We start from the raw sequence: 57,671 nt of genomic DNA, 5'->3' as shown, positions 1-57,671 counted from the left end.
GTCCTCGACGACCCCGAGGAGGGTCTGCGGCTGCGCGGCCGTACGCACCTCCCCGTCCGGCCCGAGATGCAGCGGCAGCGGGTGTCCGGCGGAAGCGAGGGTGCAGCGGACACCGCCGGCGAAGGGGACGAGTTCGCCGTAGAGGAGGGAGAGAAAGCGGGTCTGCGGGCCGTCCCCGGGGGCCATGGGACGGCCCCCGGCGGCCGCCAGCGCGCGGGCCGCCGCGTCGGCGGCCTCCGTGGCGTCGTCGAGGAGGAGCTGGTTGAGGCGGTCGAGGACGTCGGCGACGCGGTAGCCCTCGCGGGCGAGGAGCCGCAGCCAGGGGCGGGCCAGCCCGATCACGACCGCGGCCTCGGGGCCCTTGCCCTGTACATCGCCGACGGCGAAGCACCAGCGGCCGTCGCCCGCCGGGAACAGGTCGTAGAAGTCGCCGCTCGGGCCGCCCTTGTCGCACGGCTCGTAGACCAGCGCGCTGCGCAGCCCGGGGATCTCGGCGACCGCGCCCGGCAGCAGCCCGCGCTGCAGGACGGCGCTGATGGTGGCCTGGCGGGCGTACTGGCGGGCGGCGCCGATGGCGAGGGCCACCCGGCGGCCGAGGTCCTCGACGAGCCCGGTGATCTCGTCCGGGAAGTGCGGCAGCCCGCACCGGCCGATGACCAGCGTGCCCAGCGGGCGGCCGCCCGCGATCAGCCGGTAGGCGAGCGCCGTGCCGTCGATGCCCTGCGGGCCGAGCGCGTCGCCGGGCCAGGGGTACGGCTCGGGCCCGGACCGCAGCCCGTCACGGGGGCGGGGCGGGTCCTTCTCCAGTGCCCGGCGCAGTTCCTCGATGCGGTTCTCGCTGCTGTGCCAGACCCGGGCGAGCCGAGGTCCCGCCGCGCCGGTGCCGTCCGCCCAGCCTCCCCCGCTTCCGGCTCCGCTCCAGCTGGGTGATCCCCATCGCCCGGTCGACTCGTCCTCCAGCCACACCGCGCACCAGTCGGCGAGCCGCGGCACGATCAGCTGTCCGGTGAGCGCGGCGACCAGGGTCTCGTCGAGCTGTCCGGCGAGCAGGTCGGAGGCCTCGGCGAGGAAGGAGAGGGCGCCACGGCCGAGCCAGTCCCGGTCCCGCTCGGCCCGCTGCGGCTCGGGCGCCAGGATCTCGGCGACCTTCAGCCCGCGTTCCAGGGCGCACTCCTCGGCGTACGCCTCGATCTCGTCGGCGGCCGCGCTCCCCTCGGCGGGCAGCCGTGCCCACACCGTCTTGGCGCCGGTGCGATAGCTGACGCCCCAGGACTCGGCGAGCGTGGCAACGAGGCGCAGGCCGCGGCCGTACTCCGGTGTCTCGTACGGCGATTCGCCTCCGTGCTCGCGGGGCGCGCGCGAGGGGTGGTGGTCGCAGACCTCGATGACGAGCGCCCCGGAGTCGTCCAGCCGGCAGGTCAGTTCGACGTCGGTGCCCGCGTGCACGACGGCGTTGGTGACGAGTTCGCTGACCGCGACCATGGCGTCGTCGGCGAGCCGCTCGGAGCGCACGAGCCCCAGCTCGGTCCACTCGGTGAGGGCCGAGCGCATCAGTCCGCGGGCGGTGCCCGGGGCGAGGGGACTTCCGGGCAGGATGGTGCGCACCTCCGTACGCTCCCCGGCATCCGTACGCTCCGCCGCGTCCGTACGCTCCTCTTGGTCCGTATGCTCCCCCGCGCTCGGATGCACAGGCGCACCACGGCCACGGGCAATGGTCTCCCGTTGCGTCGGTATGGCCCCCATCTACGGCTCCCGGAGCAGTTCGGACGAATACGCCTCGGTCGATGCGGACAGAGTGACAGACTGACTGCGCCCATAAGCGCCGAGTTACCGAAGTGGGCCGCCATGAGTGAGAACAGTGCTACGCGTGTGCTCGAAGAAGGACAGAAAACGGAACAACTCGGAGCATCCGCACTGCGTCCTCTGCTCGCCGCGATGACCGCGCTGCGGGACGGCGACTTCGCCAGGGTGCCGGAGACCGGGCACGGCATCGACGCCGAACTCGCCGCGGTCTTCAACCAGATCGTCGACCGGAGCCTGCACTTCAACTCCGAACTGCGGAGGGTGAAGCGGGAGCTGGCGCGGCACGGCCGGCTCGACGAGCGGCTCTCGGCCAGCCCGGGCCAGGGCTCGTGGACGTCCCGGGTCAATGACGTGAACCAGATACTGGACGCCCTGGTGGCCCCGGTGGCCAATGCCACGCGGGTCCTGGACGCGGTGGCCGGGGGCGATCTGACCCAGCGCGTCGACCTGCACGACGGAACCCGGCAGTTGCGCGGTGACCTGCGGCGGCTCGGCACCGCCGTGAACAAGATGGTCGACCAGCTCTCCCTGTTCACCGGCGAGGTGACCCGGGTGGCCCGCGAGGTCGGCACGGAGGGCCGGCTCGGCGGGCGGGCCAAGGTGCAGCGTCTGTCGGGCAGTTGGCGGGCGGTGACCGAGGCGGTCAACACGATGGCGTCCCGGCTGACCGCCCAGGTCCGCGACATCGCCGTGGTGACCACGGCGGTGGCCCGCGGCGATCTGACGCGTACGGTGACGGTGGAGGCGACCGGTGAGCTGCTGGAGCTGAAGCTCACCGTCAACACGATGGTGGACCAGCTGTCCGCCTTCGCCGACGAGGTCACCCGCGTGGCCCGCGAGGTCGGCACCGAGGGGCAGCTGGGCGGGCGGGCTCAGGTGCGGGGCGTGTCCGGGGTCTGGAAGGACCTCACCGACAACGTCAACTTCATGGCGTCGAACCTGACTTCGCAGGTCCGCAACATCGCCCAGGTGACGACGGCCGTGGCCAACGGCGATCTGAGCCAGAAGATCACGGTCGACGCGCAGGGTGAGATCCTGGAGCTGAAGTCGACCATCAACACGATGGTGGACCAGTTGTCCGCCTTCGCCGACGAGGTCACCCGCGTGGCCCGCGAGGTCGGCACCGAGGGCAACCTCGGCGGGCGGGCTCAGGTGCGGGGCGTCTCCGGAGTCTGGAAGGACCTCACCGACAACGTCAACTTCATGGCGGACAACCTCACTTCACAGGTCCGCAACATCGCCCTCGTCTCGACGGCCGTGGCCCAGGGCGACCTCGGCAAGAAGATCACGGTGGAGGCGAAGGGCGAGATCCTGGAGCTGAAGTCCACGATCAACACGATGGTGGACCAGCTCTCCGCCTTCGCCGACGAGGTCACCCGCGTGGCCCGCGAGGTCGGCACCGAGGGCAACCTCGGCGGTCAGGCCCAGGTGCGGGGCGTCAGCGGGGTCTGGAAGGACCTCACCGACAACGTCAACTTCATGGCGTTGAACCTGACTTCGCAGGTCCGCAACATCGCCCAGGTGACGACAGCCGTCGCCAACGGCAACCTGTCGAAGAAGATCACGGTCGACGCGCGCGGTGAGATCCTGGAGCTGAAGGACACCGTCAACACGATGGTGGAGCAGCTGCGCGCCTTCGCCGACGAGGTGACGAGGGTGGCCCGCGAGGTCGGCACCGACGGCCGGCTCGGCGGGCGGGCCCAGGTGCTGGGGGTCTCCGGCGTCTGGCGGGATCTGACGGACAACGTCAACTACATGGCGGACAACCTGACTTCGCAGGTGCGGAACATCGCCCAGGTGGCGACGGCGGTGGCGTCGGGCGACCTGTCGAAGAAGATCGACGTGGACGCGCGCGGCGAGATCCTGGAGCTGAAGACCACCATCAACACGATGGTGGACACGCTGTCCTCCTTCTCCTCCGAGGTGACGCGCGTGGCCCGCGAGGTGGGCAGCGAGGGGCAGCTGGGCGGGCAGGCCCGGGTCGAGGGCGTGTACGGCACCTGGAAGCGCCTGACGACGAACGTGAACGAACTCGCCCTGAACCTGACCACCCAGGTCCGTGCGATCGCCGAGGTCGCCTCCGCCGTGGCGCAGGGCGACATGTCCCGCTCGATCACCGTGGAGGCGCGCGGCGAGGTCGCCGAGCTGAAGGACAACATCAATCTGATGGTGGCCAACCTGCGCGAGACGACCCGCGCGAAGGACTGGCTGGAGTCCAACCTGGCCCGACTCGCGGCCCTGATGCAGGGCCACCGCGACCTGATGGAGGTCGCCGATCTGATCCTGCGCGAGCTGACTCCGCTGGTGAACGCCCAGTACGGCGCGTTCTTCCTGGCCGACCCCGACGAGGACGGCTCCTCGCTCCCCACGGCCGTCCCGGCGAAGGGGCTGGCCTTCATCGCCGGCTACGGCTCGGCGCAGGGCGCCACGGTCGAGACGGGCGGCCTCCCGGTGCACGGTCTGGTCCGCCAGGCGGCCCGGGAGAAGAAGCGGATCCTGGTGGAGGAGGCCCCGCCCGACTACATCAAGATCAACAGCGGGCTCGGGGAGGCGGCGCCCACGACGATCGTCATCATCCCGATCCTGTTCGAGGACAAGCTCCTCGGCGTGATCGAGCTGGCCTCCTTCTCCCGCTTCTCCGATGTGCACCTGGCGTTCTTCGACCAGTTCGTGAACACCATCGGCGTCGCCATCAACACGATCATCGCCAACTCCCGCACCGAGTCCCTGCTCGGCGAGTCCCAGCGGCTGGCGATGCAGCTCCAGGAACGCTCGGACGAACTCCAGAAACAGCAGGCGGAGTTGCAGCACTCCAACGCGGAACTGGAGGAGAAGGCGGCCCTGCTGGCCACGTCGTCCCAGTACAAGTCGGAGTTCCTGGCGAACATGTCGCACGAGCTGCGTACGCCGCTCAACTCGCTGCTGATCCTGGCGCGGCTGCTCTCCGACAACCCGGACGGCCATCTCTCCGAGCAGGAGGTGCAGTTCGCGACGACGATCCACCGCTCGGGCTCGGACCTGCTCCAGCTGATCAACGACATCCTGGACCTGTCGAAGATCGAGGCCGGCCGGATGGACGTACGCCCGAAACGGCTGCCGCTCATCAAGCTGCTGGACTACGTCCACGCGGCCTTCCGTCCGCTCACCCTGGACCGGGGGCTCGCCTTCGAGGTGGCGGTCGGCGAGGACGTGCCGCGGGTGATGTACTCCGACGAGCAGCGCCTCCAGCAGATCCTGCGCAATCTGCTGTCCAACGCGACCAAGTTCACCGCGACGGGCCGGGTGGAGCTGCGGGTGAGCCGGCTGAAGGACCCCGAGCACCACTACGTCCGCGACAGCGACGAGGTGGTCGCCTTCGCGGTCTCCGACACGGGCATCGGGATCGCCGCCGAGAAACTCCCGGTGATCTTCGAGGCGTTCCAGCAGGCCGACGGCACGACCAACCGCAAGTACGGCGGCACCGGCCTGGGCCTGTCCATCAGCCGGGAGATCGCGGGCCTGCTGGGCGGCCGTATCGTCGCCGAGAGCGAGCCGGGCAAGGGCTCCACCTTCACGCTCTACGTCCCGGTCGTCAGCCCCGGCCACACCGCGACGGGGCCGGTGCCCGAGGACCGAACGACCCTGCCGCTCCCCGCGCAGCCGGCCGCCGAACCCTTCCCCGCGGCCCACGACACGGAGGACTCCTGGCCCGCGCCCACCAAGCTGGAGGCATGGAAGACGGGCCGGGCGGGACAGGTGCTGCCCGGCCGGCGCGTGCTGATCGTGGACGACGACATCCGCAACGTGTTCGCGCTCACCCATGTCCTGGGCCGCGTCGGCATGCCGGTGCTCTACGCGGAGAACGGCCGGGAGGGCATCGAGACCCTGGAGCGCAACCCGGACGTCGAGTTGGTCCTGATGGACATCATGATGCCGGAGATGGACGGCTACGAGACCATCTCCTCCATCCGCCGCACCCCGCGCTGGGCCGGGCTGCCGATCGTCGCGCTGACGGCCAAGGCGATGCCCGGAGACCGGGAGAAGTCGATCGCGCGGGGCGCCAACGACTACGTGCCCAAGCCGGTGGACGTCGACCGGCTGCTGACCGTCGTGTGCGCGCTCCTGGACCCCGAGAGCACACAGGGCGAGGAGCCGGAGGGGCGCGCCGGTGAACACGACGACGAGCCGGCCGCAGAGGAACGGACCGAGTGAGGCGACGTCACCATGAGCGCTGAGGCAACGACCGGCGAGCGGGCCGGGATCCTCCTCGTGGACGACATGGAGGACAACCTGATCGCGCTGGAGGCCGTCCTGGCCTCCCTCAACCAGCCGCTCGTGCGGGCACGGTCGGGCGAGGAGGCGATGAAGGCACTGCTGCGCCGCCAGTTCGCCCTGGTCCTCATGGACATCCGGATGCCGGGCATGGACGGCTTCGAGACGGCCGCGAACATCAAGCGGCTCGACCAGACCAAGGACATCCCGATCATCTTCCTGACCGGCGCGGACGACGACGCGGGCTACGCCTTCCGCGGCTACGCCACGGGCGCCGCCGACTACCTGACGAAGCCGTTCGACCCCTGGGTACTGCGCGCCAAGGTCTCCGTCTTCCTGGACCTCCACCGCAAGAACCGCCAGCTGGAACACCTGCTCGCCCAGGAACAGTCCCACTGCGCCCAGGTGACCACCCATCTGAACACCCTGGAAAAACTCCTGGCAGCAGACCCGGTGAACCTTCGCGAGGCCCGGACGCAGGTGCAGCGGGTGCAGGAGCTGGTGGAGTCGATCCGGCAACGGGGGCAGGGGCGGGACCGCTAGACAGCGGGGGCGGGACCGCTAGACAGCGGGGGCGGGGCCGCCGGAGAGCGGGGGGCGGGGCCCGTCAGGACTCCGCCCCCGCCGAGGAACCGGTCAGCCCTCGCGCGTTCCGGCGTACATCTCGTCGATCAGGTGCTTGTACTCGCGCTCCACCACCGGGCGCTTGAGCTTGAGGCTCGGGGTGATTTCGCCGTGTTCCACGTCCAGGTCGCGCGGGAGGAGGCGGAACTTCTTGATGGTCTGCCAGCGCTGGAGGCCCTCGTTGAGCTGCTTGACGTAGCTCTCGACCAGCTCGACGGTGGCGGGGGCGGCGACGACCTCGGCGTACGACTTGCCCGCCAGGCCGTTCTCCTTGGCCCAGTCGAGGATGGCGATCTCGTCGAGGGCGATGAGCGCGGTGCAGAAGTTCCGGTCGGCGCCGTGCACCAGGATGTTGGAGACGTACGGGCACACGGCCTTGAACTGGCCCTCGACCTCGGCGGGCGCGATGTACTTGCCGCCGGACGTCTTGATCAGGTCCTTCTTGCGGTCGGTGATGCGCAGATAGCCGTCGGGGGACAGCTCACCGATGTCGCCGGTGTGGAACCAGCCGTCCGACTCCAGGACCTCGGCGGTCTTCTCCGGCAGCCCGTGGTAGCCCTGCATGATGCCGGGGCCGCGCAGCAGGATCTCGCCGTCGTCCGCGATGCGCACCTCGCAGCCGGGCAGCGGCTTGCCGACCGTGCCGGTGCGGTAGGCCTCGCCGGGGTTGACGAAGGAGGCCGCGGAGGACTCGGTGAGGCCGTAGCCCTCCAGGATGTGCACACCGGCGCCGGCGAAGAAGTAGCCGATCTCGGGGGCGAGCGCGGCGGAGCCGGAGACACAGGCCCGCAGCTGGCCGCCGAAGGCCTCGCGCAGCTTGGAGTAGACCAGGGCGTCCGCGACCTTGTGCTTGGCGCCGAGGCCGAAGGGCACGGAGTGCGCGCCGGTGCGCCGGAAGTTGTCCTGGCTGACCTTGGCGTACTCGCGGGCGACCCCGGCCGCCCACTGGAAGATCTTGTACTTGGCGGCGCCGCCCGCACGGGCCTTGGCCGCGACGCCGTTGTAGACCTTCTCGAAGATGCGCGGCACGGCCGCCATGTACGTCGGCTGGACCACCGGCAGATTCTCGATGATCTTGTCGACCCGGCCGTCGACCGCGGTGACGTGCCCGACCTCGATCTGGCCGGAGGTGAGCACCTTGCCGAAGACGTGCGCCAGCGGCAGCCACAGGTACTGCACGTCCTCGCTGCCGACCAGCCCGGTCGCGGCGATCGCCTTCGCCATGTACGACCAGTTGTCCTGCGGGAGGCGGACGCCCTTGGGGCGGCCCGTGGTGCCGGAGGTGTAGATGAGGGTGGCGAGCTGGTCCTTCGTGATCGCCGCCACCCGCTCCTTGATCAGCTCGGGGTGCTTCTCCAGATAGGCGGCACCGCGCTGCTCCAGCTCGGCGAGGGTGAGCACCCAGTCGCCGGTCTCGACGCCGGCCGGGTCGATGACGACCACATGGGTCAGCTCGGGCAGCTCACGGCGCTTCTCCACGGCCTTGGCGAGCTGGGCCGCGTCCTCCGCGATCAGCACTCGGCTCTCGGAGTCGGAGAGGATGAACGCGGACTCGTCGGCGTTGGTCTGCGGGTAGACGGTCGTGGTGGCCGCACCGGCGCACAGGATGCCGAGGTCGGCGAGGATCCACTCGACGCGGGTCGAGGAGGCGAGCGCGACGCGCTGCTCGGACTGCACGCCCAGCTCGATGAGACCGGCCGCGATCGCGTAGACCCGCTCGGCGGCCTGTCCCCAGCTCAGCGACTTCCAGTCGTCCGGGCCCTGGCCGGACGAGGCCGGTACCGGGTAGCGGTAGGCCTCTGCGTCCGGTGTGGCCGCCACGCGGTCCAGGAACAGCGTCGCCACGGACGGCGGACGGTTCTCGATCAGGGTCTGTGTGTCGCTCACGACATCCTCCGGGGCCCGCGACAGTGCGGCTGGCTCAGTGCGGCTGGGTTAACTCACGGGTGTGGTTTCGCGCCGTTGTTTAACTCGCGAGTAACTATCGAGCAGAGATCAGAGTAAGGCCCGACCCGCCGGTTCGTAAGGGGCGGCGGCCTGTCACTTCCTCCAGAGAGTGACCGCGCGCATGCGAAGGGGCCCGCCGCACTTTGGTGCGACGGGCCCCCCTTGCGCCCCATTTGCCGGGGCGACCGGCGCTTACTGCGGGTAACCGCGATTACTTCTTGCCCTTGGCCGACCCCGCGCTGTCATCGCTGGAGAGCACGGCGATGAAGGCCTCCTGCGGAACCTCCACGGAACCCACCATCTTCATCCGCTTCTTGCCTTCCTTCTGCTTCTCCAGCAGCTTCCGCTTACGGGAGATGTCACCGCCGTAGCACTTGGCGAGGACGTCCTTGCGGATGGCGCGGATGGTCTCGCGGGCGATGACCCGGGAGCCGATGGCGGCCTGGATGGGCACCTCGAAGGCCTGCCGCGGAATGAGCTCGCGCAGCTTGGCGACGAGCCGCACCCCGTACGCGTACGCGGCGTCCTTGTGGGTGATCGCCGAGAAGGCGTCCACCTTGTCGCCGTGCAGCAGGATGTCGACCTTGACCAGGCTGGAGGTCTGCTCGCCGGTGGGCTCGTAGTCCAGCGACGCGTAACCGCGCGTCTTCGACTTCAGCTGGTCGAAGAAGTCGAAGACGATCTCGGCGAGCGGGAGGGTGTAGCGGATCTCGACCCGGTCCTCGGAGAGGTAGTCCATGCCGAGGAGGGTGCCGCGCCTGGTCTGGCACAGCTCCATGATCGAGCCGATGAACTCGGTCGGCGCCAGGATCGTGGCCCGCACGACCGGCTCGTACACCTCGCCGATCTTGCCTTCGGGGAATTCGCTCGGGTTGGTGACGATGTGCTCGCTGCCGTCCTCCATCACCACGCGGTAGACCACGTTGGGCGCGGTGGCGATCAGGTCGAGCCCGAACTCGCGCTCCAGTCGCTCGCGGATCACGTCGAGGTGCAGCAGACCGAGGAAACCGACGCGGAAGCCGAAGCCGAGAGCCGCCGAGGTCTCCGGCTCGTACACCAGCGCGGCATCGTTGAGCTGCAGCTTGTCCAGGGCCTCGCGCAGCTCGGGGTAGTCCGAGCCGTCCAGCGGATACAGGCCGGAGAAGACCATGGGCTTGGGGTCCTTGTACCCGCCCAGGGCCTCGGTGGCGCCCTTGACCTGACTGGTGACGGTGTCACCGACCTTGGACTGGCGGACGTCCTTCACACCCGTGATCAGGTAGCCCACCTCGCCGACGCCGAGGCCGTCGGCCGACAGCATCTCGGGCGAGTTGGTGCCGATCTCCAGCAGCTCGTGCGTGGCGCCCGTGGACATCATCTTGATCCGCTCGCGCTTGTTGAGCTGACCGTCGATGACACGGACGTACGTGACAACGCCCCGGTACGAGTCGTACACGGAGTCGAAGATCATCGCTCGGGCGGGCGCGTCCTTGACGCCGACCGGCGCCGGGATGTCCCGGACCACCCTGTCGAGCAGCGCGTCGACGCCGAGACCGGTCTTGGCGGAGACCCGCAGCACGTCGTCGGGGTCGCAGCCGACCAGGTTGGCCAGCTCCTCGGCGAACTTCTCGGGCTGTGCGGCCGGCAGATCGATCTTGTTCAGTACGGGGATGATCGTGAGGTCGTTCTCCATCGCCAGGTAGAGGTTGGCGAGGGTCTGGGCCTCGATCCCCTGGGCGGCGTCAACGAGGAGGACGGTCCCCTCACAGGCCGCGAGCGACCGCGAGACCTCATACGTGAAGTCGACGTGCCCCGGGGTGTCGATCATGTTGAGGATGTGGGTCGTGCCCTGGTCGGGGCCCTCGGTCGGGGCCCAGGGCAGACGCACGGCCTGGGACTTGATCGTGATGCCGCGCTCGCGCTCGATGTCCATCCGGTCGAGGTACTGAGCACGCATCTGCCGCTGCTCGACCACACCGGTCAGCTGGAGCATCCGGTCGGCTAGCGTGGACTTGCCGTGGTCGATGTGCGCGATGATGCAGAAATTGCGGATCAGCGCCGGGTCGGTACGGCTCGGCTCGGGCACATTCTTAGGGGTCGCGGGCACGCAGGGTCCTGTCTCTTGAGGCGCCTTATGCCTCGGGTCGGATCGATACGTAGTCTCCATGGTCCCACGGGCGCGGACCGGCGACCGGTTTGGGCCGCTCGGGGGGCCGCTGGTAGCCTGGGTGGCTGTGCCTCATGCCCTCTCGGCGCGAGGCGCATCTTCAAGAAATCATCGGTGCGGGACCCGTGCGGCCCCGTACCAGAACCTGAAAAGGCTCATTCGTGGCGAACATCAAGTCCCAGATCAAGCGGATCAAGACCAACGAGAAGGCTCGGCTGCGCAACAAGGCCGTCAAGTCCTCCCTGAAGACCGCGATCCGCAAGGCCCGCGAGGCCGCTGCCGCGGGTGACGTCGAGAAGGCCACCGAGTACCAGCGCGCTGCCGCGCGTCAGCTCGACAAGGCCGTCTCGAAGGGCGTCATCCACAAGAACCAGGCCGCCAACAAGAAGTCGGCGCTGGCTTCCAAGGTCGCTTCCCTCAAGGGCTGAGTCAACTCCGACTTGACCGCCGGACGGACCCAGAGCGGGCCCTCTCTCATCCGCTCCCGACCGGCAGCCCGAGCTCATACGCGGCCTGCGTTCGCCACGCGGGTATGAGCTCACCAGCTTGATCCGAGGCCCTGCCGCCTCGCCCTTCCCCGGGGCGGACGGCGGGGCCTTCGGCATGTCCGGGTGCCTCCGCCGGGCGGGGGCAACTCCGGGGCCTCTCCCCGGACGCCTCCGGGGCGTCTCCCGGGCGTCTTCGTGAGCGGGTACGGCGAGTGGAGCAGGCAAGCGGCGTGCCCGCGCTGTCAGCGCACCCGCGAGCGCGCGGCCGGACCTTCAGCATTCGCGGGGCCGGACGGGACCGCTCGCGTGACGTTGACGGGTGGCTCGGGAGTGGGGCAGAGGGGCGGCGCGCCCCGCCGGAGGCATCTCCGGGGCGTCTCCCGGGCTGCGCCTCCGTGAACGGTCACGGCGAATGGGCCGGAGAGTCACCACGTGCCGAGGTGGCGCATGCCGAGGCAGTGCGTGCGCCCGCCGTCAGCGTCCCCGGGAGCGGGCCGCCCTGGCGATGGTCACGACCGCCTTCTCCAGCGCGTACTCGGGGTCGTCCCCGCCGCCCTTCACGCCCGCGTCGGCCTCGGCCACCGCTCGCAGCGCGAGCGCGACACCGTCCGGTGTCCACCCCCGCATCTGCTGCCGCACCCGGTCGATCTTCCACGGCGGCATCCCCAGCTCCCGCGCGAGATCGGCGGGCCGGCCGCCCCGCGCGGAGGACAGCTTCCCGATCGCCCGCACGCCCTGGGCCAGCGCGCTGGTGATCAGCACCGGCGCGACCCCGGTGGCCAGCGACCACCGCAGCGCCTCCAGCGCCTCCGCCGTACGCCCCTCGACCGCCCGGTCGGCGACCGTGAAGCTGGAAGCCTCGGCACGCCCGGTGTAGTAGCGCCCGACGACGGCCTCGTCGATCGTCCCCTCGACGTCGGCGACGAGCTGAGTCACCGCGGACGCCAACTCCCGCAGATCGCTCCCGATCGCGTCGACGAGCGCCTGGCACGCCTCGGGCGTGGCCGACCGGCCGAGCCCGCGGAACTCGCTCCGCACGAAGGCGAGACGGTCCGCCGGCTTGGTCATCTTCGGGCAGGCCACCTCCCGCGCGCCCGCCTTGCGCGCCGCGTCGAGCAGCCCCTTGCCCTTGGCCCCGCCCGCGTGCAGCAGCACGAGGGTGATCTCCTCGGCGGGCGCCCCGAGATACGCCTTCACGTCCTTGACCGTGTCGGCCGACAGGTCCTGCGCATTGCGTACGACCACGACCTTGCGCTCCGCGAAGAGCGACGGGCTGGTCAGCTCGGCGAGCGTGCCGGGCTGCAACTGGTCCGGGGTCAGGTCACGTACATCCGTGTCGGCGTCGGCGGCCCTGGCGGCGGCCACCACCTCCTGCACGGCACGGTCGAGCAGGAGGTCCTCCTGGCCCACGGCGAGCGTCACCGGGGCGAGAGGGTCGTCATTCGCAGTCTTCCTGGCCATCGGGACAAGCATCCCACGCGCCACTGACAACGGACCCCGCCGCCGACCCGCGGGCGCCTCCCAGGCCTACGGCTCCTCGGCCTACGGCTCCTCGGCCTACGGCTCCTCGCGCCAGCCGTCCCACTCCCCCGCGAACGCGTTCAGCTCCTCGGGATCCAGCCGCTCGTCCTCGTCCCGCAGGACCACGAGCCACTGCGCGTCCTCGGCGTCGTCCTCACCGGCCAGCGCGTCGCGGACGAGGTGCGGTTCCTCATCGACTCCGAAGCGCTCCGCCAGCGCCTCCACCGCTTCCTCGGCCGCGTCGCGGTCGGGCAGCACCAGTACGTGTCTCACATCGCTCACGGAGTCATTCTCCGGCACCCGAACCGCGCCTGAATCAGTCGTCCCGACTCCGCTTCCGCACGGTCGGCACCGAGTCGAGTTCGATCCCGAACCGCTCCCGGTACACCCCGAGAACCTCCTCGTCCGTGCCCAGTTCACGCACCTCCTTCGTCCCGTCGGCCCCCGTCACCGTCAGCGCCCGCCCGCTGATCGTGATCCTCCCTCCGTCCTCCGTCACCCGCGAACAGACCAGCGACCGCGTGAAGTGCGACACCGGCGAGGTGCTGTGCCACCACGCCCCGGCCGCGAAGTCGCCGAGCACCCGGGGCCTGGTCTCCAGGCGGTACTGGAGCTTCCCGTCACGCGTCACGTCCAGGTCCCCGGCACCGGCCACCTCGCCCGCGCCGTCCACCCCCGCGGCGTCCGGCCCGGCCGCGGCGATCCGAAAGGTCCCGCCGGGATCGCGCTGCTCCCCGCGCTCCGCGAAGGCAAGCGGACCATGGCTGTGCGCCCCGAACCCCACATCGGCCAGCCACTCGCTCCCGTCCGCCGCCCGCACCCGCAGCGCGAGATGGTCGTACGGAATCCCCAGCCGCCCCTCGTCCCCGTACACCCGCCCCGCGAGCAGGACGACGTCGAAGCCCAGCGCGGCGAGCAACGCCCCGAAGGAGCCGTTCAGTTCGTAACAGAACCCGCCCCTTCGCGCCCCCAGCAGCTTGTCCAGCAGCCGCTTCTCCTCCAGAACGATCTCCTCGCCGAGGTGGATCGACAGGTTCTCGAAGGGCACGGCCCGCAGATGACGCACATGCAGATCCCGCAGAACCCCGACGGTGGGCCGCTCCGGGCGCTCGGCCCCCAGACGGCGGAGATAGGCATCGACCTGTGCTGTATTCATGCACTCAGTCTCGCGCCACCCGCAGCCCTCCGTCCGCTCCACCCGCCCCGACGACCGCGAGCGCCCCGTCCCGGTCCGTACGCAGCACCACCGCCCCTCCGGCACGCAGCGCCGCCACGGTGCCGGGCGCCGGGTGGCCGTACGGGTTGTCCGCACCGCACGAGATCAGCGCCACCCGCGGCGCCACCAGACGTATCAGATCCGGATCCTGATAGGCCGACCCATGGTGGGCGACCTTGAGCACATCCACACCGGCCAGCTCGGCAGCCGCCGGCGATCTCAACAGCGCCTGCTGGGCCGGGGGTTCGAGGTCCCCCAGGAGGAGCAGCCGCAACCCGGCCGAGCGCACGAGCATCGCCACGCTCGCGTCATTGGGGCCGTCGGGATCAGGGGCCACCGGGCTCGGGGGCGGCCACAGCACCTGCCAGGACAGCCCACCGGTGCGCACCTCCTCCCCGGCGACGGCACGGGTGAGCCGAATGTGCCGCCGCGCCGCCTCCTTCCGTACGAACTCGGCCTGGTCCACGGGCTCCTCGAAGCCGGTCGTCTCGATCACACCCACCGAGCGCCCCCTCAGCACACCGGGCAGTCCCGTGACGTGATCCGCGTGGAAGTGGGTCAGCACCACGAGCGGGATCCGGGTGATACCGAGCTCCCGCAGACAGCGGTCGACCAGCGCCGGATCGGGTCCGGCATCCACGACCACTCCAGTGCCCTCCCCCGCCGCCAGCACCGTCGCGTCCCCCTGTCCCACGTCGCACATCGCGAACCGCCAGCCCGGTGGCGGCCAGCCCGTGAGCACCCGGGTCAGCGGCGCCGGCCGCACCACCACCAGCAGGAGCAGCGCCCCGCAGACGGCGCACCACCACGGGTGCCGCAGCAGCCGCCGACCGGCGGAGACAAGGAACACCGTGACCACGGCGAGCAACAGCGCCCCCGTCCAGCTGCCCGGCCAGTCCACTCCCGCGCCCGGCAGCGCGGCCCCGGTCCGGGCCACCTGCGCGATCCATCCGGCAGGCCAACTCGCGCACCAGGCCAGCACCTTGGCCACCGGTATCGCCACTGGCGCCGACCCGAGTGCCGCGAACCCGAGCACCGTGGCCGGCGCCACCGCCGCCTCGGCGAGCAGATTGCAGGGCACCGCCACCAGGCTCACCCGCGCCGACAGCACAGCGACGACCGGCGCGCACACAGCCTGCGCCGCGGCAGCCGCCGCCAGCGCCTCGGCCAACCGCCCGGGCACCCGGCGCCGACGCAGCGCCACGCTCCAACCCGGCGCGAGCACCAGCAGCGAGCCGGTGGCCAGCACCGAGAGCAGGAACCCGTAACTACGGGCCAGCCACGGGTCGTACAGCACCAGCAGCAGGACGGCCGTCGCCAGCGCCGGGACGAGCGATCTGCGGCGTCCCGTCGCCAGGGCCAGCAGTGCCACCGATCCGCAGGCCGCGGCCCGCAGCACGCTCGGGTCCGGTCGGCACACGACGACGAACCCGGTCGTGAGCGCCGCCGCGAGGAGCGCGGTGCTCCGCAGCGAGATGCCGAGGCGCGGGGCGAGCCCACGGCGCTCCACGCGCTGGGCCAGGCCGGGCGGCCCGAGCAGCAACGCGAGCAGGATCGTGAGGTTGCTGCCGGAGACGGCGAGCGTGTGCGCCAGGTCCGTCTCCTTGAACGCCTCGTCCAGCTCGGGTGTGATCCGTGAGGTGTCCCCGACGACCAGCCCCGGAAGCAGCGCACGGGCATCCGCCGGAAGCCCGTCGGTGGCCTCGCGCAGCCCCGCCCGCAACCGTCCCGCCAGCCGCTGCGGCCCGTTCGGCCCCGCCACGATCTCCGGCACCTGCCGCGCCGTGACCCGCAGCACGGCCGCGGTCCGGTCCCCGCCCGTCATCACGGGCGCCAGCCGCGCGCTCACCCGCAGCCGGGTCGTGGGCAACAGCCCGAGCCAGGCCGAACGCCCCGAGGGCCGGGCTGAGGCTGCTCGCGCCGCCGGCTCCGGGGCCGGGACATCACCGTCGACGATCATCAGCACCGGTGTCCGCGTCGCCACGGCCGTCCCGTCCCTCTCCTCGACGCTCCGCACCTCCGCGTGGATCAGGACGGCTACCGGAGCCGCGTGATCCCCTCTCACCCGGGGCCTGCTCAGCCGGGGATCGGAGCCGAGTTCGACCTCGGCGGTCACGGTGGCGTACTGCCGGGCCAGCACGGGCACGGGCCCGCGACGCAGATCCGCTCCATGCAGCCCGGCGGAGACGGCGGCCGCGGCGACGCAGAGCAATACGGCGGCCGACGCGGCACGCGGCAGGGGTCCTGCCCAGGCGGACCATGCCCTCGTCGGTGCGGGCAGGGCCGCCACCCCGTCGTCCGAGTGGCGTCGTCCACCTGGTCGTCCGCGTCTTCCCGACGCCAGGAGGAGGCACCCTGTGATCAGGCATACGGCCGCGATGGCGGCTGTCCGTGCAGGCGGTGTGTCGAGCGTCAGTGCCGCCGTCGCCCAGGCCGCGAGCGCGGGCGGTACCAGGCGCAGGTCCGTCGGACCTTCCTGCCGCGGGTGCGCGGCGCCCAGCCGTTTCCCGGAGGCGGCGTGCACGTCAGCCCGGCCGATGGTGACGCGGTCGCCGGACACCTGGCTCATGGCCGCACCAGATTCCGCAGATCGGCGAAGCGGCGGTCGCCGATGCCGTTGACCTGGCGCAATTCGTCGACCGAGCGGAAGCCGCCGTGCTGGGTGCGGTAGTCGACGATGTGCTGAGCGAGCACGGGGCCGACACCGGGCAAGGTGTCGAGCTGGTCCGTGGTGGCCGTGTTGAGGGAGATCGGGGCCGAGGGTCCTTGCGCGCCCGCTGTGGAGCCGGCCGGCCCGGAGCCGGTGACACCGCCTGTGCCGGGCCCCGCGGCCGGTGCGGGACCGCCGACGACGACCTGTTCACCGTCCACGAGGAAGCGCGCGCGGTTGAGGCCCTCGGTGCTGGTGCCGGGGCGCACTCCGCCCGCCGCCCGCAGCGCGTCGGCCACCCGTGAACCTGCGGGCAGGCGCTGGATCCCCGGGTCGCGGACCTTGCCGCTGACGTCCACCACGATGTCCGCCCCGGCGACACCCGGAGCGCTGCCGCCGGTGCCCCCGGGCCCGGACCTACCTGCCTGCCCGGCCTGCCCGTTCCCCTCGCTCTTGTCCTCCTTCCGGTACGGAGCCTCCGCCCGTACCACCTGGGGCGCGCTGACCGGCTGGGTGCGGCCGGCCCAGAAGTGCTGCACGGCGAACACCGCGGCGACGACGAGGAGCACCGCGAGCGCGACCACGCCCCGCCGTTCCAGGCCGCACCTGACCTGCAGCCACATCGGCATCCGCTCACGCAGGGCGAGCCCGGCACGCTCCCTCCAGTCCGGCACCACTCGTTCGTCGTCAGCGCCGGTGTCGGTGTCGGTGTCGGTGTCGGGCAGGACGGTGCCGTCCTCGTCCCGGCTCACCCTGTGCACTGGGTTCGCCTTCTGCACCGGGCTCGCCTTTTGCACGGGGCTCAACCCCGGCGCCGTACCCGTCACCCTCACCGTGTCCGCGCACACCCCCCTCCCCGGCGGCGCGTTCCCCGACTCCCGCCACTGCACGGCGTGTTCACCGAAGAGCAGTTCCGCGCGGCGGCGCAGTTCTTCCGCCGGTGCGGAGCGGTGCCGGGCTCGGGGGCGGGTGTCGTGGCGGGTCGGTGGACGGCGGTGGCGGTTGCGGCCGTCGGAGGCCGGAGCGCGGCCCGGGCCGCTGGTCGCGGACGAGATGCGGGTGCGTGATCGAAGTGCCATGCGACGAGGATCGGGCATCCCGCCGATTCACGATGATCTTGCTCAATTTCCGTGGATCAGCGACCTGTTGTGGAAAACTCCGGCACTCGCACGGGTGAAGCAGCCGTCATCGCGGGGAGACGACGGCACCCAGCAGTCCGGGTCCCGTGTGCGCCCCGATCACTGCCCCGACCTCGCTCACATGCAGGTCGGCCAGTCCGGGCACCCGGGTCCGCAGCCGGTCGGCGAGGGCCGACGCCCGATCGGGGGCGGCGAGATGATGGACGGCGATGTCGACCTCGGCGGTGCCGGCCCGGTCGGCCACGATCTCCTCCAGCCGGGCGATCGCCTTCGACGCCGTACGCACCTTTTCGAGGAGTTCGATGCGGCCGCCGTCCAGCTGCAGCAGCGGTTTCACGGCGAGCGCGGAGCCCAGCAGGGCCTGGGCGGCGCCGATGCGGCCGCCGCGGCGCAGATAGTCGAGCGTGTCGACGTAGAAGTACGCGGAGGTGCCCGCGGCCCGCTTCTCCGCGGCCGTGACGGCCTCGTCCACGGTGCCGCCCGCCTCGGCCGCCTCGGCGGCGGCGAGCGCGCAGAAGCCGAGGGCCATCGCGACCATCCCGGTGTCCACCACGCGCACCGGCACCGGCGCCTCGCGCGCGGCGACGACCGCCGCGTCGTAGGTGCCGGACAGCTCGGCGGAGAGGTGCAGCGAGACGATGCCACTGGCCCCGGACTCGGCGACCCTACGGTAGGTCTCCGCAAACACCTCTGGGCCGGGACGGGAGGTGGTGACCGGGCGCCGCTTCTGCAGTGCCTGGGCGAGGGAGCGGGTCGAGATCTCAGTGCCCTCTTCGAGCGCCTGGTCGCCAAGGACCACGGTCAGGGGCACCGCGGTGATGCCGTGGCGCTCCATCGTCCGCGGCGGCAGGTAGGCCGTTGAATCGGTGACGATCGCGACATGGCGGGACATGAGCTGGAGGTTACCTGGCGTAGTGGCCGAACGGCAGCCCGGCCCTGCTCACCTGGGCCGGGACCGGCCGGATCAAGTGGTGCTCTCGGGGCGGGGCTTCTTCTGCCACGGGTAGGAAGGGCGTGCGCCGGGCGGGGTGATGGCGGTCCGGGTCGGCTCGTCGGCGGTGCCGGACCCCGGGGTCCCGGGCCAGGTCTGCTGCGCGGTGCGGGCGTCGGCGTCGGCGTCGGCGTCGGCGTCGGCGTCGGCGTCGGCGTCGGCGTCGGCCGGAGCCTCGGGCCACAGAGAGGACGTGTCCTCGCTGTCCGAGCGGGTCCAGTGCCGCAGCGCGCCGGTCTCGACGTCGATCTGGGTGCTGAGTGCGTCCAGATCGTCGTCGGCGAAGCGCTGGGCCCGGTCGCGGACCGCCCAGCGCAGGGAGTCGGCGGACCGGGTGATGCGCTCGGTGCGCTTGCGCAGCTCGGGCAGCCGGGCCGCGAGCGTGGCCCGGTCCGGCTCGGACTCCATGCGCTTGAGCTCTTCGTCCAGTTCGTGTCCGTGCACGCTCAGCCGCTGGAAGAGGCCCAGGGACTCCCTGAGCGACTCGTCCTCGGCCACGCCCGCGTGCAGCGCGTCCTGGGTGGCGCGCATCGAGGTACGCAGGGTGAGCCGGAGCTGGGCGATCTCGCCCGCCGGGCCGGTCTGGGTGAAGGACTTGGCGCGCAGGGTGTGGTCCTCGACCGTGCGGCGCGCCTGGGTGATCGTGCGGTCGACGCCTCGCTTGGCGGCGCCGATCGCCTTGACCACCGCAAAGGTGCCCAGGACCACGAAGAGCAGGAAGAGCAGGGCGAACACGGTGAAGAATGCTTCCACGACGCTCCTCCTCAGGCCCCTCGCGGCACGCGCCGCGCCGCTCTTCGTGCTTCTCCACGGTAAACGCAGCAGGCAGGTCCGGAGTTCCGGAAGAACCCCGAACCTGCCCGTAGGGGACTACCCCGAGGCGCCGGCCGCTCAGGCCGGGACGATGTTCACCAGCTTCGGTGCCCGCACGATCACCTTGCGGATCCCCGCGCCGCCCAGCGCCCGCACGACGTTCTCGTCGGCCAGCGCCACCTTTTCCAGCTCCTCGTCGGAGATGGCCGGCGGGACCTCCAGGCGGGCCTTGACCTTGCCCCTGATCTGCACGACGCAGGTCACGGTCTCGTCCACCACGTACTGCGGGTCGGCGACCGGGAAGTCCTGGTGGACGACCGAGTCGGTGTGGCCCAGCCGGCGCCACAGCTCCTCGGCGATGTGCGGGGCCAGCGGCGCGGCCATCAGCACCAGTGCCTCGGCGACCGGGCGCGGCAGGGTGCCGCCCGCCTTGGTCAGGTGGTTGTTCAGCTCGGTGACCTTGGCGATGGCGGTGTTGAAGCGCAGGCCCTCCAGGTCCTGGCGAACGCCGTCGATCGCCTTGTGCAGGGCGCGCAGGGTCTCCTCGTCGGGCTCGGCGTCGGAGACGGTGACCTCGCCGGTCGCCTCGTCGACGACGTTGCGCCACAGCCGCTGCAGCAGCCGGAACTGGCCCACCACCGCGCGCGTGTCCCACGGCCGGGAGACGTCCAGCGGGCCCATCGCCATCTCGTACAGGCGCAGCGTGTCGGCGCCGTACTCGGCGGCGATCTCGTCCGGAGTCACCGCGTTCTTCAGGGACTTGCCCATCTTGCCCAGCAGACGGGAGACCTTCTCGCCCTCGTAGTAGTAGGCGCCGTCGCGCTCCTCCACCTCGGCCGCGGGCACCGCGATGCCACGGCTGTCGCGGTAGACATAGGCCTGGATCATGCCCTGGTTGAACAGCTTGTGGAACGGCTCGGCGGAGGAGACGTGCCCCAGGTCGTACAGGACCTTGGACCAGAAGCGGGCGTACAGCAGGTGCAGCACGGCGTGCTCGGCGCCGCCGACGTACAGGTCGACACCGCCGTGCGGCTGGCCCTCGCGCGGGCCCATCCAGTACTGCTCGATCTCGGGGTCGACCAGCTTCTCGCTGTTGTGCGGGTCCAGGTAGCGCAGCTCGTACCAGCACGAACCGGCCCAGTTGGGCATGGTGTTGGTCTCGCGGCGGTACTTCTTCGGTCCGTCGCCCAGGTCCAGGGTGACGTTGACCCAGTCCTCGTTGCGGGACAGCGGGGTCTCGGGCTGGGTGTCGGCGTCGTCCGGGTCGAAGGTGCGCGGCGAGTAGTCCTCGACCTCGGGCAGCTCCAGCGGCAGCATCGACTCGGGCAGCGAGTGGGCGATGCCGTCCTCGTCGTAGACGATCGGGAAGGGCTCGCCCCAGTAGCGCTGGCGGCTGAACAGCCAGTCGCGCAGACGGAAGTTGACGGTGCCCTGGCCGATGCCCCTGCGCTCCAGCCACTCGGTGATGCGCGCCTTGGCGTCGGCGACGCCCAGGCCGTCCAGCTTGATGTCGTCGTTGGAGGAGTTGATGATCTTCGCGTCGTACGACGCGAAAGCGTCCTCCCACGTGGACGTGTCGGTGCCGCGCCCGTCGGTCGGCTCGACGATGCAGTGGATCGGCAGTTCGAAGGCGCGCGCGAACTCGAAGTCGCGCTGGTCGCCCGCCGGGACGGCCATGATCGCGCCGGTGCCGTAGCCCATCAGCACGTAGTCGGCGATGAAGACGGGGATCCGCTCGCCGTTGACCGGGTTGGTGGCGTACGCGCCGGTGAAGACGCCGGTCTTGTCCTTGGCCTCGGCCTGCCGCTCCACGTCGGACTTGGCGCCGGCCTGCGCGCGGTACGCGGCGACGGCCTCGGCCGGGGTCGCGTGGCCGCCGGTCCACACCGCGTGGGTGCCCTCGGGCCAGGTCTGAGGGGTGAACTTCTCGACCAGCGGGTGCTCGGGGGCCAGCACCATGTAGGTCGCGCCGAACAGGGTGTCCGGGCGCGTGGTGAAGACCGTGATGTGCTCGCCGTCGATCGGGAAGTCGACGCGGGCACCCTCGGAGCGGCCGATCCAGTTGCGCTGCTGCAGCTTGATGGCCTCGGGCCAGTCCAGCTCCTCCAGGTCCGCCAGCAGCCGGTCGGCGTAGGCGGTGATGCGCATGTTCCACTGGCGCAGCTTGGCCTTGAAGACCGGGAAGTTGCCGCGCTCGGAGCGGCCGTCGGCGGTGACCTCCTCGTTGGCCAGCACGGTGCCCAGGCCGGGGCACCAGTTGACCGGGGCGTCGGAGGCGTAGGCCAGCCGGTACTCGCCCAGGACGTCGGCGCGCTCGGTGGCGGTCAGCTGGTTCCACGCGCGCCCGTGGTCACCGGGTACGGCGCGCTCGCCGCTCTCGAACTGGGCGATCAGCTCGGAGATCGGGCGGGCCTTGTCCGCCTCGTCGTCGTACCAGGAGTTGAAGATCTGCAGGAAGATCCACTGGGTCCACTTGTAGTAGTCCGGGTCGATCGTCGCGAACGACCGGCGCTTGTCGTGGCCCAGACCCAGCCGGCGCAGCTGGGCCTTCATGTTCTCGATGTTGGCCTCGGTGGACACGCGCGGGTGCGTGCCGGTCTGCACGGCGTACTGCTCGGCGGGCAGGCCGAAGGCGTCGAAGCCCAGGGTGTGCAGGACGTTGTGGCCGGTCATGCGCTGGAAGCGGGCGTAGACATCGGTGGCGATGTAGCCCAGGGGGTGACCGACGTGCAGGCCCGCACCCGAGGGGTACGGGAACATGTCCATGATGAACTTCTTGGGCTTGGCGGCCAGCTCGGGGTTGCCGGCCAGATCACCCTTCGGGTTCGGAGCGGCGTAGGTGCCGTCGGCGTCCCAGAAGTCCTGCCAGCGTGCCTCGATCTCGGCCGCCATGGCAGCCGTGTAGCGGTGCGGCGCCGCCTCCGCTGACGTAGCAGCGGCGGCAGCGGGGTTCGTCTCGCTCATGATCCTCAAAGCTCCATCGGTCGTCTCTGCCTGCGGCGTGTCGTCCTAGAAACGAAAAATCCCCTCACGCAGGAGGGGATGCCGCGCCGATGCCGGCCGCCCGGTTCACCCGGCGGTCGGGACTGATCAGCGCGGCCCGCTAAGCAGAAGGCGTACGGCACGCATGGCGTCAGGGTACCGCAGGCGTTGAGCAAGTCGCGACGCGCTTCCGTATGCCTGGCTGACACAACGAACACGGCAGCAAGGTCTGAACCAAGGTCAAAGCTTACTTCGCGTAACACCGCACTAGGGGACATCGCATCAGTCGCATTGTCCTTTGATAACAACGCAATAACTCAAACCTCGTACTGATCGGTATGGCGCCGCTTAGAGTTCGGCAGCGGGACCGCTTTCCCGAACTGCTCGGAGTTGCCCCCATGAACCCTCGTCGTAGTAACAGCTCGCTCCCCAAGCCCGGCCGGTCGGCCTATGGGGTGGCGTCGGCTGTCGTTCTGCTGCTCATACCCGTGGTGGTACTGAACGGCGGCAGCTGGCTCCAGGACTTCCTCAACTTCGGTGCGGGCGTCCTGTCGCTCGTCTGCCTCACCTGCTCGGTGATCTGGGGCCTGATCGCCCAGGACCGGCTCATCCTCGACACGCGCCAGCGGATCATTGCCCAAGGCATCCACCGGGTGACCGCCGTCGCCTCGATCGCGTTCCTCCTGGTGCACATCACGATCAAGCTGGCGCTTGAGCACACCGTCCTGATCGCCGCGCTGATCCCCTTCAGCCTCGGCGTCTCGGGCAGCGGCGGGCTCATCGGCCTCGGTTCCCTGGCCGGTCTGCTCATGATCTTCGTGGGTGTCACCGGCGCGCTGCGCAACCAGTTCGCCTCGCCGGCACCGGTGGCCGCACGCTGGCGCGCCATGCACATGCTGGCCTACCCGGCCCTGTGCGCGGCTCTCATCCACGGCCTGTTCGCGGGACGTCCGGCCAAGACGTTCTTCATGGTGTCGTACGAGCTGTGCCTGGTCGGAGTGATGGCGGCCCTCGCCCTGCGCGCCGCGCCGCGCAGCTTCAAGCGCAAGGTCGCCGACCGGATCGTCGCGATCATCGGCAACGAGGAGCGCTCCGGCCTCGACGGGCTGGACGCGAGCCGGGCCCGGACGGCGGAGGCCTCGTCCGGACTGCCGGGATACGAGAACGAGCGCCCGGCCAGGCCGTCGTTCTCGGACACGGCGGCAGCTCCCGCGGCAGCCGCCTACGGCGCCGCCGCGACCCCCGAGCCCGCGTCCGGCTTCGCGGCCGCCTACCGGGCCGTGAAGACGCCCTCACGAGCCGAGCAGGGCTTCGCCGCCGGCCAGACCGCGCGCATGGACCTGCCGCTGGACATGCAGGCCACTTCGGCGATGCCGCGCATGGACGGGACCTCCAGCACGTCGGGCAGCTGGCCGATCCCCTCTCCGCCGCCGGTGGGCGAGGCGCCGCCGTCGGCGTACGACCCGCTCCAGGACACCGGATACAACATTCCGGTCTATGGCAATTCGGACGGTGCCGGGTATCGCGGAAGTGACGTGTACGACACCGGTGAGACGAACAACCTCTACGGCACGTACAACTCGAACGACACGTACAACAGCGGTCCCGCCAATGAACCATCCCCCGGCACGTCGTACGACACGCCGGGTTCGGGCGAACCTTGGAACACGCCTTCCGGAGGCTATAGGTGAACGAGGCCCTGCCCGACGTACCAGAAGTCCGCGTGGTCGGACTTCCTCAGCTCACGTCGGGCTTCGACCTTGTCGAAAGGCTCGATCTGCCCATGCACCTGAAGGTGCACGGGCCGCTTGAACCCCTGGGCGGCGAACAGCTCGCGCAGCTCGCCGAACGGATCAACCTGAAGGGCCGCGGCGGCGCGGGCTTCCCCTTCCACAAGAAGCTGCGCTCGGTCGCCGAAGCGGCGATCAAGCGCGGCGTACGGCCGGTCGTCGTCGTCAACGGAAGCGAGGACGAACCGGCCTGCCGCAAGGACACGGTGCTGATCAACCGTGCCCCGCACCTGATCCTGGACGGCGCGCTGCTGTGCGCCGAGGCCCTGGGTGCCCGCACGCTCGTGGTGGGGGTCACCCGTGAGTCGACCCAGCGCTCCATGGAGGCCGCGCTCGCCGAACGCGGCCTGTCCAACGGCCGCCGGTCGGCGCTCAAGGCGTTCGTCCAGCGCAACCCCGTCCGCATGGTCACCGGCGCCGCAGCGTCGCTGATCCGCTCGATCGACGGCGGCCCGGCGATCCCGCCCGGCCGCAAGACCAGCGCCTCGCAGAACGGCGTCGGCGGCGCGCCCACACTGCTGTCGAACGCCGAGACGTTCGCCCAGCTGGCGATCGCCGCCCGCATCGGCCCGGAGCGCTACGGCAACACCGGCCTGTACGACGAGCCGGGCACCGTCATGCTGACGGTCTCCGGCGCGGTCGCCCGCCCGATGGTGATCGAGGTGCCCACCGGCGTGCCGCTGCGCTACGTCCTCCAGCTGGCCGGGGCCCCGCCGGTGCCGCAGGGCGTGCTGACCGGCGGATACCACGGCAAGTGGATCGACGCGGCGACGGTCAACGAGGCGATCGTCTCCCGCAACTCCCTGGACGCGGTGGGCGGCGCGCTCGGAGCCGGCGCCATTCTGCCGATCACTCAGGAGACGTGCCCGCTGGGCGAGTCGCTGCGGGTGGCCCAGTGGCTGGCCGAGGAGAGCGCGGGACAGTGCGGTCCCTGCTACCTCGGGCTGCCCGCCGCCGCGCGCGGCATGGAGGACATCCTCAACGGCGGCGGACCGGCCGCTCTGGAGGCTCTCAAGCAGGTCGCCAAGAACGTGAAGCGGCGCGGCGCGTGCTCGCACCCGGACGGCTCGGCGATGTTCCTGGAGTCGACCATCAAGGCGTTCACCGACGACCTCGCCGCCCATGTCCTCGGAAACGGCTGCGGAAGACCCGTGGAGGGCGTTCTGCCGCTCTTCGAGGCGGGCATGGCACCGTCGGGCATCACGGGTGGCGGACAGCCGGAGGAGAGCGGAGGCAGCCGCCAGAAGATCTACGTGGACTGGACGCTGTGCCGGGGCCACGGCCTGTGCGCGGACATCCTCCCGGAGGTCTTCCAGCTCGGCGCCGACGGCTTCCCGACCGTCGCCCAGGCGAAGGTGCCGCAGTACGCGGAGGCGAAGGCCCTGCGCGCGGTGCGCCGCTGCCCGGCGCTGGCGCTGCGCATCGAGGAGGACACACGCTCGCAGGCGCCGTCCCGCAACCTTCCGGTCGTCTCCCAGGGCCGCGGCCGCCGCGCCCTCGGCCGCTGAGCACACGAACGGCGGGTCACCCGGCTCGGGTGGTCCGCCCCCGTCGTGCCACGACCGCCTCCGTACACGACGAAGGCGGGTCATCCGATCGGATGACCCGCCTTCGATTTCTGTGGAGCTAAGGAGAATTGAACTCCTGACCTCCTGCATGCCATGCAGGCGCTCTACCAACTGAGCTATAGCCCCGTGCGGCCATGCGGTGGAACCGCATCTTCACCGTGTCGCCCGGTTTCCCCGGCGGCGACGCCAACATTACACGGTCGAAGGGGTGCACCACCAAATCGTTTCCGTTCTGTACGGATTCGGAGGCTAGTGTCGCGCTTCGTGTCCGTGATCGCGATCCCTGAAGCCCGCCGCAGCGCATCGGTCGCCCTGGGCGCGTGCCTCTTCTCCTTCACCGTGTTCTGGGTCGCACAGCGGGCCGCCGACGTGTCGATGATCGACCTGATGGTGTACCGGGCCGAGGGGGCGACCGTCCGCGCGGGCGGCGACCTGTACGCGCTGCGGGCGACCCCCGAGCATCTGCCCACCACCTACCCGCCGTTCGCGGCCCTGCTGTTCACTCCGCTGACGCTCCTGGACGTCCCGCTCCTGCGCGCGACGGCGACGGCCGGGAACCTCGCCCTGCTGGTGGTGTTCGTGCGGCTGTCGCTGAAACTCGTGGGGCACGCGCGCGTGGAGAGCGTCTGGTGGGTCGCGGCGGCGGCCGTGTGGTGCGAGCCGGTGTGGACGACGCTGCGCTACGGACAGGTCAACCTGTTGCTCGCCGTCCTGGTGCTGTGGGATCTGTCTCGCCGTCCGGGCGACGGCCCGGCCCGCTGGGCCGGAGCCGGCCTGGGGCTCGCCGCGGCGGTCAAGCTGACACCCGCGCTGTTCGCGGTGTTCCTGCTCGCCACCGGCTGCGTGGCGCACCTCGGGGGCGGCGACGGACGGCCCTGGCTGCGGCACGCGCGCGGGGCGGCCGCCACGTTCGCCGGGGCGACGCTGCTGGCGGCGGCCGTCCTGCCGTACGACTCGTGGCGCTTCTGGACGCGCATGGTCTTCCGCATGAACCGGGTGGGGCATGCCGAGGAGACCGCCAATCAGGCCCTGCGCGGCGTTCTGGCGCGTCTGCTGCACACACCGGTCCCGGGAGCCCTCTGGGCCGCCCTGGCGGCTCTGGTGGCCGTGACAGGGCTCTCGGTGGCGGTCCTGGCGGAGCTGCGGGACCGGCGGGCGTGGGCGGTGCCCGTCTGCGCGGTGACGGCGCTGTTGATCAGCCCGGTTTCGTGGTCGCACCACTGGGTGTGGTGTGTGCCACTGGTACTGCTGCTGTGGACGCGAGGGCACCGGGCGGCCGCCCTGGGCACCCTGCTGGTCTTCTGCTCGTACGCCCTGTGGTGGGTGCCCCACGGGCTGGGGCGGCCCGAACTGCACCAGGGGGGCGTCGCGTTGGCGCTGTCCGGCCTCTACGCGGGGGCCGGACTCGTCTTCCTGGCGCTCGCCGGACATCGTTGCCGAGGCCCGGCCGGGGTCAGGCCGTGACGAACGAGTAGAACCGCTTGAGCGTGCAGTGCTCCTCGAGGAGCCGGCCGTAGATCGGCTCGCCCTCCAGCTCGCGGTACGTCTCGATCGGGTCGCCTTTTATGATCAGCGCCCGCGCGCATTCCTCGCACCAGTACTGGTAGTCGGGGTTGATCGGCTCCATGTCCCGGACGATCGGCGTTCCGCTCCCGCACCAGTCGCACTTTCGCCTGTGTGCACCCATAGATCAGCTCCAGCTGTGGCCGCAGGCCGTGCACACGTAGGAGATCCCGCCGTTGTCGCCGAGTACTTGGGCCACATGGCCGGAACCGCAGGAAGGGCAGCTGAGACGGGTGGCCGTGTCCCGTATCAACGTCGCAGCGAAGAGGTGGCCCACCTCCCCGAGGATGCTCGCAGGCATCGCTACTCCCTCCCGTCGGGCGGCGCCCCCTTCCGGCCGTTTGATTCTGCCACGGCCGGGCCAATACGGTCAGCGACGCCTCAGTACCAGTCCGGACACGGCACCCACCGAGGCGGTGCCGGCCAGTGCCCACATGCACGCAGAAAGCGCCTCCGCAGAGGTATACGCCGCTGGGGCCCCGAGTGACTCAAGGCGGTTCAAGAACAGTGTGCCGAACGCCGCCACACCGATCAGCTGACCGAGCTGGGTGACCGTCGCCAGCAGCCCGCTGGCGTCCGCCGCGTCCTGCGGCCGCACCGCCGCCAGCGCCCCGGTCAGGGTCGGGCCGAAGGCGAGCGCGAGCCCGGCGCCCAGGCCGACGAACGCGGCGTACAGCCCGGCTCCGCCGTCGCCGCCGCCGCGGAGCACGAGACCGACACCGGCCACCGACACGGCGGTGAGCGCGAAGCCGGCCGGGGCCAGTGCCCGCTGCCAGGAGGCAGGCAGGCGCCGCCAGGTCAGCCCGACCGCGCCGAAGACCACCGCGGTCGGCGCGAAGCCCAGACCGGCACGCAGCGCACTGTGCCCGAGGCCGCCCTGGAGGTGCAGCGTGAGCGCGAACAGGAATCCGGCGTTGACCGCCATGACGGCCAGGATGCGGAAGACGGCCAGGCCCATCCCGGGGTGCCGCAGCACCCGGGGCGCGATCAGCGGGGCGCCGCCGCACCGGGCCAGCCGGGCCTCGTAGCCGCAGAACAGCGCGAAGAGGACCACGGCGGCCACCAGGGACAGCCAGGTCCACAGCGGCCAGTCCTCCTCCTGCCCGAGCACCAGCGGCACCGTCAGCAGCGAGACGGAGGCACCGAGCAGCACCAGCCCCGGCAGGTCCAGGCCCCGCGCCGCGCCCGGCCCGGCCGCGCCGCCCCTCGGCAGGACACGCCTGCCGAGCACCAGCAGTACGGCGCCCACCGGCACGTTCACCAGGAAGACCGGCCGCCAGCCGGTGCCGAGGAGGTCGGCGCCGACCAGCAGGCCGCCGATGGTCTGCCCGGCCGCGGCGCCCACGGCGAGGACCGCCGAGTACGCGCCGAGCGCCCGGACCCTGGCCTCGCCGGTGAAGGTGCGCTGGATCAGGCTGAGCACCTGCGGGATCATCACCGCCGACCCGGCGCCCTGCACCAGCCGGAACACGATCAGCTCGGTGGAGCCCCGGGCCAGGCCGCAGGCGAGCGAGGCGGCGGTGAACAGGGCGAGGCCGACGAGGTGGACGCGGCCGTGGCCGAACCGGTCGCCGAGCCGTGCGCCGGTGATCAGCAGCACGGAGTAGGTGATGGCGTATCCGGCGATCACCAGCTGCAAGTCGGCGCCGGAGGCGTGGAGTTCGGAACCGATGGTGGGGGCCGCGACGTTCACGATGAAGACGTCGAGGACCGCCATGAACTGTGCCGTGAGCACGAGCGCGAGCAGCAGCCGGGGCCGGTTGTCAGTGCCGGGTGTTTCACTGATCGCAGGGCCCGGAGCGGGCGTGGGACCCGGTCCCGTTCGGAATGTCGTCGTCATGCGGTCGAGCCTGGCGACGCGCCGATACGGGTGCCGAGAGCCCGCCGATGCTGGTACTGACAGCACCTGGCAGGGGACGGACCGGGCACCGACGATGAAAGCGTGACGACGGGGGACGTGACGATGAGGACGACACAGCGCCGCCGGCCGGAGCTGGCCGCCTTCCTGCGCAGCAGGCGCGCCCGGGTGACACCGGCCGACGTCGGTATGCCACCGGGGCTGCGCAGGCGCACACCGGGACTGCGCAGGGAAGAGGTCGCCCAGCTCTCGGGCGTGGGGGTGACCTGGTACACATGGCTGGAGCAGGGCCGTCCGATCAACGCGTCCGCGCAGGTCCTGGACGCCGTTGCGCGCACCCTGCAGCTGGATCCGCCGGAGCGGGAGCATCTGTACCGCCTGGCGGAGGTGCCGTTCGACGCGGTTCCGGAGATGCCGACGCGGACGGTCGGACCGGAGGTGCAGGGCATCATCGACGCCCTCGACCCGCTCCTGGCGGTGGTCTACAACGCGCGGTACGACATCCTCGCCGCCAATTCGCCCTACCGGGATCTGTTCGCGGTGCCGCCGCCCCTCAGCACCGGTGTGCCGAACGTGCTGTGGTTGCTGTGCACGGTGCCGGAGGAGGCCTGCCCGGTGGTGCACCTGGAGCACGAACTTCCGGTGATGGTGGCCACTTTGCGGTCCTCCTACGGCAGACATGTCGGCGAGCCTGCCTGGGAGAACCACATACGCGCGCTGTCGGCGGCCAGCCCGTACTTCGCCGAGCTGTGGGCGAGCGGTGCGGTGACGCAACCGGGGCCACGAGTGAAGACGTTCCGTCACGAGGCGGTGGGAGAACTGCGGATGACCTCGCAGTCGCTGTCGGTGGACGGGATGCCGGAGTGCCGGATCGTGGTCTACACACCGGAGGACGAAGGGGCCCGCGACAAGCTCGTGTTGCTCCGGGAGCGCAGACATCGGCTGTGGCCGCCGCCGGACGGCGAGGCGGCCGGGATCATCCGTAGGTGGAACGCAGAGGATCCCGCCCCCTGAGGGGACGGGATCCTCATCACCGATCTTTGACAACTCAAGAGAGTGTCGATCCGTGGAGCTAAGGAGAATTGAACTCCTGACCTCCTGCATGCCATGCAGGCGCTCTACCAACTGAGCTATAGCCCCGTACGTTCCTCCCGCTCGGCGGGCGAACAAGAAGAACTTTAGCCTGCGACCTGCCGGAAAGCGAAATCCGGGGTCCGGGGCGCGAAGGACGCTCAGTCGTCGTCGCCGAGGACGGGCTCCGGGAGGGTGCCCGCGTTGTGCTCCAGGAGGCGCCAGCCGCGTACGCCCTCGCCGAGGACGGACCAGCAGCAGTTGGAGAGGCCGCCGAGACTCTCCCAGTGGTTGGCCTCCAGGCCGAGCAGCCGCCCGATGGTTGTGCGGATGGTACCGCCGTGGCTGACCACCACGAGGGTGCCGTCCTCGGGCAGCTTCTCGGCGTGCCGCAGCACGACGGGCGCCGCGCGGTCGGCGACCTCGGTCTCCAGTTCGCCGCCGCCGCGGCGGACGGGCTCGCCGCGCTTCCACGCGGTGTACTCCCTGCCGTACCGGGCGATGATCTCCTCGTGCGTCAGGCCCTGCCAGACGCCCGCGTAGGTCTCGCGCAGGGCCTCGTCGCGGGCGACCTCCAGACCGGTGAGCTCGGCGAGCTCGGCGGCCGTGTGCACGGCGCGCTGGAGGTCCGAGCAGACGATCGCGTCGGGCTTCAGGGAGGCGAGCAGCCGCGCCGCGCGCCGGGCCTGACCGACACCGGTCTCGGTGAGCTCGACGTCCGTGGAGCCCTGGAAGCGGCGCTCCACGTTCCAGGCGGTCTGCCCGTGCCGCCACAGGATGATCCGGCGGCCCCGGTCCTTCCGGTCCGTCACCTCACCCGTGGGGCTCATCACCACTCCCCGTCCAGTTCGGCCGCGTCCTCGGCGGCCTGCAGCTTGGCGTGCTCCTCGGCCTTGCCGCGGGTGGCCTTGGCGTCGGCGGGCAGCTCGAGCTCGGGGCAGTCCTTCCACAGCCGCTCCAGGGCGTAGAAGACACGCTCCTCGCTGTGCTGCACGTGGACGACGATGTCGACGTAGTCGAGCAGGACCCAACGGGCCTCGCGGTCGCCCTCGCGGCGCACCGGCTTGGCGCCGAGCTCCTTCAGGAGCCGCTCCTCGATCTCGTCGACGATCGACTTGACCTGGCGGTCGTTGGGGGCGGACGCCAGCAGGAAGGCATCCGTGATCGAGAGCACATCGCTGACGTCGTAGGCGATGACGTCATGGGCGAGCTTGTCGGCGGCCGCCTGGGCGGCGGCGTTGATGAGCTCGATGGAACGGTCGGTGGCGGTCACTGCGTGGCTTTCCGTCGGCGGTCACTTGACATCAAGGGTCTCACGGACCACCGAGGGCACCCCACGTGATTATCGGATCACGAGGGGTGCCCCGGGGCAGTCGTCAGGAGGAGGACGGCGTGTAGTTCTGGCCGAGGACCACCGAGACGCCGGCGTTGGAGCTGACCGTGCCCTTCGTCACGGAGCTGGTCGGCAGCCCCAGGGTCTTGGCGACCTCGGTGGCGTTCTCCTTGTCGGCGGCGGAGGAGTAGATCACCTTCGAGGTCGCCCGGGTGGTGGACGCCGTACCGGCCTCCAGGAAGGTGAAGCCGCCGTTGAGGAGGACCACACGGGCCTTCTCGGTGTTGTCCTTGACTCCGGTGGCGTTCTGTACGGAGACCCGGACCGCGGAGCCCGCGTCGGGGCTCTTGGCGGTGCCGCCGAGGATGTCCTTGACCACGCTGGAGCTGGTCTGGGCGCTCAGCGTGCCGTCGGTCTGCACGGGCAGCAGGGCCGTCTTGTAGTCGCCGCCCTTGGCGAGGTCGGCGAGCTTGGCGAGGAAGGTGCCCAGGTCCTTGTCGGTCAGGGAGGGGTCGAGGATCTGCGCGAGGGTCTGCACCGTGATCGTGGCCGCCGAGGCGTCGGAGGACAACTTGCGCAGCACCCCCTGCATGACCTGGCCGAACCGCTCCAGCTGGGCGTTCTGGGCCTCGCCGGAGGCACGGTAGGTGGCGTAGGCGACGGCCATCTTGCCGCTGAGGGTCTGGCCCGTGCCCTTGTGGACGAGGGGCCCACTGCCCTTCTTCTTCGCGGCCGGGTCGGGCACGTCGGCGTTGGTGTCGATGTCGATGTTGCCTACCAGCTCGACGAGGTTCTGCAGATAGGGGGTGTCCAGGCGCCAGGTGCCCTCGATGTTGGTGCCGAGGACGGTGTCGAGCTGGTCCCGGGTCCCGGAGGAGCCGTCGTCGTCGACCGACTTGGCGAGGGTCGTGGTGCCGCCGGCGTCGTCGGTCAGGGCGAGGGAGTTGGGCAGCAGGACGGTCGTGCCCTGCTTGGTGGTGGTGTTGTCGACCAGCAGCGCGGTGGAGGTGCCGCCCTTGCCGGTGTTGTGCAGATGGACGACGATCACGTCGCGGTTCTGGGCGGCAGCGGACGTCGTCGTGCCGGCCTTGGAGCCGGAGGAGGACAGACCGGGCAGCTTCCCGGCGTACCAGAGGTAGCCCACACCGCCGACGGCGACCAGCGCGAGGACGACGACGAGGGCGACGACCCGGCTGCGGGCGCGGCGGCGGGCCTCCTCACGGCGCTCGGTGCGGTTCTCGGTGAACTTCAGCCAGTCGATGACGTCCTCGGAGTTGCCGTCCGGCTCCTCGACGAACGCGAACTGCTCGGTGCGGTAGTCCCGTTCACGGGCCGCCGGGGCCTGCGGTTCCGGCTCCTCGGCGGGCCCGGGCTGCTGCGGGATGTGGGCGGTCTGCCCGGCGGCCCGGGGCTGCCGGCCGCTCGCCGCGTTCTGCCCGTAGGGGTCGTACGGGGGCGCCTGGCCGCCGCCGGGGGCGCTCGTGCCGTACGGGTCGTAGGACACTGTCGGCCGCTGTCCGGTGTCGTAGGCGTCGTACGGCGGCACGGGCTGCTGCTGCCCGGTGGCGTACGGGTCGTACCCGTAGCCCTGCTGCGCGTACGTGTCGTACGTCTGCCGCGGAGCCTGCTGCGCCGGGATCTGGCGGTAGACCGGCTGCCCGTACTCGTCGTAGCCGACGAGTTCGTACTGATCGCCGCCGTATCCCGCGTCGTATCGGTCGTTCACCGGTGCCCCTCTCGGTTCACTCGCCGCGGTACAGCTCGCGCTTGTCGATATAACGCACGACCCCGTCCGGCACCATGTACCAGATGGGGTCGCCCTTGGCGACTCTCGCACGGCAGTCTGTGGAAGAGATGGCCAGCGCGGGAACCTCCACGAGCGAGACCCCGCCCTCCGGGAGTCCGGCGTCACTGAGGTGATGACCCGGACGGGTGACCCCGATGAAGTGCGCCAGGGAGAACAGCTCCTCGGTGTCGCGCCAGGTCAGAAGCTGGGCGAGGGCGTCCGCACCGGTGATGAAGAAGAGGTCGGTGTCGGGGTTGAGCGCACGCAGGTCGCGCAGGGTGTCCACGGTGTAGGTGGGGCCGCCCCGGTCGATGTCGATGCGGCTCACCGAGAACTGCGGGTTCTCCGCGGTCGCGATGACCGTCATCAGGTAGCGGTCCTCGGCCGGGGAGACGTTGCGGTGGGTCTTCTGCCAGGGCTGGCCCGTGGGGACGAACACGACCTCGTCCAGGTGGAACTGCGCGGCGACCTCGCTGGCCGCCACGAGGTGCCCGTGGTGAATCGGGTCGAACGTACCGCCCATGACGCCGAGACGGCGCTTGCCCGTGTTCACGGTGCCGTTGCCGGGCCCGTGCTCGGGGCCGTTCACCAGGTCGTTCGCCATGTCGTTCACCGGACCGGTAGGCATGTCCTGCTCCTCCATGCGTGCAGACCCTACCGGCCCGGCCTACGGGCCTCGTCCGTCAGACCCCGGGGGACGGCCCGGCGACGGGCGGCCGCGCTCAGCGGTCGCGGTTGAAGCGGGTGGTGATCCACAGCAGGAGCAGGAGGATGATGAAGGCGCCTCCGCCGGTGACGAGAGGGTTGAGGCTGTTGTGGTTGCCGCCCTCTTCGCCCTCGGCGGCGAGGGTGACCAACTGGGCAGCGGTGCTGTGGAAGCTCATCTTCGGCAGGCCTATCCGGTGTGGGCGGGATAAAGATGTCGGCTCATCGTAAGCGGGCGGCCCTGCGCCCCTCGCGCCGACTCCGCCGTTGGGGACGAGCGGGGAACGTTCGCGGCGTCTCAGTCGTCCTTCTGTTTGTACCCGCGCAGCAGGAACCAGCCGGTCAGTGCACAACCGAAGAACATCACGATCAGGACGATCCGGAGCAGATTGCCCGCCCCGTGCTGCTGGGCGGCGCTCGCGGCCTCGGTCAGCCAGGCGGCTGCGGGGTGGTGCTCCATGACGTGGCTCCTTCGGCTGTACTGCCCGTCCACGGTATCTCCGCCTAGGCTGGGCCCTGCCTTGGGGGCACATAGGGCACACAGACGCACATGGGGGATGACATGTCCAGCGACGGTCACGAGCAGAACGGGAACGAGCGCGTACCCAGCAGGCAGCGCCGGCGCTTCCCGGGGATCTCCTCGCGTGCCTACGAGCACCCGGCCGACCGCTCCGCGCTGGTGGCACTGCGGAAGCTGAGCGGCTTCGACACCGTCTTCAAGGCGCTCAGCGGGCTGCTGCCGGAGCGGAGCCTGCGGCTGCTGTTCCTGTCCGACTCGGTACGCGTGTCGGAGCAGCAGTTCTCGCATCTGAACGACATGCTGCGGGACGCCTGTTACATCCTGGACCTGGAGAAGGTCCCGCCGATGTACGTCACGCAGGACCCGCAGCCGAACGCGATGTGCATCGGCCTGGACGAGCCGATCATCGTCGTCAGCACGGGCCTCGTCGAGCTGCTCGACGAGGAGGAGATGCGGGCGGTCGTCGGCCACGAGGTGGGGCACGCGCTGTCCGGCCACGCGGTGTACCGCACGATCCTGCTGTTCCTGACGAACCTCGCGCTCAGGATCGCCTGGATACCGATGGGCAACCTCGCGATCATGGCGATCGTGACGGCGCTGCGGGAGTGGTTCCGCAAGTCGGAGCTGTCCGCCGACCGGGCGGGGCTGCTCGTCGGCCAGGATCTGCAGGCCTCGATGCGCGGCCTGATGAAGATCGCGGGCGGCAACCATCTGCACGAGATGAACGTGGACGCGTTCCTGCAGCAGGCCGAGGAGTACGAGGCGGGGGGCGACCTGCGCGACTCCGTGCTGAAGATCCTCAACGTGCTGCCGCGCTCCCACCCCTTCACCGCGGTGCGGGCGGCCGAGCTGAAGAAGTGGGCCGAGACCCGCGACTACCAGCGGATCATGGACGGGCACTACCCGCGGCGCAGCGAGGACAAGGACACCTCGGTCAGCGATTCGTTCCGTGAGTCGGCGCAGAGCTACGCCAGTGACGTGAAGAGCTCCAAGGACCCGCTGATGAAGCTGGTCACCGACCTCGCGGGCGGGGCCGGGAACCTGGGCGGCCGGGTCCGGCGGGGCTTCGACGGCTTCACGAGCCAGCCCCCGCCGAAGGCTCCGCCGCAGGACGAGGAGTAACGGCGGGGTCGGCCGACCCCGGGCGCGGGCCGAGCGGACGTGGATCGGCACGGACCGGCACGGGCACGGCCGCTCCGCGCCATCGCGGCAGAGCACGGGTGCGCCGGGCAGAACGCTGATGCGCCGGGGAGGCCGACACCGCAGGGGCAGGCACGGGCACAGACGAGGACCGGCACGGCCAGAACCGGCACGGCCAAGACGCGCGCAGGGCCTGGGGCAGACTTACGGCCGCGAGCTCAGCCGCCGGCTGACGGGACCCGGCACGGGCACCGGCGCCGGCTCCGGCACGGTCACCGCGGCAACGGCGCGGCACGGGCACCGGCTCTGCCCCGCCCCAGCCGCTGAGAACATCCCGGCTCAGGTCGTCGGTTCGGCTCCGGTGGCCAGGGTTCCGCAGAGGGCTGTTGCGCTGCCTGTGGCGTAGGGGTTGGTGCCCGCCGGGCCGCCTGCCTTGGCGGTCTGGCCGGCCAGGAGCGGGTGCAGGTACCTGGTGGAGTCCTCGGCGCAGGAGAGAGGGCCCGCCTGCACATAAGAGACGACCAGCTGGGTCTGGTGGGTGCGCAGGTCGTCGCGGTCGAAGCGGAATGTCAGCTCGCGGCGGACGGTGAACAGGGACACCAGGGCCTTGGCGTCGGCGCCGGTCGGCCGCAGCGCATACACGAAGGTGTGGTCCGCGGTGACCTCAAGGGTGGACGAGTTGGTCTCGGCGGCCTGCAGCGTGCCCTGGACGCGGATCTTGCGGTCGGCCAGCTGTGTCTGGGAGGGGTCGAAGCGAACCAGCCAGCCGGTGGGCGCGTGCCGGCCGTCCGCGGCGGGGTGGTCGAAACTCTGGTCGAACTGGTCGAGTTGGTCGGGGTCGACCAGGGCGCGCGCGGGGTGGGTCTGGCTGCTGTTGAGCACCTCGGGGTAGAGCGCGGAGCGGACTATGTAGTCCTTCGCCGTGCTCAGAGCGGTCACGACGTCGCTGTCCGAGAAGTGGACGGTGCGCCGGGAGGCGGGCAGCGGAATCCCCTCGGCGCCGACGGCGTACTGTGCGGCGGGGCTCTGCGCGTACAGGTGCTCGGCGTCGGCCGAGCCGGGCACCTTGCCCTGTGGGGAGAGCGGGATGACGGTCATCCGCAGGGGCTCGACGGGCTGCCGGGCCTGCGGGGAGCTGTACGGGTGACGCACGCCCATGTAGATCGCGGTGCCGAAGGCGACGGCGATCAGCAGGACGAGGATCAGCGCCTGCCGGGTCAGCCCCCGGTGCAGGGGCGGGCGACGGCGTACGGCGGGCGCGTGGTCGGCCATGCGCTCCTGCGCGGAGTACTCCTGAAGCCGGGCAGCACGGACGAACGACTCGTCGAAGACGACGGATCGGTACTCGTCCTCACCACCCACGGGGCCGCCCTCGGGTGTCCCCTCAGGTGGGTCTCCAGGCCCGCCCATACTTTCAGAGTAGGTCTGGAGAGGCTCGGGTAAACGCCCTGGTACACGACAAGTTCTGACAGGTTCTCACCAGGAGGACGACAGGCAGCTCAGGGCGAGCGCGGGATCGCCGAGACGGCCGGCTGGGAGGTGTCGGCGGACACGGAGGGAGCCGCCGCAGTGCCCTGTTCCAGGCCGGTCGAGGCGGGCGGCGGGACCTGGTCCCGGTCGCCCGAGGAGGCGCTGCGATAGACGGCCGCGAAGGCCAGCGCGACCATGCCGATGCCCATCACGAGGGCGAGCACCCAGGCGACGGGGCGGTGCCAGCGGACCTGTCTGCCGTAGGTCCCGGGGGCGCCGTAGCCGTCGTCGAGGACCTCGGTGTCGTCCAGGTCGTCGAGGTCGCGGTCGCGGCCGAAATCGTGTCCGTCGGGGCCGTACCCGTCGTCGAAGCGTTCGCCGGCGGCGTGTGCCCGGCGCGCCTCGGCCTCGGAGGCCTCGGCTCTTGCCTGGGCGGCGGCCAGGAGGCGCTCGACTGCGGTCGGCTCGTGCACCACGGCCGCGCGTACGAAGGCCTCATCGAAGACCACGGAGGCGAACTCTTCGTCCGACACCCCGTGGTCGTGGTCGTCGTCGGGCTCCCAGCCGTCCGGGAACGGCGTGCCCCCCACGTCCTCCGGCACGGATCCAGAGTAGACCTGGGGGGTCAATTTGGGCAGACGGTATGGAAATTCATCCGTCTGGTGAGACACCTCTCACGTGCCCGCGAGGGCGGCATCCGTCAGCGGCGGACGTGGCCGTCGCCGGTGACGATGTACTTGGTGCTGGTCAGCTCCGGCAGGCCCATCGGGCCGCGGGCGTGCAGCTTCTGCGTGGAGATGCCGATCTCCGCGCCGAAGCCGAACTGGCCCCCGTCGGTGAAGCGGGTGGACGCGTTCACCGCCACCGTCGTGGAATCGACCAGCTGGGTGAAGCGGCGGGCGGCCTGCTGGGATGTGGTGACGATCGCCTCGGTGTGGCCGGAGGTCCACAGCCGGATGTGCTCGACGGCCTTGTCGAGGGAGTCGACGACGGCGGCGGCGATGTCGTACGAGAGGTACTCGGTCTCCCAGTCCTCCGGGGTCGCCTCCACGACGGTCGCCTTGGAGTCCTTGGCGTACGCCAGGACGCGTTCGTCGGCGTGCACGGTCACCCCGGCCTCGGCGAGGGCGTCCAGGGCGCGCGGCAGGAACTCGGCGGCAATGTCCTGGTGGACGAGGAGGGTCTCGGCGGCGTTGCAGACGCTGACCCGCTGGGCCTTGGAGTTGATCAGGATCTCGACGGCCATGTCGATGTCGGCCTGGGCGTCGACGTAGACGTGGCAGTTGCCGGTGCCGGTCTCGATCACCGGGACGATGGACTCGGAGACGACCGTCTGGATCAGCGAGGCGCCACCGCGCGGGATCAGTACGTCGACCAGTCCGCGGGCGCGCATCAGCTCGCGCACGCTCTCGCGGCTCTCCCCCGGCACGAGCTGCACGGCGTCGGCGGGCAGCCCGGCGCCGCCCACGGCGTCGCGGATCACCCGGACGAGGGCGGTGTTCGACTCGTAGGCGGAGGCCGAGCCGCGCAGCAGGACGGCGTTGCCGGACTTCAGGCACAGGGCGGCGGCGTCGACGGTGACGTTCGGGCGGGCCTCGTAGATGATGCCGACGACGCCGAGCGGAACGCGGACCTGGCGCAGGTCGATGCCGTTGGGGAGGGTGGAGCCGCGGACGACCTCGCCGACCGGGTCGGGCAGCCCCGCGACGTCCCGCACGTCGGAGGCGATGGCGCGGACGCGCTCGGGCGTGAGGGTGAGCCGGTCGACGATGGCCTCGCTGGTGCCGGCCTCCCGGGCCTTGGCGATGTCCTTGGCGTTGGCCTCGACGATCTCGCTCGTACGGACCTCCAGGGCGTCCGCGATGGCGAGCAGCGCGTCGTCCTTCACGGCACGCGGCAGCGGCGCGAGGTCGGCGGCGGCGGCCTTGGCGCGGTAGGCGGCCTGAGTGACCGGGGACATGGCGTCGTACGGCGAGAGCGTCGTCATGAGGGAAGGGTAGTGCGCCCGCCGGGGCGGTCCAGCGGTTGTTCCACACCGCGAGACGGGATCAAGGGGGATGAAACGCCTGCAAGCGAGCGAAAGGGTCGCATAAGGGCGCGAAAAGCGCCCGTAAGGGATCAGAAGGGGTGAATCCCCACCGGCGTCGCGGGCGGCGGGCCGTAGCCCTCAGCGACGCGCTGGTGGTAGGTCTCGCGGTCGATGACCTCCAGGCCGACGATCTCCCAGGCCGGGAGCCCGGCGCTCTGGCGGTGCTCGCCCCACAGGCGCAGCGCGACGGCGGCCGCGTCGTGCAGGTCGCGCGCCTCCTCCCAGTAGCGGATCTCCGCGTGGTCGTTGGCGTACCGGCTGGTCAGCAGGAAGGGGTGGTCATGGGCGAGCTGTTCCAGGGCGCGCCGCAGGTCCTTCAGGGGGACCTCGTCCCCGGAGACGCTGAGGGTGACATGCCACAGGCGTGGCAGGTCCTTGGGCCCCTCATAGGTGTCCCCGGCCGCGACGCTCGTCAGAGCACCACGGGACGCCGCCCCAGGGCGCACTCGTCTCACGACGGCCTCCTTCACGCAGCGACTCGGGAACGTGTTCCTGAGAGAAAGTTGAGCAGGCCGCACGGCTCCGCGGGGCGGTTTTACGGAACGTCCCCCACCGGGGGCGGTCGTTACGCCCCGGTTTACGGGTGGAGGATCACCAGGTCGTCCCTGTGTACGACCTCGCGTTCGTACGCCGGACCCAGTTCCCGGGCCAGTTCCCGTGTCGAACGTCCGATCAGCTGGGGGATCTCCTTGGCGTCGAAGTTGACGAGCCCGCGGGCCACCGCGTGGCCCTCACCGTCGCGCAGCTCGACCGGGTCGCCGGCGCCGAACTCGCCCTCGACGGCGGCGATTCCGGCCGGCAGCAGCGACTTGCGGCCCTTCACGACCGCGCGCACCGCACCGTCGTCGAGGGTGAGGTGGCCCTGCGGGGTGGAGGCGTGCTGCAGCCACAGCAGGCGGTCGGCGGAGCGCTTGCCGGTGGGGTGGAAGTAGGTGCCGGTGTCCCCGCCGGAGAGGGCGTCGGCCGCGTGGATCGCGCTCGTGAGCACCACGGGGATGCCGGCGGCGGCCGCGATCCGGGCAGCCTCGACCTTGGTGACCATGCCACCGGTGCCGACGCCGGCCTTGCCGGCACTGCCGATCTCGACGTGGGCGAGGTCCTCGGGCCCCCGTACTTCCGCTATCCGTGAGGTCCCGGGCTTGCTGGGGTCGCCGTCGTACACGCCGTCGACGTCCGAGAGCAGGACCAGCAGGTCGGCGTGAACGAGGTGGGCGACCAGGGCGGCGAGACGGTCGTTGTCACCGAAGCGGATCTCGTCGGTGGCGACGGTGTCGTTCTCGTTCACGATCGGGAACGCACCCATCGCGAGCAGCTTGTCGAGGGTGCGGGAGGCGTTGCGGTGGTGGGCGCGGCGGCTCATGTCGTCGGAGGTGAGCAGGACTTGGCCGACGCGGACGCCGTAGCGGGCGAAGGAGGCGGTGTAGCGGGCCACGAGCAGGCCTTGGCCGACGCTGGCGGCGGCCTGCTGGCGGGCCAGGTCCTTCGGGCGGCGGAGCAGGCCCAGCGGGGCGAGGCCCGCGGCGATGGCGCCGGAGGAGACGAGGACGATCTCCTTCTCTCCCCCGCTGCGGCTCTTGGCGAGGACGTCGACGAGCGCGTCGACACGGTCGGCGTCCAGGCCGCCCGACGCGGTGGTCAGCGACGAGGAGCCGATCTTGACGACGATCCTGCGGGCCTCACCCACGGCCTGCCTTGCCCTTGCCACTTACGGTCCGTCCCCTCACGTCACGATACGGCTGCCCGCCTGGCAATCTACGCGAACGGGATGGTGCGTCGCGCATCGGTCCACGCTCCGGACAGACCTCGTGTGATCGCCCGCTCACGCTTCGCATACGGCAAAAAGGTTGCATTGGTTGCCTATAGAAATTAAAGACAGTCCAAACTTAATTTGAACTTTGTGTCATCAAAAGATCGCGGCGCGAGGCGCATCCTCCTGAGATCGGGGAAGAGTCCCTACGACGTCGTCCCTGTCGAAGAGGCCCTCCATCGGGACGTCATCGCCACCAACTCCGGCAACCTGATCTTCAGCGACGCCGCCCACAAGATCCTGGAGACTCCGGGCACGGAGGTGGTCTCCAACGGGATCAGCACCGAGGTGGCGGCGGCGGGCCGGATCAACGAGGAGTACGACGCCTTCGTCGTGCCGCTCGCCAATGCGTTCCGGCCCTCCTTCGAGAGCGGGCTGCGGCGGCTGACCCGGCTCATCACCAGGCTGAGGATCCCGGTGGTGGTGCTGGGGGTCGGCGCGCAGACCGGGGTGAGCTACAACCCGACGCGGCTGCAGCGGATCGAACCGACGGTACGGGAGTTCGTCTCGGCGGTGCTGGACCGCAGCGCCTCGATCGGGGTGCGGGGCGAGTTCACCGAGCAGTATCTGAAGGACATGGGGTTCCGGGACGTCGAGGTGATCGGCTGCCCGTCGCTGTTCATGTACGGGCGTCAACTCGCCGTGCACAAGCGGGCGGTGGCGCTGACGCCGGAGTCCCGGATCGCGATCAACGGTTCGCACAGCGCGGTGCGGACGCAGGGCCTGGACCGGATCATCGACCGCACGCACGAGCGGTATCCGCGGCTGCGCTTCATCGGGCAGAACCTCAGCGACGCGCGGCAGTTGCACTGGCGGGATCTGTCGGACCCGAACGCCCAGGTGACCGCGATGCCGACGCATCCCGACCACCCGATGTACCGGGAGGACAAGGTCCGCGTCTACGTCGACCCCGTCACCTGGATCGACGACCTGCGCTCCTTCGACTTCTCCTTCGGCTCGCGCATCCACGGCAACATCGCGGCGCTGCTGGCCGGTACGCCGGCGACGGTGCTGTGCGGGGACTCCCGGACGCTGGAGCTGTGCCGGTACTTCGACATTCCGCACCGGCGGCTGGACAAGGTCGCCAAGGATCCGGAGAGCGCGGATCCGGCGCGGCTCTACGAAGAGGCCGACTTCACCAAGCTGGTGGGCGGGCACGCGGAGCGCTTCGAGCGGTTCACCTCGTTCCTGGACAAGAACGGGCTGGAGAACACCTTCACCCACGGGGACGGCGGCGAGGCCTTCGAGGAGCGGATGCGTTCGCTGTCGTTCCCGGCCGGGGTCCGCCCCTGGAACGACTCCGACATGGCCTCGCTGACCTCGCGGTTCACCTGGCTGCACACCCGCATCAACGAACTGTCGGTCGACAACGCCCAGTTGAAACGAGACCTGGCCCGCACCCGAACCGGCACCAAGGCCACGGCAAAACTGAACCCGACCACCCCGACACCCTCGGTCTACCGCCGCGCCAGACGAGCAGTGGGCAGACCGATCCGCAGGGCACTGCAGTCGGGCCGGGATTAGGGGGGACCGGGTCATCCCGGGCCCGCTGCGCCGGTTGCGCGGTAGCGTCACGCCGCCGCCGGGAAGCCCCCCGTCGGCAGTGAGCGGCGTACCTTGCGTATCGCTCGGCGGAAGAAGGAGTTCGCCGAGGCCTCGCGGTAGCCCTCGAAGGCTCGGGCCTCTCGGGGTTCGGCGAGGTAGAGGGAGTCGGGGAGGCCCGCCTCGCGGGAGCGGAAGTGCGGGTAGACGAGATAGACGCGGGTGCCGCGCTTCTCCAGGATGGCGGCGGCCTGTCTCTTCGCCTTGACGAACTCCACGACGTCCTTGAGGAGTTCGGGTCGGCCGATGGCCACGAGGTGCAGCCGCAGGCGCTCGTGGACGCGGAGCCGGCGGGCGACCTCCGGCGTCCAGTAGGCGTCCATCAGCGGCTTGGCCAGCTCGAACTTGTGCCGCCTGACCTCCTCGCTGTCCTTGAGGTACTTGGGGCCGAACTGCGGCAGCAGGGTGATCAGGAAGGGCCGGATCATGAGCGTGTCCCGCTTGGGACCCGCGGGGACCATCTCGGCGATCAGGTTCATCAGGGCCCGCGCGGAGTCGAAGCGAAGCGTGTAGCTGCCGCTCTTCGTGACGTGCTTGCCGTCCTCGCGGCCCACCAGGTAGTAGCACGGGTAGTCGGCGACCACGGAGACCCCGTCGGCCCGCAGATACGCCTCCATCGTGAACAGCGCGTCCTCGCCGGTCCACAGGGACTCGTCGAAACGCATCCCGTGCCGTTCGAGCAGCTCGCGGCGGAAGAGCTTCTGGGCGCTCAGGGTGAACTTGATGTTGGACGAGAAGACGTCGGTACGGTCGACGGTCTTGCCCCACATCGACTTCGGCGGGGTCCGGTTGATCCCCTCGACCTTGCCCAGGACCACATCGGTGCCGTTCTTGTCGGCCATGGCGACCATGCGCACCAGCGCCTCGGGGCCCAGCCGGTCGTCGGCGTCGAGAAAGAACACGTACCGCCCGGAAGCCTTGCCGAGGCCGATGTTGCGCGGCCCGCTCGGGCCGCCGGAGTTCTCCTGCCGGATCACGGTGACCGGCATGGGCGCCCGGGCCGCGAACTCCTCCAGGTACTCCCCGGTGCCGTCCGTGGAGCCGTCGTCGACCGCTATGACCTCGAGACGTCTCGGGTCGATGGTCTGCGCCTCGACGGACGCCAGGCACTCGACCAGGTACGGCATCGCTTCGTACGCCCCGATGATCACGGTCACATCAGGCTGCGTCACGACGGTCACGGTTCCCCCTTGTCAACGGAACATTTCCCCCGAATCGCCTTAATCGCAATCTGTTAGACGGTGGACAGGGTGAAGCGGTTGCCTCACCGCACACAATCAGTGGCCTACGTCACACGGCGAACGGATCGACAGGGGCTCTGGCGGGTGACATCGGACAGTACGGACAGCCGGTAAGAACTGCTCACCGCCAAGGCGAAACGGGAGTAAGAGGGAACGGTAAGAGACCTGAATCCGCAGGTCAGGGCAACAGCATCCACCCACGTGGCAAGAAGGGGCCCCGGCCCCGAGGATCGCTCCTCGGGGCCGGGGCCCCTTCTTCTCTTACGGTCCGGGTGTCTTCCGGTCCGGGCGTCAGCCCGCGGTCACACCGTCCGTGTCACCCGTGGACGACAGCCGCTGTCCCGGCAGCACATCCGCGAGTTCGATCTCCTCCGCGGCACCGGCCGCGGCGCGGGCCTCCTGGCCCACGTTGCGGGTCTCGGCCTTGCGGGCGAGGTCCGCCACCGCCGCGTTGAACTGGTCGATGGACTTCGGCTCGTCCGGACCCAGCAGATAGCGCTTGAGCTCCCCCCGGTCCGCCGCCAGCGGATCGGCCGAGGGGTCGCGGACCGCGTCCAGCAGCCCGCCCAGCTCGCCCGCGCTGTTGGACAGGATCACCGCGGCGCGCACGGCCGTGTTCTGCCGCTTGAACTCCTCCACGCCGAGCTCGGCGGAGTCCGTGACGGCGTAGGGCTTGCCGCTCGCGATGAAGTCGGAGACCACGGACGAGATGTCGGAGACCATCGCGTCGGAGACGTTGAAGCAGTCGTACAGCCGCGGCTCGGCGCCGGTGATGACCCGGTGCTCGTACGCGGGGAACGAGCGCCAGTACGCGGCGTCCCACTCGGCGCGCAGCCGGGCGATCTCCTCGTGCTTCTTGACGTCGACCACACCGTCACGGCTGGCCTCGGCCTCGTCGCCCTTGTCGCCGACGGTGCCGGACAGCTCGGCGATACGGGCCTCGATACGGGTCAGCTCGGCCGTGGCCTGCGCCTGGGCGGCCGCGTCGGCGGTGAAGCGGGAGTCGGCGGCGCGCTCGGCGGCGGCCTTCTCGACCAGGGCCGTGATCCTCCGGTGCGCGGCGCCCGCCTGGGCGCTGACCGTGCCGGTGAAGGGGTGCGGCTTGTACAGGACACGGACCGGCGGGTCGGCCTGCACCAGCTTCTTCACGATGTTTTCGCCGGCGAGCACGATCGAGGTGTTGCCGGGGTTGCCGTCCCAGCCCTCCCAGGTCGGCGCGTAGAGAACCGTCGGGCAGTATCCATCAGCGGCTCCGCCGCGGGGGCCCTCCGGCACGCCCCGCCACGTCCGGATCGGCGCCAGCTGCGGGCGGCCGACCTCCACGATGTCGTCGTCGCGGACGCCGACATCGGCGATGGCATAGCGGTCGCGGCCCGCGCGGCCGGCGGTCCACACCTCGTCGTACACCTTGCTGAACGGGTTGACGCTGGCCAGCTTGTCGCTGTCGCCGTGACCGATGAAGACGTGCTTCATGGTCGGGACGCGCAGCAGGTGGATGTTCTTGCCGACGTTCGCCGCGTAGAGGGCGACGCGCACGGTGGACAGCTCCAGGTTCATCAGGTGCACGCCTCCGGGCACACAGATGACGGGCACCGTGGTCGGGGCCAGGCTGTTCAGGATGACGCGCTCGCGGAGGATGATCAGCGGCCGCGACTCCAGCCGCTCCATCGTCTCCAGCCACATGTTGACCTGGTACGCGGAGTCCTTGGAGCCGGAGAAGTAGAGCACCGTCTCCGGCTTGTAGGAGGCCAGCCAGTCGTCGACGGCGGCCAGCACCTTCTCGGCGTTCGGCGGGACCTTGCGGCCGCGGACGTAGGGCATGAGCGCGAGGACGTACAGGGAGCCCAGGCCGATCGTGATGCCGATGCCGATGAATCCGGCGACGGCCGAGTCCATGACCGCGGAGACCAGCAGACCGGCGACGGCCGCGAGGTCGAGGTGGAGCATCTTCTCCGCGGAGCGGTGCAGCAGACCGCGCCTCGGGGCGTCCGGGATGCGGATGCGCGACTTCAGGTCGATGTTGCGGGTGGCGACCGGCATCCGGCGGCGGTTGCGGATCAGGGTGACCAGCGCGCCGTGCGGGGCCTGGAGGCCGTAGAACGCGATGAAGCAGGCGATGGCGCCGTAGAAGACCAGGTTGTTCGAGAGGGACAGTCGTGCCAGCAGCAGGATCAGCAGCAGCTGCCGGATCAGGAAGCGGATCGACAGACCGGCCCGCACCTTGCTGAGGCGGTTGATCAGGTAGCTGCCCTTGCGGTGCAGATAGTGGTCCGCGAGGTACGTCACGGCGGCCGCTGCCGCGAAGGCGTAGACGCTCGGGACGAGCGCGGCCAGCATGAGCGCCGGGAAGCCCAGCAACACGAGGGCCGCCGCGGCCAGCTCGGCCGCGCTGCCCACCCGGGCGACGCGTATAGCGGTGGATATCACGGATAACCTTTTGCTGACAAAAAGGCCGGAATAAGACCTTGCGGACAATTTGCGAAGGGTCTGTGAGCTTTACGGATTCAGGCCTCTGTGAATGCTCCGCGATCGCGTAGCCACAGAGGCCTGAATTTCAGATGCCTATTTGATGTTGATTATGCCACGCCGTCCTGACGGTCCAGGACACTGGCCAGCGCCTGCTCGAAGCCGGAGGCCTGGCCGGCCGCCGCCGTCGGGTCCTGCTGGCGGACGTCGATGACATGGCCGGTCAGCTCGGACAGCAGGACGTCGAGCGAGGTGCGGGCCACGGCCTCGGAGGAGAGCAGGGTGCCCGCGGGCTCCTGCCCGAACGCCTTGGTGCGCATCGGGGTGGCGGTGCGCTCCGGGTTGATGCAGTTGACGCGGATGCCGTCGCCGGCCCACTCGTCGGACAGGGCCTGGGTGAGATTCACCATGGCGGCCTTGGTCGAGGAGTAGAGGCTGTACTCGGCGCGGCCGCGGGTGTAGCTGCTGGAGGTGTAGAGCAGCAGCTGGCCCTTGGTCTCGGCCAGGTACTTGTACGAGGAGCGGGCGATCTGCACCGGGGCCAGGTAGTTGACCTTCAGCGCCTCCTCGATGGTGGCGTTGTCGGTCTCGGCGAGCTTGCCGATGCGCAGCACGCCCGCGGTGTTGACGACGTAGTCGATCCGGCCGGTCTCCGCGTACGCCTTGGACAGCGCGTCGTCGACCTCCTCCGGGTTCTCCACGTGGGTGCCGGTGGTGGAGCGGCCCAGCGCGTACACGGAGGCGCCGTAGGACTCCGCGAGTTCGGCGATGTCCTTGCCGATGCCGTACGAACCACCGAAGATCACAACGGTCTTGCCGGTGAGGAGCTCGCGGTAGGCCTCCTCGCCGTTCTGCTCCGGGGCCGCCGTGGAGGCGAGCTGGAAGAGCTTGTCGGCGATGAAGACGTCGACCGGCTGGGTCACCTTCATGTTGTACTCGTCACCCGCGACGACGTTGATCGGCACGTCCGGCAGGTACTTGAGTACGACGGAGCAGTCGTCCGTGGCCTGGAAGTTGGGGTCGCCGGCCGCGACCTCGTAGGCCCGCTTGATCGTGGACAGCTTGAAGGCCTGCGGCGTCTGGCCGCGGCGCAGCCGGGAGCGGTCCGGGATCTCGGTGATGAACTCGCCGTCCTCGCCGTGCGTGCGGGTCACGATGATCGTGTCCGCGGACGGGATGGCGACGTCGACCGCCTGGTAGCGCTTCAGCGCGACGACGCAGTCGTCGATGACGCGCTGCGACAGCAGCGGGCGTACCGCGTCGTGGAAGAGGACGTTGAGGTCCTCGCCCTCGGCCAGGCCCTCACCGAGGGCGGCGATGGCGCGCTCGGTGGTCTCGTTCCGGGTGGAGCCACCCTCGATGATCTTCTTGACCTTGCGGAACCCGGCCTTGGCGACGATCTTCTCGATGTCGGGGACATAGCCCGGCGCCATCAGCACGATGACGTCGTCGATCGAGTCGGCGTTCTCGAAGGTGGTCAGGGTGTGCTCGATGACTGCCTTGCCGGCGATCTTCAGCAACTGCTTGGGGATCGACAGACCCACGCGCTGACCGGTTCCACCGGCCAGGATCACTGCGGTGGTACGGGGCTTGGCTATGTGCTGGGACACAGGTGACCTACCTTGGGGCGTCAGGGAACCTCGAAATGGTCCCACTTCGGGTTACCGCAGTGCAAGGTGAGCGTCCTTCGCTGCATATGTGGCCGCAACCTCTCATTCACCTTGCACTCCTGGTGATGGCCGCCGTCCTCACGGGGTCCCGGAAGTCCCCGTGAATTTGCTGTGAGTAAGTCCACTCCCAGCGGCGCCGCGGTCGCTTGTCAGCGGCGCCGTAGTCGCCGGAGGCAGCGATGGCCGAGTACCCGGACGAGTTCCTTCGACGACGTCCGGTGCACCGTGCGAACCCGGGCCGGGCGGGCGGGCACCGAGGCGGCCGCGGCGAGGGCCCCGTACAACGCCTGCGCGGCCACTTCCGGTGAGATCCGCGCCTCGTCGGAGACCGCGTGGCCGGATTCCGTCTGCTTCGGTACGGCGGACAGCAGCGCCCTATCGCCGAGGACGCACACACCCAGCGCCGCGATCCGCCCGCCCATCTCGGCACCGATCTCCGCGGCGGCCTCGACCGCCCACCGGGGCGTGGCAATCTTCACGTCCTGCGGGGTGGGACTGCACGCGTTCTTCATATGCATGACCGCGCCGTTGCGCACGAGCTTGGAATACAGCTCGTCGGGCAGTCCATTGCCGCGGAATTCCACATTAAGATTCCGCAGCATTTCGGTCTCGGCCAGGGTGAGGGAACGATTCGCAGTGTCCGGAACCGGCCGCAGAAGATTCCGGGGCAGTCCGAGCAGCGTCTCGAAGGTGCGCAGGAGTCCGTCCCGGTCGCGGTCGTCGACCACCACGACGGTGACCCGCTCCGGACCGACCGCCCGCGCCCAGCGCTCGACCAGCCGGTCGTGCCGGTGCCGGCGCCAGAAGCTGGGGTTGGGCTTCTCGTGCGGGGCCCTGCGGAGCATGTGCTCCAGCCAGTCCTCGTACCCCATGCGCAGCCCGTTCTGCACATACTGCTGCCACTGCGACGGCATGATCCTCACCAGCGGGCGCAGCGTGATCAGGATGTGCACCCGGTCGCCGCCGAGCTGCCCGACGATCCGCTCGATCGTCGCGTCGTCCGGGGCGTCGGCGAAGAATTCGCTGCTGATCACCGAGGTGTGTCTCCCGGTGGCCTCGACCTGCTTCAGCAGACGCGTCCAGTGCCGGTCGGTGGGCCGGGGGTCGCCCATCATCGCGGGCCGGGCGCAGGCGGCCAGCGCGGCCTCCATCGGGTGCCTGCTGTGGGCCGGGAACTCGACGCCGTGCCGCGCCATCGTCTCCTTCGCGGCGAACAGCGCGCCCTGGATGGCGGTGGTCCCGGTCTTGTGCGGGCCGATGTGCAGCAGGCGGGTGCCGGGCGGCAGCGGGGCGGGGGCGTGTCTCGTACAGTCCGTCTCCATGGTCAACGGACGGTAAGAGACTTACCTGAGACTTACCTGAGAGGGCCCTGGGACTCCTGTGAGTCCAGGGGTCCAGGGCCCTGCCGAGAGCGTCGGAGGCCTTCCCGAGCGCCTCAGACCAGGTTCACACCCGGTTCGTCCGACTCCACCCGCAGCCGCGCCAGTGTGCTCGCGGTGGCCTGCGGCTTCACCACCGTGTCCACGACCCGGACCTGGGCGTCGATGCCGTCGCGGCGGATGTCGAAGAGGTGGTAGCCGCGGTGGGCGTCGATCACCTTCCAGTGCGGGTTGTCCGCCTTCAGCGGGTCCCACTGGGCGTGGAAGGCGGCCTGGTCCTGGTCACCGTTACTGGAGATGGAGGTGCCGACGAACTCGGCGCCGACGACGTCGGAGTCCGGGTCGGCGAAGTCCCGCTTCAGATCGCTGATCATCGTCAGGTGCCGGTCACCGCTGAGCACGACCGGGTTGCGGACGTCCTGGAAGTCCTCCAGGAGCGCGTTGCGTTCGGCCTGGTAGCCGTCCCAGGCGTCGTAGAACCAGAGCTTGCCCTCGCCGAGCAGCAGATCGGTCTCGGCCATCATGATCTGGGAGGCGATCAGGTTCCAGCGGGCCGGGGAGTCCCGCAGACCGTCGAGCAGCCACTCCTTCTGCGCGGCCCCGAGCATCGTCATCGACGGGTCCTCGGCCCCGGCCTGACCGGTGGCCTGGTCGCTGCGGAACTGCCGGGTGTCCAGGACGTTGACGCGGGCCAGGCGGCCGAACTCCAGGCGTCGGTACATCTGGATGTGCGGTCCGTCCGGGACGGCGGTGGCGCGGACGGGCATGTGCTCGTAGTACGCCTGGTAGGCCGCCGTCAGCCGGGCCACGAACGCGTCGTGCGACTGCTTGCCGGGGTCCTGCGGGATCTCGCCGGCGAAGTCGTTGTCGACCTCGTGGTCGTCGAAGGTGACCACCCAGGGGGCGCTCGCGTGCATCGCCAGGAGGTCCGGGTCGGTGCGGTACTGGGCGTAGCGGTTGCGGTACTGGACCAGGGTGTACGGCTCCCCCTTGCCCTCGTGCCGGCGCACGCCCGTCGACGAGGGCGACGACTCGTAGATGTAGTCGCCGACGAAGAGGACGAAGTCGGGGTCCTGGGCGAGCATGTCGGCGTACGGGGTGAAGTAGCCGTGCTGCCAGTTCTGGCAGGAGGCCAGCGCCATGCGCAGCGAGCCGCCCCGGCTGTGCGGGTGGGGTGCGGTGCGGGTGCGGCCGGTGGGCGAGATCTGGCCGCCGGTGCGGAAGCGGTACCAGTAGGTGCGCCCCGGGCGCAGGCCCCGTACGTCCACATGAACGCTGTGCCCGTACTCGGGTCTGGCCTCGGCGACGCCCCGGCGCACGGTCTTTCTGCAGCCCTCGTCCTCGGCGATCTCCCACTGCACCGGCACCACGGCGTCGGGCATACCGCCGCCGTTGAACGGGTCGGGAGCGAGCCTGGTCCACAGCACGATGCCGTCGGGCAGCGGGTCGCCGGAGGCGATGCCGAGGCTGAACACACCGTCGGGCAACGGTGTTTCGGCCGCGCGGGCGGTGGCCGGCAGCCACAACTGGGCGGAGGCCGCGGCGCCTAAGACGGCGGCACCCGCGGTGATGAAGCGGCGTCGGTCGGGCGATGATGCGGTCATTCGCTGACTCCCTTGCCACAGTGACCTCTTCGGACCTTCGGAAGCTCCCACGGCCGGACGGGCCGTCCGCTGAACGGGAGCCTTCGCGGGCATGACAAACAAGCAGACAACAGAAGACCCGTCGCGGCACGGAACACCCTTGTGCCACAACGGGTCTGACGGTAGATCGGAATACGACGCGGATTCAGTAGGCGAAGCCGGAGCCGAGCTGCGCGCCCGACACGACCGTGCCGAGGGTGCCGCTGCCGAAGCCGAAGCCGAACGAGCCGGTGTGGGTGATCCCGGCGGAGGTAGACCGGAAGACCCACACCGCGGAAGTCCAGGGCACGTCGGCTCCGGGAATCACCGCCTCAGCAGCGCCCCGGCTCCGGGTACGTCGCTCGTCACTCGAACGGATCGAAGCTGTCGAACTCCTGGAAGGCCTCGTCCCGCTCGGCCTGCCGGTCGCGGCGGCGCTGGGCCGCGGGGCGCTGTTCCTCCAGCCGGTGGTCCTCGCCGCGTCGGCCGAGCATCTCCGCGCCGGCCATGACCGACGGCTCCCAGTCGAAGACGACCGCGTTCTCCTCGGGGCCGATGGCGACGCCGTCGCCGGTGCGGGCGCCCGCCTTCATCAACTCCTCCTCGACACCGAGGCGGTTGAGACGGTCGGCGAGGTAGCCCACGGCCTCGTCGTTGTTGAAGTCGGTCTGGCGGACCCAGCGTTCGGGCTTCTCGCCGCGCACCCGGAACAGCTCCTCGCCGCCGACCTCCTCGCGCGTCACGGTGAAGCCCGCGTCGTCCACGGCCTTGGGCCGGATGACGATCCGCGTCGCCTCCTCCTTCGGCTTCGCGGCGCGCGCCCTGGCCACCAGGTCGCCGAGGCCGTACGTCAGCTCCTTCAGACCGATGTGGGCCACCGCCGACACCTCGAAGACGCGGTAGCCGCGCTCCTCCAGGTCGGGCCGGACCATCTCGGCCAGGTCCTTGCCGTCCGGCACGTCGACCTTGTTCAGGACGACGATCCGGGGCCGGTTGTCGAGGCCGCCGTACTGCTTCAGCTCCTCCTCGATGACATCGAGGTCGGAGACCGGGTCGCGGTCGGACTCCAGGGTCGCCGTGTCCAGCACATGCACCAGCACGCTGCACCGCTCCACGTGCCGCAGGAACTCCAGGCCCAGCCCCTTGCCCTGGCTGGCGCCCGGGATCAGTCCCGGCACATCGGCGATGGTGTACACGGTCGCGCCCGCGGTCACCACGCCCAGGTTCGGCACGAGGGTCGTGAAGGGATAGTCCGCGATCTTCGGCTTGGCCGCGCTGAGCACCGAGATCAGCGAGGACTTGCCCGCGCTCGGGTAGCCGACCAGCGCCACGTCGGCGACCGTCTTCAGCTCCAGGACGATGTCCTGGAGGTCCCCCGGCTCACCGAGCAGCGCGAAGCCGGGTGCCTTGCGGCGGGCCGACGCGAGCGCCGCGTTACCGAGGCCGCCCCGGCCGCCCTGCGCGGCGACGTACGACGTGCCGTGCCCGATCAGGTCGGCGAGCACATTGCCCGCCTTGTCCAGGACGACCGTGCCGTCCGGCACCGGCAGGACCAGGTCCTGGCCGTCCTTGCCGGAGCGGTTGCCGCCCTCGCCCGGCTTGCCGTTGGTGGCCTTGCGGTGCGGGGAGTGGTGGTAGTCGAGAAGCGTGGTGACGGACTGGTCGACGGTGAGGATCACATCGCCGCCGCGCCCGCCGTTGCCGCCGTCGGGTCCGCCCAGCGGCTTGAACTTCTCTCGGTGGACGGAGGCACAGCCGTGACCTCCGTTACCCGCGGCGACATGCAGATCGACGCGGTCCACGAAGGTGGTCATGGTCAGTGCCTCCAGAAACGTACGGGGTATCTCTTTGGGTAACACGCGAAAGGCGGACCCGCCTTCCCGACCGGGAAGTGAGGTCCGCCTCGCGAAAGCGTTCGGTTCAGGCCTGAGCTCAGGCGACCGGAACGATGTTCACGACCTTGCGGCCACGGTGGGTACCGAACTCCACCGCACCGGCCTGCAGCGCGAACAGCGTGTCGTCGCCGCCACGGCCGACGCCGGCGCCCGGGTGGAAGTGGGTGCCGCGCTGGCGGACCAGGATCTCACCCGCGTTGACGACCTGACCGCCGAAGCGCTTCACGCCGAGCCGCTGGGCATTGGAGTCGCGACCGTTCCGGGTGGACGATGCGCCCTTCTTGTGTGCCATGTCTCCTCAGTCCTTACTTCGCAGCCGCGGGGATCGCGGTGACCTTGATCGCCGTGTACTGCTGGCGGTGGCCCTGGCGACGACGGTAGCCGGTCTTGTTCTTGTAGCGCAGAATGTCGATCTTCTGGCCCTTGTGGTGGTCCACGACCTCGGCCTGGACCTTGATGCCGGCCAGCACCCACGGGTCGCTGGTCACAGCGTCGCCGTCGACAACGAGCAGGGTCGAGAGCTCGACCGTGTCGCCAACCTTGGCAGTGGAAATCTTGTCAACCTCAACGATGTCGCCGACAGCAACCTTGTGCTGGCGACCACCGCTGCGCACGATGGCGTACACGCGGATCTCTCTCTCGCTCGGAAACGGCACCCCCGCAGGCCAGCCGCCCAGCATGGTCACGGGCAACCTCTCCCGGCCAACCGTGTGCCCGGGAGGAAGAGGTTTACGGGGATGTGGCGTGTTCAGTGGACACGCCGACGGTCAAGGTTACGGGGCCGTGGCCGAGGGGGTCAAACCGGGCCGGGTCCCGCAGGTCCGCGGCCGGTCACCGGGACCGGCCGCGGACCTCGCTTCGGGCCTTGTCAGGCCTCGTCGGCGGCGACGACCGTGGTCTTCTTCGCCGTCGACTTGGCGGCGGCCGTCTTGGCGGTCTTGGCCGCCTTCTTGGCCGTCGTCTTCTTGGCCGCGACCGTCTTCTTGGCCGCGGTCTTCTTGGTGGCGGCCTTCTTCGCTGTCGCCTTCTTGGCGGTCTTGCGGGCAGCCGCCTTCTTGGCCGGAGCGGCTTCCTCGGCCTCCGCCTCGGCGGCAGCGGGCTCCTGCGCCTCCGCCGACGGGACGACCACGACGGCCGTCTCCTCGGACGCGGTGGGCGCGGTGGCCTTGCGCACCGCACGGCGGCGCGGGCGGGCCGGGGCGGCGCTCTCCACGGGCGCCTCCTCGGCCGGAGCCACGGCCTGAGCCTGCTCCACGGGAGCGGCCGGGGCCTCGGCCGCGGCCTCGGCGACCGTCACCACGGCCGCCTCGGCACCCGCAGGGGAACCGGCGGGCGCCGACACCTTCCGGGTCGCACGACGGCGCGTACGGCCCTTGGGCGCGGCCTCCTCGGCCGGCTCCGCGGCGACCACCGCGTCCTCGACGGCGGCGGGCTCGGCGAGCGCCTCGGCGGCCGGCTCCGGCTGCACCGGACGCGCGGCCTCCGCCGCGGCCGGGACGACCTGGGCGGTGGGCACCTCGGCGACCTCCGCCTCGGCCTCCGCCTTCACGGCGTCGTCCGACCGGGCCTCCGCCTTCGCCGACTGCTTCCGCGGCGCGCCCGCCGGAGCCGAGGCCCGGCGGCCGGCCCGACGGCGCGTACGGCCACGGGTGGCCGCGGCCTCCGCCTCGGCGACGCTGCTGTACAGCTCCTCGTCCGGCGCCATGTCCGGGGCGGGCAGCGCGACGGGCTCCGCGACCTCGGCCACGACCGCGGCCATGGCCTCCGCCTCGCTCTCGGCTTCCTGCTCGGCGGTCTCGGCGGCCTCCGTGACGACGGTCTCGTGCTCGTGCACATGTCCGTCGCCGCCACGGCCGCGCTTCTTGCGCTTGCCGCCGCCCCCGACGGAGGTCGGCTGCTCCATGTGGACGATCACGCCACGGCCGTTGCAGTGGACGCAGGTCTCCGAGAAGGACTCCAGCAGCCCCTGCCCGACCCGCTTGCGGGTCATCTGGACGAGGCCCAGCGAGGTCACCTCGGCGACCTGGTGCTTCGTACGGTCCCGGCCCAGGCACTCCAGCAGACGCCGCAGGACGAGATCCCGGTTGGACTCCAGCACCATGTCGATGAAGTCGATGACGATGATGCCGCCGAGGTCGCGCAGCCGCAGCTGGCGGACGATCTCCTCGGCCGCCTCCAGGTTGTTCCTGGTGACGGTCTCCTCGAGGTTGCCGCCCTGGCCGGTGAACTTGCCGGTGTTGACGTCGACGACGACCATCGCCTCGGTCCGGTCGATCACCAGCGAACCGCCGCTGGGCAGCCAGACCTTGCGGTCCAGCGCCTTGGCGAGCTGCTCGTCGATCCGGTAGGTGGCGAAGGCGTCGACCTCGGAGGTCCACTTCGACAGCCGCTCGGCGAGGTCCGGGGCGACGTGCGAGACGTACCCGTGGATGGTCTCCCAGGCGTCGTCACCGCTGACGACGACCTTGGAGAAGTCCTCGTTGAAGATGTCGCGCACGACCCGGACGGTCATGTCCGGCTCGCCGTACAGCAGCGTCGGCGCGTTGCCGTTCTTGGCCTTCTTCTGGATGTCCTCCCACTGCGCCTGCAGCCGCTCGACGTCCCGGCGCAGCTCGTCCTCGCTCGCACCCTCGGCGGCGGTGCGCACGATGACGCCCGCGTCCTCGGGGACGATCTTCTTGAGGATGGTCTTCAGCCGGGCGCGCTCGGTGTCGGGCAGCTTGCGGCTGATGCCGGTCATCGAGCCCTCGGGGACGTACACGAGGTAACGGCCCGGGAGGGAGACCTGGCTGGTCAGACGGGCGCCCTTGTGGCCGATCGGGTCCTTCGTCACCTGGACGAGGACGGACTGGCCGGACTTCAGGGCGGACTCGATGCGCCGCGGGCCGTTCGCCATGCCCAGCGCCTCGAAGTTGACCTCACCGGCGTAGAGCACCGCGTTGCGGCCCTTGCCGATGTCGATGAAGGCGGCCTCCATCGACGGCAGCACGTTCTGGACCTTGCCCAGGTAGACGTTGCCGACGTACGAGGTCGACTGCTCCTTGTTGACGTAGTGCTCGACGAGCACGCCGTCCTCCAGGACGCCGATCTGCGTGCGCTCGCCGCTCTGCCGGACGACCATCACGCGCTCGACGGCCTCGCGGCGGGCCAGGAACTCCGCCTCGGTGATGATCGGGACGCGGCGTCGGCCCTGCTCACGGCCTTCCCGGCGGCGCTGCTTCTTGGCCTCCAGACGGGTCGAGCCCTTGATGGACTGCACCTCGTCGGACGGCTCGGCGGGCTTGCGGGGCTCGCGGACCTTGACGACCGTGCGCTCCGGGTCGCCCTCGCCGGGCTCGGCGTCGGCGGAGGTGTCACCGGCGCGACGACGGCGACGGCGACGGCGACGGCTGCCGGCGGAGCCGCCCTCTTCGGAGTGCGCCTCCTCGTCGTCCTCTTCCTCCTGCTCGGCGGTGTCCTCGGCGTCCTGTGCGGCCTGCTCGGCGGCGAGTTCGTCGGACTCGGCGTCCGCGCCCTCACCGGCCTCGCCGCGGCGGCGACGGCGGCCACCACGCCGGCGGCGACGGCGCGCACCGGTCTCCTCGGCCTCGTCGCCCTCGGCGGCGTCCTCGACCGAGTCCTCCGGCTCCTCGGCCTCCTCGGTCTCGTCCGCGACGGGAGTCTCGGCGGGGGTCTCGACGGCCCGGGCCTCGGTCTCCTCGCCGTAACCGGCGCCCCGGCGGCGGCGCCGGCGGCGCGGGCCGGCCTGCTCCTCCGTGAGCTCCTCGGTCTCCTCGGTCTCCTCGGGCTCCTCGGGCTCCTCGGGCTCGGCCGCCTCGGCGGCGGCTTCGGCGGCGGCCCGCTCCGGGGTCTGGAACTTCGGTTCGGTGAACACGGGCGCCTGGAACACGGCCACCGCGGGCCGCGCGGGACGGCGCGACTCGGGCTCGGCGGACTCGGCGGGCTCGGCGGCGACCGCCTGGGCGGGCTGCGGTGCGGGCTCGGAGAACCCGGACGCGGCCTGCCGCACGACCCGGCGCCGAGTACGGCGCGGCGCGGCGTCCTCGGCGGCCGCTTCGGCGGCGGGGGCCTCGACGGCGACCGTCGCGGGCACAGCGCTCTCGGCCTGCTCGGCGGACTCGGCGACGGGGGCCACGGTGGCCTCCTCGACAACGGGAGCACCGGCGGGCGCGGAGGCACGACGGGCGGCACGCCGACGCGTACGGGCGACCGGCGCGGCCTCTTCCGCTGCCGCCTCGACCACTTCGGCCTCGGCCTTCTCCTCGGCGGCGGGCACCACGGCCTCAACCGCCTCAGCAGACGCAGGCGCACCAGCAGGCGCAGAAGCACGACGAGAGGCACGCCGACGCGTACGAGCAACCGGCGCAGCCTCCTCGACGGCCTCGGCCTCCGCCTTCTCCTCAGCGGCAGGCACCACGGCCTCAACCACCTCAGCAGACGCAGGCGCACCAGCAGGCGCAGAAGCACGACGAGAGGCACGCCGACGCGTACGAGCAACCGGCGCAGCCTCCTCGACGGCCTCGGC

At 70.6% G+C, this 57,671-nt stretch carries 44 protein-coding genes and 2 tRNA genes (1 of these 46 running past the window's edge); 9 read left to right on the top strand and 37 right to left on the bottom strand.

What is annotated here, in order from left to right:
* Window positions 1-1,743: the 5' portion of a SpoIIE family protein phosphatase gene (locus tag ACZ4EG_RS02470; protein WP_453551785.1), read on the bottom strand. The gene continues 249 nt to the left of window position 1, outside the view; the window shows 1,743 of its 1,992 coding nt (coding positions 1-1,743); it begins with the start codon at window positions 1,741-1,743; its stop codon lies beyond the left edge, outside the window.
* Window positions 1,744-1,935: 192 nt separating this feature from the next.
* Here ACZ4EG_RS02470 and ACZ4EG_RS02465 point away from each other — a divergent pair, with 192 nt between their 5' ends.
* Both ACZ4EG_RS02465 and ACZ4EG_RS02460 read left to right on the top strand, forming a co-directional pair.
* Window positions 1,936-5,994: a HAMP domain-containing protein gene (locus ACZ4EG_RS02465; RefSeq protein ID WP_467789245.1), complete on the top strand. Its 4,059-nt coding sequence runs from the start codon at window positions 1,936-1,938 to the stop codon at window positions 5,992-5,994.
* 12 nt (window positions 5,995-6,006) lie between these two features.
* A complete protein-coding gene (locus ACZ4EG_RS02460; RefSeq protein ID WP_453551780.1) occupies window positions 6,007-6,597 on the top strand; it encodes a response regulator in 591 nt (196 codons plus the stop codon).
* A 93-nt stretch (window positions 6,598-6,690) separates the two neighbouring features.
* On the opposite strand, the gene ACZ4EG_RS02455 is transcribed toward ACZ4EG_RS02460, so the two are convergent.
* Together ACZ4EG_RS02455 and lepA are read right to left on the bottom strand one after the other, a co-directional pair.
* On the bottom strand, window positions 6,691-8,565 hold the full coding sequence (locus ACZ4EG_RS02455; RefSeq protein WP_467789244.1) for an AMP-dependent synthetase/ligase: 1,875 nt from the start codon (window positions 8,563-8,565) through the stop codon (window positions 6,691-6,693).
* A 271-nt stretch (window positions 8,566-8,836) separates the two neighbouring features.
* Window positions 8,837-10,711 (bottom strand): translation elongation factor 4, encoded by a 1,875-nt coding sequence (gene lepA, locus ACZ4EG_RS02450; RefSeq protein ID WP_390706534.1) that lies wholly within the window; start codon window positions 10,709-10,711, stop codon window positions 8,837-8,839.
* 221 nt (window positions 10,712-10,932) lie between these two features.
* Between lepA and rpsT the strand changes: the two genes are divergently transcribed.
* Window positions 10,933-11,199: a 30S ribosomal protein S20 gene (gene rpsT / locus ACZ4EG_RS02445; protein WP_015660447.1), complete on the top strand. Its 267-nt coding sequence runs from the start codon at window positions 10,933-10,935 to the stop codon at window positions 11,197-11,199.
* Window positions 11,200-11,733: 534 nt separating this feature from the next.
* Here the strand turns inward: rpsT and holA are convergent.
* The 8 genes from holA to leuS form a co-directional block, all read right to left on the bottom strand.
* Window positions 11,734-12,720, bottom strand: coding sequence for a DNA polymerase III subunit delta (gene holA, locus ACZ4EG_RS02440; protein ID WP_263208616.1), 987 nt, complete (start codon window positions 12,718-12,720; stop codon window positions 11,734-11,736).
* Between the two features lie 96 nt (window positions 12,721-12,816).
* On the bottom strand, window positions 12,817-13,062 hold the full coding sequence (locus ACZ4EG_RS02435; protein ID WP_363295106.1) for a hypothetical protein: 246 nt from the start codon (window positions 13,060-13,062) through the stop codon (window positions 12,817-12,819).
* Between the two features lie 34 nt (window positions 13,063-13,096).
* The gene (locus tag ACZ4EG_RS02430) at window positions 13,097-13,936 is read right to left on the bottom strand and encodes an arylamine N-acetyltransferase family protein (protein WP_453551768.1); all 840 of its coding nucleotides are present in this window, start codon (window positions 13,934-13,936) and stop codon (window positions 13,097-13,099) included.
* Window positions 13,937-13,940: 4 nt separating this feature from the next.
* Window positions 13,941-16,565, bottom strand: a complete 2,625-nt coding sequence (locus ACZ4EG_RS02425) for a ComEC/Rec2 family competence protein (RefSeq protein ID WP_467789243.1) — start codon at window positions 16,563-16,565, stop codon at window positions 13,941-13,943.
* Window positions 16,562-17,725 carry a ComEA family DNA-binding protein gene (locus tag ACZ4EG_RS02420; RefSeq protein WP_467789242.1) on the bottom strand — a complete coding sequence of 388 codons (1,164 nt, stop codon included), beginning with the start codon at window positions 17,723-17,725 and terminating at the stop codon, window positions 16,562-16,564. The genes ACZ4EG_RS02425 and ACZ4EG_RS02420 overlap by 4 nt, the downstream gene beginning before the upstream one ends.
* Before the next feature lie 106 nt (window positions 17,726-17,831).
* The gene (locus ACZ4EG_RS02415) at window positions 17,832-18,677 is read right to left on the bottom strand and encodes a DegV family protein (protein WP_467789241.1); all 846 of its coding nucleotides are present in this window, start codon (window positions 18,675-18,677) and stop codon (window positions 17,832-17,834) included.
* A gap of 72 nt (window positions 18,678-18,749) precedes the next feature.
* A complete protein-coding gene (locus ACZ4EG_RS02410; protein WP_467789240.1) occupies window positions 18,750-19,529 on the bottom strand; it encodes a hypothetical protein in 780 nt (259 codons plus the stop codon).
* Window positions 19,530-19,667: 138 nt separating this feature from the next.
* On the bottom strand, window positions 19,668-22,553 hold the full coding sequence (leuS, locus tag ACZ4EG_RS02405; RefSeq protein ID WP_467789239.1) for a leucine--tRNA ligase: 2,886 nt from the start codon (window positions 22,551-22,553) through the stop codon (window positions 19,668-19,670).
* 416 nt (window positions 22,554-22,969) lie between these two features.
* Here leuS and ACZ4EG_RS02400 point away from each other — a divergent pair, with 416 nt between their 5' ends.
* Together ACZ4EG_RS02400 and ACZ4EG_RS02395 are read left to right on the top strand one after the other, a co-directional pair.
* Window positions 22,970-24,262 (top strand): cytochrome b/b6 domain-containing protein, encoded by a 1,293-nt coding sequence (locus ACZ4EG_RS02400; protein ID WP_467789238.1) that lies wholly within the window; start codon window positions 22,970-22,972, stop codon window positions 24,260-24,262.
* Window positions 24,259-25,869, top strand: coding sequence for an NADH-ubiquinone oxidoreductase-F iron-sulfur binding region domain-containing protein (locus ACZ4EG_RS02395; protein WP_453551751.1), 1,611 nt, complete (start codon window positions 24,259-24,261; stop codon window positions 25,867-25,869). The genes ACZ4EG_RS02400 and ACZ4EG_RS02395 overlap by 4 nt, the downstream gene beginning before the upstream one ends.
* Window positions 25,870-25,982: 113 nt before the next feature.
* Here the strand turns inward: ACZ4EG_RS02395 and ACZ4EG_RS02390 are convergent.
* Window positions 25,983-26,055: transfer RNA gene (locus tag ACZ4EG_RS02390), tRNA-Ala, on the bottom strand.
* A 138-nt stretch (window positions 26,056-26,193) separates the two neighbouring features.
* On the opposite strand from ACZ4EG_RS02390, the gene ACZ4EG_RS02385 reads away from it, so the two are divergent.
* Complete coding sequence (locus ACZ4EG_RS02385) at window positions 26,194-27,393, top strand: glycosyltransferase 87 family protein (protein ID WP_467789237.1); 1,200 nt, start codon at window positions 26,194-26,196, stop codon at window positions 27,391-27,393.
* Here the strand turns inward: ACZ4EG_RS02385 and ACZ4EG_RS02380 are convergent.
* The 3 genes from ACZ4EG_RS02380 to ACZ4EG_RS02370 form a co-directional block, all read right to left on the bottom strand.
* Window positions 27,383-27,616 (bottom strand): hypothetical protein, encoded by a 234-nt coding sequence (locus ACZ4EG_RS02380; RefSeq protein WP_006136074.1) that lies wholly within the window; start codon window positions 27,614-27,616, stop codon window positions 27,383-27,385. The genes ACZ4EG_RS02385 and ACZ4EG_RS02380 overlap by 11 nt on opposite strands.
* Window positions 27,617-27,619: 3 nt before the next feature.
* Window positions 27,620-27,793 carry a hypothetical protein gene (locus ACZ4EG_RS02375; protein WP_453551745.1) on the bottom strand — a complete coding sequence of 58 codons (174 nt, stop codon included), beginning with the start codon at window positions 27,791-27,793 and terminating at the stop codon, window positions 27,620-27,622.
* A 69-nt stretch (window positions 27,794-27,862) separates the two neighbouring features.
* Window positions 27,863-29,332: an MFS transporter gene (locus ACZ4EG_RS02370; RefSeq protein WP_467789236.1), complete on the bottom strand. Its 1,470-nt coding sequence runs from the start codon at window positions 29,330-29,332 to the stop codon at window positions 27,863-27,865.
* A 123-nt stretch (window positions 29,333-29,455) separates the two neighbouring features.
* Here ACZ4EG_RS02370 and ACZ4EG_RS02365 point away from each other — a divergent pair, with 123 nt between their 5' ends.
* Window positions 29,456-30,364, top strand: a complete 909-nt coding sequence (locus tag ACZ4EG_RS02365; protein ID WP_467789467.1) for a helix-turn-helix transcriptional regulator — start codon at window positions 29,456-29,458, stop codon at window positions 30,362-30,364.
* Window positions 30,365-30,417: 53 nt separating this feature from the next.
* Here ACZ4EG_RS02365 and ACZ4EG_RS02360 read toward each other — a convergent pair.
* From ACZ4EG_RS02360 to ACZ4EG_RS02330, 7 genes are all read right to left on the bottom strand, one after another.
* A tRNA-Ala gene (locus ACZ4EG_RS02360) sits at window positions 30,418-30,490 on the bottom strand.
* A 92-nt stretch (window positions 30,491-30,582) separates the two neighbouring features.
* Window positions 30,583-31,251: a histidine phosphatase family protein gene (locus tag ACZ4EG_RS02355; RefSeq protein ID WP_467789235.1), complete on the bottom strand. Its 669-nt coding sequence runs from the start codon at window positions 31,249-31,251 to the stop codon at window positions 30,583-30,585.
* Window positions 31,251-31,694 (bottom strand): ribosome silencing factor, encoded by a 444-nt coding sequence (gene rsfS, locus ACZ4EG_RS02350; protein ID WP_467789234.1) that lies wholly within the window; start codon window positions 31,692-31,694, stop codon window positions 31,251-31,253. Before rsfS ends, ACZ4EG_RS02355 begins: the two co-directional genes overlap by 1 nt.
* Window positions 31,695-31,797: 103 nt before the next feature.
* The gene (locus tag ACZ4EG_RS02345) at window positions 31,798-33,480 is read right to left on the bottom strand and encodes an LCP family protein (RefSeq protein WP_467789233.1); all 1,683 of its coding nucleotides are present in this window, start codon (window positions 33,478-33,480) and stop codon (window positions 31,798-31,800) included.
* A 16-nt stretch (window positions 33,481-33,496) separates the two neighbouring features.
* Entirely contained in the window at window positions 33,497-34,183 is a 687-nt protein-coding gene (gene nadD, locus ACZ4EG_RS02340) for a nicotinate-nucleotide adenylyltransferase (protein WP_467789232.1), read from the bottom strand.
* 79 nt (window positions 34,184-34,262) lie between these two features.
* Window positions 34,263-34,424, bottom strand: coding sequence for a hypothetical protein (locus ACZ4EG_RS02335; RefSeq protein WP_363295124.1), 162 nt, complete (start codon window positions 34,422-34,424; stop codon window positions 34,263-34,265).
* A 119-nt stretch (window positions 34,425-34,543) separates the two neighbouring features.
* Window positions 34,544-34,705 carry a hypothetical protein gene (locus ACZ4EG_RS02330; RefSeq protein WP_363295125.1) on the bottom strand — a complete coding sequence of 54 codons (162 nt, stop codon included), beginning with the start codon at window positions 34,703-34,705 and terminating at the stop codon, window positions 34,544-34,546.
* Window positions 34,706-34,807: 102 nt separating this feature from the next.
* Here ACZ4EG_RS02330 and ACZ4EG_RS02325 point away from each other — a divergent pair, with 102 nt between their 5' ends.
* On the top strand, window positions 34,808-35,887 hold the full coding sequence (locus ACZ4EG_RS02325) for a M48 family metallopeptidase (RefSeq protein ID WP_453551731.1): 1,080 nt from the start codon (window positions 34,808-34,810) through the stop codon (window positions 35,885-35,887).
* A gap of 357 nt (window positions 35,888-36,244) precedes the next feature.
* Here the strand turns inward: ACZ4EG_RS02325 and ACZ4EG_RS02320 are convergent, their stop codons facing one another.
* The 5 genes from ACZ4EG_RS02320 to proB form a co-directional block, all read right to left on the bottom strand.
* Window positions 36,245-37,315, bottom strand: a complete 1,071-nt coding sequence (locus tag ACZ4EG_RS02320; RefSeq protein ID WP_453551729.1) for an SCO2583 family membrane protein — start codon at window positions 37,313-37,315, stop codon at window positions 36,245-36,247.
* Between the two features lie 89 nt (window positions 37,316-37,404).
* Window positions 37,405-37,977, bottom strand: coding sequence for an SCO2584 family spore wall biosynthesis protein (locus ACZ4EG_RS02315; protein ID WP_453551727.1), 573 nt, complete (start codon window positions 37,975-37,977; stop codon window positions 37,405-37,407).
* 98 nt (window positions 37,978-38,075) lie between these two features.
* Window positions 38,076-39,362, bottom strand: coding sequence for a glutamate-5-semialdehyde dehydrogenase (locus tag ACZ4EG_RS02310; RefSeq protein WP_453551724.1), 1,287 nt, complete (start codon window positions 39,360-39,362; stop codon window positions 38,076-38,078).
* A gap of 131 nt (window positions 39,363-39,493) precedes the next feature.
* On the bottom strand, window positions 39,494-39,919 hold the full coding sequence (locus ACZ4EG_RS02305; RefSeq protein ID WP_467789231.1) for a hypothetical protein: 426 nt from the start codon (window positions 39,917-39,919) through the stop codon (window positions 39,494-39,496).
* Window positions 39,920-40,041: 122 nt separating this feature from the next.
* Window positions 40,042-41,148: a glutamate 5-kinase gene (gene proB / locus ACZ4EG_RS02300; protein ID WP_390706967.1), complete on the bottom strand. Its 1,107-nt coding sequence runs from the start codon at window positions 41,146-41,148 to the stop codon at window positions 40,042-40,044.
* 213 nt (window positions 41,149-41,361) lie between these two features.
* On the opposite strand from proB, the gene ACZ4EG_RS02295 reads away from it, so the two are divergent.
* Window positions 41,362-42,795, top strand: coding sequence for a polysaccharide pyruvyl transferase family protein (locus ACZ4EG_RS02295; protein ID WP_467789230.1), 1,434 nt, complete (start codon window positions 41,362-41,364; stop codon window positions 42,793-42,795).
* A gap of 47 nt (window positions 42,796-42,842) precedes the next feature.
* Here ACZ4EG_RS02295 and ACZ4EG_RS02290 read toward each other — a convergent pair whose 3' ends face one another.
* The 10 genes from ACZ4EG_RS02290 to ACZ4EG_RS02245 form a co-directional block, all read right to left on the bottom strand.
* On the bottom strand, window positions 42,843-44,000 hold the full coding sequence (locus tag ACZ4EG_RS02290) for a glycosyltransferase family 2 protein (protein WP_467789466.1): 1,158 nt from the start codon (window positions 43,998-44,000) through the stop codon (window positions 42,843-42,845).
* Window positions 44,001-44,405: 405 nt separating this feature from the next.
* Entirely contained in the window at window positions 44,406-46,541 is a 2,136-nt protein-coding gene (locus ACZ4EG_RS02285) for a hypothetical protein (RefSeq protein WP_467789229.1), read from the bottom strand.
* A 149-nt stretch (window positions 46,542-46,690) separates the two neighbouring features.
* On the bottom strand, window positions 46,691-48,190 hold the full coding sequence (locus tag ACZ4EG_RS02280; RefSeq protein ID WP_453551713.1) for a D-ribitol-5-phosphate cytidylyltransferase: 1,500 nt from the start codon (window positions 48,188-48,190) through the stop codon (window positions 46,691-46,693).
* Window positions 48,191-48,399: 209 nt separating this feature from the next.
* Window positions 48,400-49,572: a hypothetical protein gene (locus tag ACZ4EG_RS02275; protein ID WP_467789228.1), complete on the bottom strand. Its 1,173-nt coding sequence runs from the start codon at window positions 49,570-49,572 to the stop codon at window positions 48,400-48,402.
* 113 nt (window positions 49,573-49,685) lie between these two features.
* The gene (locus ACZ4EG_RS02270) at window positions 49,686-51,233 is read right to left on the bottom strand and encodes an alkaline phosphatase D family protein (protein ID WP_453551707.1); all 1,548 of its coding nucleotides are present in this window, start codon (window positions 51,231-51,233) and stop codon (window positions 49,686-49,688) included.
* 184 nt (window positions 51,234-51,417) lie between these two features.
* Window positions 51,418-51,561 carry a hypothetical protein gene (locus ACZ4EG_RS02265; protein WP_467789227.1) on the bottom strand — a complete coding sequence of 48 codons (144 nt, stop codon included), beginning with the start codon at window positions 51,559-51,561 and terminating at the stop codon, window positions 51,418-51,420.
* Window positions 51,562-51,616: 55 nt separating this feature from the next.
* Window positions 51,617-53,065, bottom strand: coding sequence for a GTPase ObgE (obgE, locus tag ACZ4EG_RS02260; RefSeq protein ID WP_453551702.1), 1,449 nt, complete (start codon window positions 53,063-53,065; stop codon window positions 51,617-51,619).
* Window positions 53,066-53,183: 118 nt separating this feature from the next.
* Entirely contained in the window at window positions 53,184-53,438 is a 255-nt protein-coding gene (gene rpmA / locus ACZ4EG_RS02255; protein WP_023550764.1) for a 50S ribosomal protein L27, read from the bottom strand.
* 13 nt (window positions 53,439-53,451) lie between these two features.
* Window positions 53,452-53,772: a 50S ribosomal protein L21 gene (gene rplU, locus ACZ4EG_RS02250; RefSeq protein WP_100826193.1), complete on the bottom strand. Its 321-nt coding sequence runs from the start codon at window positions 53,770-53,772 to the stop codon at window positions 53,452-53,454.
* 242 nt (window positions 53,773-54,014) lie between these two features.
* A partial coding sequence (locus ACZ4EG_RS02245; RefSeq protein WP_467789226.1) for an Rne/Rng family ribonuclease occupies window positions 54,015-57,671 on the bottom strand: 3,657 nt, incomplete at its 5' end.

This window comes from Streptomyces sp. NPDC025638 (genome assembly GCF_055558775.1).
This window is presented reverse-complemented; position numbering and strand designations above follow the sequence as displayed.

What these genes read in the sequence shown, in the direction of transcription:
- ACZ4EG_RS02465 (WP_467789245.1), top strand. Translation starts at nt 1,936, where the DNA reads ATGACCGCGCTGCGGGACGGCGACTTCGCCAGGGTGCCGGAGACCGGG.
- ACZ4EG_RS02460 (WP_453551780.1), top strand. Translation starts at nt 6,007, where the DNA reads ATGAGCGCTGAGGCAACGACCGGCGAGCGGGCCGGGATCCTCCTCGTG.
- holA (WP_263208616.1), bottom strand. Translation starts at nt 12,720, where the DNA reads ATGGCCAGGAAGACTGCGAATGACGACCCTCTCGCCCCGGTGACGCTC.
- ACZ4EG_RS02430 (WP_453551768.1), bottom strand. Translation starts at nt 13,936, where the DNA reads ATGAATACAGCACAGGTCGATGCCTATCTCCGCCGTCTGGGGGCCGAG.
- ACZ4EG_RS02425 (WP_467789243.1), bottom strand. Translation starts at nt 16,565, where the DNA reads ATGAGCCAGGTGTCCGGCGACCGCGTCACCATCGGCCGGGCTGACGTG.
- ACZ4EG_RS02420 (WP_467789242.1), bottom strand. Translation starts at nt 17,725, where the DNA reads ATGGCACTTCGATCACGCACCCGCATCTCGTCCGCGACCAGCGGCCCG.
- ACZ4EG_RS02415 (WP_467789241.1), bottom strand. Translation starts at nt 18,677, where the DNA reads ATGTCCCGCCATGTCGCGATCGTCACCGATTCAACGGCCTACCTGCCG.
- leuS (WP_467789239.1), bottom strand. Translation starts at nt 22,553, where the DNA reads ATGAGCGAGACGAACCCCGCTGCCGCCGCTGCTACGTCAGCGGAGGCG.
- ACZ4EG_RS02400 (WP_467789238.1), top strand. Translation starts at nt 22,970, where the DNA reads ATGAACCCTCGTCGTAGTAACAGCTCGCTCCCCAAGCCCGGCCGGTCG.
- ACZ4EG_RS02380 (WP_006136074.1), bottom strand. Translation starts at nt 27,616, where the DNA reads ATGGGTGCACACAGGCGAAAGTGCGACTGGTGCGGGAGCGGAACGCCG.
- ACZ4EG_RS02375 (WP_453551745.1), bottom strand. Translation starts at nt 27,793, where the DNA reads ATGCCTGCGAGCATCCTCGGGGAGGTGGGCCACCTCTTCGCTGCGACG.
- ACZ4EG_RS02370 (WP_467789236.1), bottom strand. Translation starts at nt 29,332, where the DNA reads ATGACGACGACATTCCGAACGGGACCGGGTCCCACGCCCGCTCCGGGC.
- ACZ4EG_RS02365 (WP_467789467.1), top strand. Translation starts at nt 29,456, where the DNA reads ATGAGGACGACACAGCGCCGCCGGCCGGAGCTGGCCGCCTTCCTGCGC.
- ACZ4EG_RS02355 (WP_467789235.1), bottom strand. Translation starts at nt 31,251, where the DNA reads ATGAGCCCCACGGGTGAGGTGACGGACCGGAAGGACCGGGGCCGCCGG.
- nadD (WP_467789232.1), bottom strand. Translation starts at nt 34,183, where the DNA reads ATGGAGGAGCAGGACATGCCTACCGGTCCGGTGAACGACATGGCGAAC.
- ACZ4EG_RS02335 (WP_363295124.1), bottom strand. Translation starts at nt 34,424, where the DNA reads ATGAGCTTCCACAGCACCGCTGCCCAGTTGGTCACCCTCGCCGCCGAG.
- ACZ4EG_RS02330 (WP_363295125.1), bottom strand. Translation starts at nt 34,705, where the DNA reads ATGGAGCACCACCCCGCAGCCGCCTGGCTGACCGAGGCCGCGAGCGCC.
- ACZ4EG_RS02325 (WP_453551731.1), top strand. Translation starts at nt 34,808, where the DNA reads ATGTCCAGCGACGGTCACGAGCAGAACGGGAACGAGCGCGTACCCAGC.
- ACZ4EG_RS02320 (WP_453551729.1), bottom strand. Translation starts at nt 37,315, where the DNA reads ATGGGCGGGCCTGGAGACCCACCTGAGGGGACACCCGAGGGCGGCCCC.
- ACZ4EG_RS02310 (WP_453551724.1), bottom strand. Translation starts at nt 39,362, where the DNA reads ATGACGACGCTCTCGCCGTACGACGCCATGTCCCCGGTCACTCAGGCC.
- ACZ4EG_RS02290 (WP_467789466.1), bottom strand. Translation starts at nt 44,000, where the DNA reads ATGCCGTACCTGGTCGAGTGCCTGGCGTCCGTCGAGGCGCAGACCATC.
- ACZ4EG_RS02275 (WP_467789228.1), bottom strand. Translation starts at nt 49,572, where the DNA reads ATGGAGACGGACTGTACGAGACACGCCCCCGCCCCGCTGCCGCCCGGC.
- ACZ4EG_RS02270 (WP_453551707.1), bottom strand. Translation starts at nt 51,233, where the DNA reads ATGACCGCATCATCGCCCGACCGACGCCGCTTCATCACCGCGGGTGCC.
- obgE (WP_453551702.1), bottom strand. Translation starts at nt 53,065, where the DNA reads ATGACCACCTTCGTGGACCGCGTCGATCTGCATGTCGCCGCGGGTAAC.
- rpmA (WP_023550764.1), bottom strand. Translation starts at nt 53,438, where the DNA reads ATGGCACACAAGAAGGGCGCATCGTCCACCCGGAACGGTCGCGACTCC.